This is a genomic window from Serratia sp. M24T3 (genome assembly GCF_000257645.1).
Taxonomy (GTDB): domain Bacteria; phylum Pseudomonadota; class Gammaproteobacteria; order Enterobacterales; family Enterobacteriaceae; genus Rouxiella.
The window spans coordinates 1-57,671 of sequence record NZ_AJHJ01000015.1; the positions used below are offsets into that span (position 1 = coordinate 1).

Sequence of the window (57,671 nt, forward strand, 5' to 3'; positions counted from 1 at the left end):
TCCATGGAGTTTGATCTGCAAAAGAACTGGCAGCTTACCTGTCGCTGTATTCGTCAGGCATTGGCCGCCGCTCAGCTTCCCGCATCCGCTATTGCCTCGGTAGCAGCCTCTTCAATGCGCGAAGGGATTGTTCTTTATAACAAATCGGGCGAGCCGATTTGGGCCTGTGCCAATGTGGATTCCCGCGCCAGTCGCGAGGTCAGTGAGCTCAAAGAAATCCACGACGGCGAGTTCGAACGGGAAGCCTATCATCATTCGGGACAAACGCTGGCGCTGGGCGCCATGCCTCGCCTGCTGTGGCTGGCCCATCATCGGCCCGATATTTATCGCGAGGCGGCAACCCTGACCATGATCAGCGACTGGCTCGCCTATATGTTGACCGGCGAGCTCGCGGTAGATCCTTCCAACGCCGGAACTACCGGCATGCTCAGCCTCGAGACCCGGCAGTGGCATCCGCAATTGCTTGAATTGGCGGGTTTACGCGCCGATATCCTATCGCCGGTGCTGGAAACCGGCAGCCGATTAGGAAGGATTACAGCACAAAGTGCCGAACAATGTGGGCTGCTGGCCGGCACGCCAGTGGGTGTCGGCGGTGGCGATGTCCAGCTCGGCTCGCTGGGATTAGGTTTGGTTCATCCTGGACAAACGGCGGTGCTAGGCGGCACATTCTGGCAACAGGTGGTCAATCTTCCTCGCCCGATTACCGATCCGGAAATGAATATTCGCATTAATCCGCACGTAATCCCCGGAATGGCACAGGCGGAATGCATCAGTTTCTTCACCGGACTCACCATGCGCTGGTTCCGCGATGCCTTTTGTTCAGAGGAAAAAGGGCTTGCCGAACGCCTTGGCGTCGATACCTATAGCCTGCTCGAGGATATGGCAGCGCGAGTACCAGTGGGATCGTGGGGCGTAACGCCAATTTTCTCCGATGCCATGCACTTTAAGAGCTGGTATCACGCCGCGCCATCATTTATTAATTTGTCGATTGATCCACAACGGTGCAATCGACAGACCTTATTTCGCGCCTTAGAGGAGAATGCAGCGATCGTTTCAGCCTGTAATTTAGAGCTGATTGCCGGATTTTCCGGCGTCAAAGCGTCATCTCTGGTGTTTGCCGGAGGCGGTTCCAAAGGCAAGTTATGGAGCCAGATCCTCAGCGATGTGACCGGTAAACCGGTAAAAGTTCCACAAGTCAAAGAGGCTACGGCGCTGGGCTGTGCGATTGCCGCAGGCGTGGCGGCTGGCCTTTACACATCTTTGGCGGAAACGGGCGAGGCGTTGGTGAGCTGGGAGCGGGAATATCAGCCAGATGAACAGAATCATCAAGCTTATATAAAACAAAAAGCCAACTGGCAGGCGGTTTATGCCGATCAGTTGACTCTGGTAGACAGCGGCCTGACGACCTCGATGTGGAAGGCGCCAGGGCTATAAGAATTAAGTATTAACCAACCGCCAACAGCGGCCTGGCTTCTTCACGCTCACGGCCTTCCGCCACCAGCGCCAGCAGTATTTTTTGGACTGCCTGTGCCGGTTGCGATAGCGGCAAATGATCGGAAACGCACAACGAGAGCGGAGCCTGAATTGATGGGCTGTTAATGCAAGACATCCAGGCGTTGGCTGGTCCAACAATCGCGCGAGCCGCCGATTCTGGCAAAATCGTCGCGCCAAGGCCGCTGGCAATCGCCTGAGTCAGCGTGCTGGCGGACTCGATTTCGCCAATCACTTTCGCCGACAGTCTTCTTAATGCCATCGCGTCATCCACCAGCTTGCGCAAAACGTCATGAGTGCGCGGCAAAAACAGGTTCAGTTTAGCGACGTCGTTAAGTTCAATATATTTGCCCGGATTAGGCACGGTATTGGTCGCAACCAGGTAAAGGTCTTCTTTAATCAGCGGCACAAATGACAGCCCCGGAATGGCTTTATTACCGTATAACACCGCCATATCCATTCGACCATTGACTGTTTGCTCGGTCAGTTCGCTGCCAAAGTTTTCATTCAAATACAATAAGATGCCCGGATGCTGTTGGCGGACAGCCTGTAACAATGGCAGTGCCAGCAGCGATGCCGCCGTGCCTGGTGCCATGCCAACCGAAACTTGTCCGTTCAACGCCAGACCGGCACAGTTTACCGCGCTATGGGCCTGTTCACACTGGCGCAAGATTGTCTGAGCGTGGGCATAAAGAATATTACCGGCTTCTGTAGGTGTCACGCCGCGCTTGGTGCGAACCAGCAGTTGCTGTTTCAGCTCCCCTTCTAGCGTCGCCAATTGCTGGCTCAGGGCCGGTTGAGCGATATGCAACACATCTGCGGCCTGCGTGAGACTGCCGATATCGACGATTTTCACGAAGTACTTTAAGCGTCTGAGATTCATGTCTGTCTCCATCGATCCTGGTAGATATAGAAACTGGAAAAGGGCTGCCCCTGACTGAAGCAAAATGTCTTTATCATAATTTCCGCGAATACTTTGTTCATCGGAACATGTTAATTAACAAAGCAAGATCAAGGCCAATCAGGCATTTAACTCAGTAATTTTCATGAAAAAATCATCTAATCATCTATAAAATAAGAAAAAACCGGCAGGCATATAGTATCTAACTCAAGAATTACAAATAACTTGTCTAATAATTAAACAGGCGTTGTGCACCAACATAATGCAAACTTATGGGTCTTAGGCAAAAGCTGCCGGATGTACTGAATCCGGCAGTGATAAAGCGGGGAGTATTTAGATTGAAGGGATCATGCCGCCATCAACGCGGATAACCGAGCCGGTCATGTATGACGCCTGACGGCTAGCTAGAAATGCCGCCACCGCACCGTATTCTTCTGGCTCACCATAGCGCCCGACAGGGATAGTCGCAGCACTCTTGCGCGCCACGTCTGCAACCGAAATGCCTTCGCGCCCTGCCCGAGCTTCATCGAGCTGGCCCAGACGTTTGGTGGAAATCCTGCCCGGCAGAATAACGTTGACGGTAATGCCTTCGCTTGCGACTTCACTGGCCAGCGTTTTTGACCAACCCACCAGCGCCATGCGCAGAGTGTTCGACATTCCGAGATTCGGGATTGGAGTGACCACGCCAGAGGAAGTGCTGGTGATGATGCGGCCCCAGCCCAGACTGCGCATATCCGGCAGGACTTTGTCCGTCAATTCAATCAGTGAAGTTACCATTGTTGAAAACTGTTTAGCCCAGGTCTCAGGCGCTACGCCGCTGGCTTTTGACGGCGGTGGCCCACCGGAGTTATTGACCAGAATGCCAATCGGCCCCAGATACTGGTGAATACCGGCCAGCACTTCATCAAATTTCTCAGGCTGGGTAAGGTCCATCACAAAAGCCTTGGCCTTGCCACCCTGCGCCTTGATCATATCGGCAGTTTCAATCAATGCCGCCTCGGTGCGGCCACAAACGGCAATCACTGCGCCCTCGGCTGCCAGCGACAACGCCATTGCGCGCCCTAATCCACCGCCCGCGCCACTTACCAGCGCCACGCGTCCTGTAATTCCAAAATCCATCACATACCTCTGTCGTTTGATTTACTGACTTTATTCAACACCATTTGATAAGCGGACTGCAGGTGACTGCGCATCATTTCGGCAGCCTCCGCCATGCGTTCTTCAAGCACCGCATCAATAATGGCAACGTGTTCCTGACACCATTCCCGCACCCGCTGCTTGTTGGTATAAGAGCCAAATTCCAGCAGGCGACGCAGCCGGTTTTGCTGCTGTATCGCCTGAAGTACAAAGATATTGCCGCTGAACTCGGCGAGCATTTCGTGGAACGTGGCATCGGTTTCGAAAATCTGTCGACCATCAACGCCGAGAATATCCGGGTGATTAATCAGGTAGATATGCTGTAAACGCAGTCTCTTGAGCGCACTTTTATCGGCACGGAAATTGGGAGATACCAACCCGCCCGGCTCGATCATCAGGCGAAACCCGTAACCATTGCTCAGCGCGACCTCACTGTTCAGAGTCGGCAGGAACGACCAGCCGTGCCCTTTGTTACGGGCGATCAGGCCGTCTTCCGAAAGCCGCAACAGTGTGCGAGACATCACCCCGCGATCGGCGTCATAGCGTTGGGCAATTTCAATCTGAGTTAAAGAATCAGGCAGTTTGCCGGCAATGCGGTCTTTCACCAGTTGCTCGTAAAGCTCCTGGTCGCTGCTGGTTGGCACATCAATGCTGATCCGCTGTAACTCGTCATACGCTTTGAGCAGGAAAAAGCCCTGATTACGGCGGGCTTCGATAATGCCCAGCTCACTGAGTAACTTGAGTGCTCCACGCACCGGCGTGCGGGATACCCCAGCCAAATCAGCCAGCTGTTGCTCACGCAAATGGTGTCCTGGCTCAAATTTTGCTTCACGAATAAGGTCAAGGATCTGGTTGGCCAAACGCCTTCCACTGGCGGTCGCTGTTTGTGTCATAAAAGCAGGCACCTAAAGTATTTAATGCGATTAATATACAATATCACAGTGTTCATAAATGGTGAAGCCTGAGCAATAAGCCCCCAAATCGTGCATTAATGCACCATAAAAGAGCCTTGACTCACGATTTTAATTGTATTTAATGATACACAAAGAGCAATCCTGCTCGTGAGAAAATGGAGCCTGTCATGCTGAAAAGATCTTTTTTGCGTCGATATACCGCCCTATCTCTGGCCGCGATGTGCCTGAGTTTCCCACTTCTGAGTCAGGCGGCAGCCCCGGCAATGGTGAGCAAAGGTGAACTTACCTACGGCACGGCAGCGACGTTTATGCCTTTCGAATTTACCAAAGATGGCAATCTCACCGGCTTTGATATCGATTTGATCACCGCATTGTCGAAAAAGCTGTCTCTTAAACCGACGCCAATGTCGATGGAGTTTAAAGGGCTGATCCCGGCCTTGCAGGGCAAACGTCTGGATGTCATCAACTCCGCGATGTACATCAACCCTACTCGCGCCCAACAGGTAGATTTCGTGCCTTATCTGAAAATTGGCAGCCGCGTGATCGTCGCCAAGGGCAACCCTGAGAAAATCACCGGTCGCGACCTGTCGCTTTGCGGCAAGACTATCGCGGTGACCCTTGGCGGAATCGAAGAAAGCCAGGCCCGCGCCGATAACCAGAAATGCCTAGACGCCAAAAAATCCAGTCTCAACGTGCTGACCTTCCCGGCTGCGACCGATTCAGCAGTGGCCGTCGCGCAAAAACGTGCCGATGCCGAATATCTGTCCACTCCCGGCGCCGTGGCGCTGTTGAGCGAAAAAGGCGATACCTTTGAAACCACGGGTCCAGAGTTTGAGGCTGACACTCATATCGGCTTCGCCGTGCGCAAGGGCGACAGTGAAATGAAAGCGCTGCTGGAAGCCGGCCTGAAAGACATGGTTGCAGACGGCAGCTATCAAAAGTTAATCAAAAAATGGCAGTTCCCGGCCTCGGTTTCGATTTTCTAATACGTCGTTCGCTTTGGATTTTGTATTTATTGCAGCAACGCAAAACCTGCCAAACGTTTTGCAGGTTTTGCTCCCTGACATCGAGGAAAAATCATGTCGCTTGATCTGGTCTGGCAATACCTATTGTCACCGGCGTTCTTTCAGGGCGCAGTAATGACTCTGCTGATCACAGTATGCTCACTGTTTTTCGGCATTATCATGGGGTTAGTACTGGCTCTGTTGCAGGAATCCCGCTTTCGAGCAGGCCCTATTTTGGCTTTCTTCTATTTATGGCTGTTTCGCGGCACACCGGTGCTGTTTCAAATCATCTTTGTCTACAACGTTTTGCCTAGCTTCGGACTGCGATTTTCTGCCTTTACCTGTGCAGTGATGGCGCTGTCGTTAAATGAAGGGGCATATATGGCCGAGATCCTGCGCTCAGGCTTACAGGCAGTGAGAAGCGGGCAGCGCACCGCCGGCATGGCGCTGGGCATGACCCAGGGTCAGATTATGCGCAAGATTGTTCTGCCTCAGGCGGCGCGCATCGTTTTACCGCCAATGGGTAATCAGATGATAAGCATGCTGAAATCCAGCGCACTGGTATCAGTGATTGCGGTTCAGGAACTTTTGCTGATAGCCAACCAGACTGCCAGCGCCAGTTTCCGCTACTTTGAGGCCCTGTGCGCCGCGGGAATTTACTATCTGGCACTCACCACCGTTTTCATGATTGGTCAAGCCTGGCTGGAACGCGCGCTGGACCCGAAAAAGCGCAAAAAACCGGCGCTGTCATTAACCGAACGCCTGCTGCGCAGCAGCTCTTCCAACTAAGGGTAATTCGATGAAAAATGAAAAACCTCTGCTGGAGATCATCGGTGTCGATAAGCATTTCGGCAATCAGCACGTATTAAAAAACTGTTCCCTCAGCGTAAAACAGGGTGAGACCGTGGTGCTTATCGGGCCTTCAGGCTCGGGCAAATCTACCCTGCTACGCTGCGTAAACCTGCTTGAGTCTATCGAAGGCGGCAGCATTTTTTTCCGCGAGGCCGAGATTACCAAATCAAACGTCGAGCCTCATCGCCTGCGCCAGGAAATCGGCATGGTGTTTCAGAACTATGAGCTATTTTCGCATCTGACCGCTGCCCAAAATATCATGCTAGCGCCGATGACCGTGCTCGGCGTAAGTCGTGCCGAAGCTGAAGCGCAGGCGCTCGAACTGTTGGGAAAAGTGCGTATTCCCGACAAGGCCGACAGTTTTCCCGATGAACTTTCCGGTGGCCAACAGCAGCGCGTCGCCATTGCGCGCGCATTGGCAATGAAACCCAAGCTAATGCTGTTTGATGAGCCGACCTCGGCGCTGGACCCGGAAATGATCCGCGAAGTTATTGATGTCATGGCTGATCTCAGTGCAGAAGGCATGACCAGTATTGTGGTAACTCACGAGATGGGCTTTGCCCGCCGCGCCGCCAATCACATTGTATTTATGGAAAACGGCGAAATTATCGAGCACGCCACTGGCGAAAAATTCTTCGGGGGAGAAGTCAGCCAAAGAGCCCAACGCTTCCTCGACCAGATTTTACACTGAGTTAATTTTACTGTGCCTCACCAGGGCCATCTTAGGAGACGTCGATGACCACATCATCGCCAGATATCAGCAGAATGAAACGTGACCTCGCCGCACTGGTGGCGATTAACACTGAAAATCCGCCAGGCCGCGAACGTGAAGCCGCCGAACTGATCAGTCACTGGCTGAAAGACGCAGGCTTTGACCTGACCCTCAGTGAATATGAACCCGGCCGCACCAATGTGATTGCGCGACTGGAAAACGGTGCAGGTCCTTGTTTTGCCTTCAATACGCATATTGATGTCGTACCTGCGGGCAGTGGCTGGAGTCAAGATCCTTTCACTCTCACCGAGCGCGACGGCAAGCTGTTTGGCCGCGGTTCCTGTGATGCCAAAGGCCCGCTGGTTGCCATGATTGAAGCCATGCGCATGCTGGCCAGCAACCCACAAAGCTGGTCGGGTACGCTAATGGGCATCTTTGTTGCCGATGAAGAAGTGGCCAGCGAAGGGGCTAAATTTTACGTGCGCGAGGCTCCGGCAAAAATCGACTTTGCGGTGATTGGCGAACCTACTTCCAACACCACTTATTCAGCACATAAAGGCAGCCTGCGACCTCTGGTGCGCGTCCACGGCGTAACTGCCCACTCGGGAACACCTGAACTGGGGGAAAACGCGATCTTCCGCGCCGCTCAGCTACTGGGATTAGTTGAACAACAGCATGAACAGAGTGTGCGCTGCCGCTGCCATCCGCTAGTCGGTTCGGCCAGTCTGACGGTGACCCGTATTTCAGGCGGGCACGCGGATAACGTGCTGCCAGACAGCTGCGAACTGCTGCTTGACCGCCGCATGGTGCCGGGAGAAGACGAAGAACAAGTCAAACAGGAACTACGCGATTTACTGGCCCTCGCCCATGAAAAATTTGGCGTGCGCAGTGAAATTATCACCTTCAAACCCACCACCGGTGGAGCCACCGAGACCGCTGTCGATGAGGTTATTGTGCAGGCAGGACTTGATGCCTGCCGCGCACAGGGGCTCGAAGAACCCGGCCCGTTTGGCTTCCAGGGCGGCTGTGATCTCGTTCATTTCCGCAGCCTCGGCACCAAAGGCATTGTTATCGGCCCCGGGTCACTGTCGGTCGCCCACAAGCCCGATGAATTTGTGCCGCTCGATGAGTTTATTGCCGCCGGTGAGATCTATCGTGATGTCGCCCTGAAAATGCTGACGCGAGGATAGGCCAGTGAAAGCCACGCTGTATCGCGCCGAGCTGCGCTATCCCCATCTGCAACTTTATACCGCGTCATCGGGCAGCATCGCCATGCTCGAAGAACTGTATTTATTGCTGGAAGATAAAGCCGTTTCCGGTCTCGGAGAGGTGCGCATCAACATTGCCTATCTCAACGGTTACAGCGCTGAACTGGTACTCGGCGATGTGATAAGAACCCTGCGCGCAGTGGACTGGCAACAGTCACCCAGTGATTTGCTGTTATCGCTGGAAAACCTGCTGGCCAGCAGCCTGGCCCCGACCCGCATGTTGCTGGACATGGCATTGCACGACTTGATTGCTCGTCAAAACGGTATCAGCGTCGCCCGGCTGATTGGTTCTGATTTCCCGCAGCCGATTTGCTATGCCACCAATCAGACACTGTTTTGGTCTTCTCAAGAGCAAATGTTGAGTCAGGCCACGGCATATATGGAGCGCGGCTTTAATCATCTCAAACTGCGCGTCGGTATTGGTTCAATTGACGATGATATTGATCGCCTGACCGCCCTGCGGCGGCGTTTTGGCAGTGAAGTTGATCTTTCTGCCGATGCCAACGGCCAATGGCAACCGGAGCAGGCGCGCAGCCATTTGCTGGCGTTACAGAAATTTGAGTTGAGCTACATCGAACAGCCTGTTTCTGACGCCAACGCGCACTTTTATCCCACGCTGGCCGCTAACAGCCCTATTCCGTTAATGCTCGACGAGAGCATGAGTTCAGAGGCCGATCTGCAACGCATTCTGGCGATGCAGGGCAAAGTCTGGGCGCATATAAAGCTGGTGAAAATGGGCGGGATAGCTCCGGCCATCCGCGCAGCGCAGCGACTCAACGCGGCGGGGGTTCCCTTTATGATTGGCCAGATGAACGAAGGCGCGGCGGCCACCGCAGCAGCATTGCACGTGGCCCATGCCTGCCAACCGGCCCACGCCGAACTGTATGGCGCAGACGGCCTTGGCAATGACCCGGTGACGGGGCTGACTTATTGCCAGGGTTTAGTCAGCAGCAGCGAATTACCGGGCCTGGGTATCGAATTCGATCCAGCTCAGGCCGAGCTTATCCAAACTTTTTCTTCTTAAAAACCTGATTTTATTCTGAGAGTGAGGCGTAATTATGCAAAAACCAGCATTGCCCGATCTAGGCCGGGTTGTCCCAGGGGCTGAATCCGCCTTTGCAGAGACTGAATACCAGCTGCGTATCGAGCGCGCACGGCAGCTGTTGACCCAGGCTGGGCTGGATCTGATGGTGATCACCAGCCCGGAAAACATTTTCTATTTAACTGGCCAGCAAACTCCCGGTTATTACACCTTCCAGACTTTGGTCCTGCCGGTTGAAGGCGATCCCGTCTTTGTAATCCGTCAGTTGGAGTATTTCAACTTTATCTCCAACACCTTTATTCGCGACGCCGCGATTTATACCGATGGCGATAATCCGGTTAACTTCTTGCTCGACGTGCTGAAAAACCGCGGCTGGACCCAAAAACGCATCGGTATCGACAAACGCGGCTGGTTCTTGCCGATTGCCGTTTATGAAGCGCTACAGGCCGAGCTGGGAACTATTCACGATGCAGCGGGAGTGATTGAACAGCTCCGCGCAGTAAAATCTGCCGCCGAGCTGGAAAAGATGGCTCATGCCGCACGCTATGTCGATGCAGGCATGCTGGCCGGCCGCAACGCCATTGCCGCCGGAGCGACAGAAAACGATCTGGTTGCCGCAATGATGGGCGCCGCGATTGCCGCGGGTTCAGAATATATGGGCATGGAACCGCTGGTTTCTTCCGGCCCGCGCACCGGGGTACCGCACGGTACCTGGCGTCGTCGCAAAATTCTCGACGGTGACCCGATTTTCCTGGAAATGGCTGCCACTCACGACCGTTATCACGCCGCGCTGATGCGTTCTGCCTGGTTGGGTAAACCTCCTGCTGTCGCGCTGGAAATGGAAAAAACCTGTCAGGAAGCCTTGCAGGCAGCGCTTGACGCAATTCGCCCGGGCGCGACCTGCGAAGCCCCGCACATTGCCTGTCAGAAAGTCATCGACCGCGCGGGTTATACCGATAACTTCAAGAAACGCACCGGATATTCCATTGGTGTTTCATTCGCACCGGACTGGGGCGAAGGCGCGATCCTCAGCCTGTACAGCGGCATTACTACAGAATTACAGCCGGGCATGACTTTCCACATTCCGCCAGCCCTGCGCATTTACGGCGAATTCACCGTTGGTGTCAGTGAAACCATCGTGGTTACCGAGACCGGCTATCGGGTTTTAGGCTCCGTGGAACGCCCACTGGTTTTACTTTAATTACGTTCAGATTCAGCAAGGAAAAGATCGATGAAAGATATCTATGAAAGTCAGGCGCGCTTACGCGGTATTTTCAATATTACCGTGACTCCCTTCACTGCCAATGGCGAATTCGATTTTGCCGGACTGGCGCGCAATATCGAGCGCGTCATTGAGCTGGGCTACGACGGCATCCTGATCGGCGGCACCTACGGTGAATTCCCGACCATGACCACCGAAGAACGCGCCACGATGTTCCGCAAAGTCATGGATGTGGTTGGCGATCGTGTACCAGTAATGCTGTGCAGCGCCGGTTCCGATGCTCGCGTCGTCAGTGAACTGACTCAGTTGGCTGGCGATCTCGGCGGTCTGCCAATGGTCACCCCGCCATTTGTTTCTGAAGTTACCAACGCACAAATCGTCAGTTTTTTCAAAAAGATGGCCCCGCTGTCACGCACCGGCATTCTGGTTTACAACGCGCCGGGCATCGGCATTACCCTTCCCCCGGCGGTTCTTGAAGAATTGGCTGATATTGAAGGCGTGGTCGGCATTAAACAGGGCGACCTGAACCCGACGGCTATCGATCAGATTGCCAATCGGCTTGGCGGTCGCCTGCGTCTGTTCTGTGCCTCGGACTTGGCTTTCCTTGGCCCGATGATGTGTGGCTTCGACGGTATCAGCACCACCAATAGCGGCGCGCTGCCAGAGATTATTCTCGCGACCTATCGTGCTTTGGAAAAAGGTGATGCCAACACGGCTCGTGAACTCCATCAGCTTTGGTATCCGTATCGCGCGCTGGCACGCCGTCTTGGACAACCTCAAGTCGTCAAGGCAGCGATGAACCTGCGCGGATTTGATGGCCATCACGTGCGCTCACCGTTAATCGATCTTGTTGGTCCAGAGATTGAAGAAGTGAAAGCTGAGTTGCTGCGCCTGGCCGCAGATAGCAGAACGGGTGTGACGCTCAAGTAATCAAAGCTAAGGCCCCGGTTAATTAAGGGGGCCTTTTTCAGCTTTAGCCAGCGGCCTGCAAGAAGGCAGCAATCAGCGGATGCGGTTGTTGCGCCGTTGAAGTCAGCTCAGGATGGCCCTGCACGCCGAGGTAAAACGGGTGCGCCGCGTATTCGATGGCATCGGCAATTGAACCGCTTGGGTCTGTCCCCGAGACGGCCAGGCCGTAAGCTTCTAAATCGTCAATAAACAGCGGATTGAGCTGAAAACGGTGGTTGTAGCGCAAGGTAGTTTTGTCGCCCAACACCGCGGCCATCCTTGAGCCGTTGCGTAATGTCATCACGTCATCGCCCAGCCGATGTTGCGGATGCCCTGGCGTTTCAGCCAGCGGCACAAAGGTTTTTATCGCCGCATGAGGATCGGCTTCGGCAAGATTGGCAAACAGGCTGCCGGTCATCTGCTGAATAACCGCAGTGGCCATGGTTTGCATACCTAAACACAGGCCCAGAGTCGGAATTTGCTGACGAAGACAATAATGGGCAACGCGAATTTGTCCGGCAACGTTTTGCATATCTGAACCGCCGGGCAAAATCACGCCGTCAATGTCCGGCATCAGATTATGCAGAAGCTGTTCAGAAGATCGAGGGGGAATAAAGACTGTTTCAACGCTCAATCCCAGAGCTTCGGCAGCATCGCCAATCGCGGCTAACGTGGCCGGATAACTTTGCAGCTGGTCCTGATAAGTGCCAATCAGGGCAATTTTGAGTCGACGGGAAGTGAATGGAATTGAAAGATTGGCAGCGGAAGTCAGTCGGCCATAACTATCGCGCCGCCATGCAGTTTGTGTCGTATCGAGACTGCCATTATGGCTGAACTGGAATCCCTTTTGGTTGCCAACAACCTCGAGAAGCCGGTGTTCTATCGAGTGATAACGAGCCTCGGCCACTAATTGAGCAAAGTTTGCCAATCCTGAGGGGCCTAGCGGAATGACCCAGTCTCGATTGCCGTGCGCGCGGAGTAATTCGGCGAGATTCCAGGCTTTTCCTGGGGATTTTTGATTGAGGCGCTCATGCCATAGCAGTCCGCTGGAAACCAGATTTCCTTCTGCGGTGACATGCTGGCAGGCATCAGCGTAGCGAGACGTATCCCAACTCTCGGACAGATGGGCTAATTCTGTCCCGTATTGTGCAGAGATTACCGAGGCCATTGCGCCGTAAAGTGCTGGCTCAGGGGTGTTGTGGGCAACAAAAGTCAAAGCCATATATTTATTTAACCTGATGGTAAATTATTAATTTAACAGCGGTTTTCTATGAAACCTCTGCCGCAACTCTGAGAAAAACCTCAGCAAGTTCTGAAGAAACTATGAGCAATACGGTATAAGCCATGATAATTTAAATTGGTTTATTTGATACAGATAATACAATTTTTGATTAAATATTATAAAAGGGTAAAAGATGTCAGCTGAACTTACTGCGCCGAGATTGCGACGTGTACGTCCTTCACCAACGGCGGTTATTTCCGATCGAGTCCGTGCACTATCTGATGCAGGGGTTGATGTCATTAATCTCGGCGAAGGAGAGTTAGACTTTGACACCCCTGACCATATTAAGCAGGCAGGTATCGACGCCATTGTACAAGGAGACACAAAATACACGGCGGTCTCGGGTACTAGTACGTTAAAGAACGCCATTATCAATAAATTTTCGAAAGAAAACCACCTTTGTTATAAAGTAACAGAAATCATTGCAGGGAGCGGAGCTAAGCAACTCATTTTCAATGCTTTTTTAGCGACAGTTTCGAGTGGAAAAGAAGTGATTATTCCCGCGCCTTATTGGGTTTCATATCCGGATATGGTTTCACTGGCGGACGGCGAATCGCGCATTGTTGCCTGCGTGGAAGAACACGGCTGGAAATTGCAGCCTGCCGACCTTGCCGCAGCCATCACTCCACAAACTCGCTGGCTAATCCTTAACTCGCCTAACAACCCTACCGGTGCCGTTTACAGTGCCGATGAGTTGCGCGCTCTGGCTGACGTCCTGCTCGAAGCACCGCACGTACTGATTATGGCTGACGATATTTACGAGCACATTTGCCACGCTCCGGCACAGTTCGCTACCTTGGCACAAATTGAACCGAGGCTGTTTGACCGAATTTTGACAGTCAACGGGGTATCTAAAGGTTATTCGATGACCGGCTGGCGTATTGGTTATGCCGGAGGCCCCGAGTGGCTGATTTCTGCCATGCAGATCCTGCAATCGCAAAGCACCTCGAATCCTAGCTCAATCTCGCAGGCCGCTACGGTTGCTGCACTGGAGCAGGACAACGGGTTTCTTGCCGAGTGGCGTGAAATTCTCGATACGCGTCGCCAGAAAATCATGGCCTGTATCAACAGCATCGACGGACTCAGTGCCGACCTTCCCCCTGGCGCGTTTTATGTCTTTGCCAACTGTTCCGGGATGTTGGGAAAGACCACGCCAGCTGGCTCAGTCATTGAAAACGACGTCGACTTTGTTGAATACCTGCTTGATGCCGCCCACGTTGCAACCCTGCAAGGCTCAGCCTTTGGCGCAGCGTCGTACCTGCGCATTGCCTACGCAATTGACGACAACCGACTAAACGAAGCCTGTGAAAGAATGATTAAGGCCTGTTCGGCATTGAAATAAAAAATCTAGTGGCGAGTTTAATTGGCAAACATAGGCATAATTAGCTGTAAAAGGTGAAATAGGGGTGATTTTGGCTCAATTCTCAACAACTTGAGCAAACTAGCAGCAGTCGCGCACAATTTTGCAGTTGCCCTTTGACATGCACAGCGGCAGTCGCTATTATTCGCCCCGTTCACACGATTCCTCTGTAGTTCAGTCGGTAGAACGGCGGACTGTTAATCCGTATGTCACTGGTTCAAGTCCAGTCAGGGGAGCCAAATTTAGAGAAGCCCGCACAAGGAAACTTGCGCGGGCTTTTTGCTTTCCGAGCTTTACCCTTGCTGCACGCGCCTTCGTCGGTTATTCACTCTTCTCGGCCTATCTTCAATTATCTCTCTGCATCGAGATAAATTGGGGGTCAGAATGGGGGTCATATTGGTTTGATAATACAATAACCCGCTGGAGCGGAATAATTATTCTCATTTAAAAGCAGACTGCAATGGCAGGGATTCTAAAGACACTTATATTCCGATCGGTTATAATAATGGCAGTAAAATATTAAAAGTATTTAATAATTAGGTTTATATATTTATTAATATTTAAATCACATTAAAAACCTTATTCGAGAAAGCCTACCGATGCTGAAAATACTCGCTCATCAAAATAAACTTTATGAAATTCGTAAAGCAAGTCAACATAACAAACGCTTTCCAACTATTGATAAGATCTCTATGAGCTCGAAAACTCCGACTTCTGTTGTTCAGAAAGAGGATAATTTTCCCGCTCCCTCCCTTGCAGGACGGCCAATGAGTGCGCTGCAATGCATTCCACCAACAAGTCCGGAAACAGGCAAAACTATCCCCCAGCTCGCACACTTTCATCTGTATTTATCACCGACGGTCACAACACCAACAGATCTTGCTTGGAATATTTATACGCGAAAGAATAGAGGTGATAAATTTTTATTCGACAGCACTCCATCAGAGCGAAAATACTCAATAGACATCCAAGGCGCGCTATCAAATATCATAGATTTTGTCGAAAAAAACCCAGGTCACAAGGTCTACCTTTGGACAAATAAGGAGTCGGAAAAAATTATAAGAAAAACTTTATTAGACAATGAACTCAGTCCTGCTTTATTTAAAAAAATTACGTTTAGCAATATAGATGGATTATTTGAAAAATGGGACTTTGATCCCAATGAAAAGAAGCTTTTATATAAATTTTTCAGACAAGAAATGGCCGGTGCCGGGAAAAACCTGGCTGCTGCAAAAGACATTGCGCAATATGCCGTATTGGAAGCGTATGGTGGATTAGGCATAGATTGTGATGTTGCTACTAAGAGATCCATCGGCCAGCTTAAAAGCCCAAGTGGAATACTTATTAATTTGCAAAAGAAGCCACTCTACCATCCAACAATCAATAATAATGTTCTTGCAGCAACTCCTCACCATAAAACAATCTTAAAAACTATTGAACATATTAGCCACACCTATCAGGGGAATTGGCACCCTCTTCCAGAAATAAAATTAAAGGCTTCCGAAAGCTGCGCTATTTATCATGATTACTTGCCTGAGCCTGGCAAGTTAACACAAGAAGAATCATTTGAGTTACTGACAAAAGCTATTAATAATGAAAAGCGTTTTGATTACTCTCATAAGCAAGTTGGGGGGACATTGTTTAACTATGCAAGGGTCGGGATTACTGTAGCGGCATCAGGCCCTGGAGCTCTTCGTTGTGGTATGCACCGTACCGTGTCTATTACACACGAGAAAAATGAATATAGTTTCGAAAATAATGCTGAAATTTTTGGTCATCTGAGTAAGAGTAATAAATTAAAAAAAAGATTTAATGAGTCAAGAGAGAATAACATAAACCAAAATCTACTATGTGATAGTAAGAGCTGGAGCGCTTTTGGCAACGTAAAACGCAGAGATTCTTTTTAAAGAATAAAGCCTCATTATAAAGTTAGATGGTGTTAGTGAAAAAACTATGGCAGGAGCTTTCCAGCAAGGGTTATAATCACTCTTGGGAAATACACCGCAACTGTTCTAGACAATAATATTAGAATTCAGGAAAAAACTCTGAATTCTAATAAGCATTATAATAATTAAAATGGTTATAATTTTTCCGCTGCACGAGGGGGTTATATCGCTGCTTAAACAAATAAAGGGCTTCTCGCACAACGGGTTTTAGAAAGCTACGGTGATAAACATGGCACTACGATGAAAGACATAATCATTGTCTTTAGCCTAAAACCGCCCTCGCCCCCTGAGCCGCCTCTTTTGCTAACATTGGGACATCAATATCCTGCAGTTTGCCGTCCTTTTTAACGATCCGTCCATCGGCGATTACCGTATCAATATCAGCAGGCGTTACGGACTGAACCACAGCTGCCACTGGATCAATCATCGGCAGCAGGCCAAGTCGGCGTGCATCGATCAACACTATATCGGCTCGTTTGCCAACAGTAATCGAACCGATTTGCTCGCCTAATCCCATGGCATTCGCCCCGCCCTGCGTCGCCCAATACAATACATCCCGAGCGGTTAATGCCAGTTCATTGCCGCTGCTCCCGGTCGCCAGATTCAACGCTGTTTGCATTACCATAAACGGATTGGCGTTGCCGCTTAGCACCAGAGTGTCGATACCCAAACTTAACGGTATTTTAGCCTGATGCATTGCCGCAACCGGCGCGAGGCCATAACCGACACGCATCTCACTCAATGGCGTAAAACATACTGAAGCACCGCTTTGTTTAATTGACAAAATATCTTTTTCGTCGGCATGAGTGGCGTGCACCAATTGCACCGAGGGGTTAAGCAGATCTTTATCTACTAGCTGCTGAATGGCTTTTTTCTTTTGCATCTCCTGAGTCACAGCGATGTGCGTTGATATCGGCAAATTATGCTGTTTTATAAACGCAAACTCCTGCTGCCAGATTTTAGGTCCAGTGCGTTCAGGACCTCGAATCGCCAATCCAAGGCTAACGCGACGGGAACCTGCAGCCATCAGTTGCTGCTGCACACGTGCGATATCTTTAAAATCCATCGGCGCAGTAGCCGCGAGATCTTGCGGATAGCCATACCAAAAACGGGCCCGCAATCCGCTAGATTGCAGCGCCTGAAGTTCTGCATCTGCAAACGCCGGATTGCGAATATTGTGCGCCCAGTTATTGACCGTAGTGATACCCGCATTTGCAGCTTCTGCCAATCCTAACCGCACACCTAACGCGGAGAGTGCGGGAGTAAAACGCGCACTGGTTTTTAGTTGTGACTTAAAGAAAGTTTCCCCCTGCGGGGATGGCGAGCTGTTTCGCAAAAAGCTGTTCCACATATGCCAGTGGGCATCGACCAAACCAGGGATCAGGATCATTCCAGCGCCATCGAGCACTGTTGCACCTTCAGCAGCAATATTTTTACCGATGGAAACGATCGTCCCATCGCGTAGCAAAACATCGCCGTCAGGAATATTCCCTAGCTTAGGGTCCATGGTGATCACGTTGGCATGACGAATCAACAGCGCTGTAGAGGTCTTGCCCGGTAATAAATCAGAACTGTTGTTGTCCGCCCTGGCATTCATCGCTATGCCTGCGCCCAAAGCAGCACCAAGTTTGAGTAACGTTCGCCGATCGAGGCCGGAGCGATAAGACATGATCCTCTCCTTAATCCGTGGGATTCGTTAAACCAGTTGATAACTATGGTAGTGTTTGCGGGACAAGGCAAATCAATGCGGGTAGCGTCTGATAGCAGAATGAAAGACTCTGGGATAGAGATCATCATCAATTTAGAAACTTGATCATTTGATAGATGGCGATTTTGCAAACACATTTGGTCTAAATATCAATGATTTGACTATTATACCAGCAAATGAAACTTAATTTGGTATAACTCTTTGACATGCAAAGCGACTGCTATTAATATTCGCCCCGTTCAAACGATTCCTCTGTAGTTCAGTCGGTAGAACGGCGGACTGTTAATCCGTATGTCACTGGTTCAAGTCCAGTCAGGGGAGCCAAATTTAGAGAAGCCCACACAAGGAAACTTGCGTGGGCTTTTTGCTTTCCGAGCTTTACCCTTGCTGCACGCGCCTTCGTCGGTTATTCACTCTTCTCGGCCTATCTTCAATTATCCCTCTGCATCGGGATAAATTGGTGGTCTGATGTGGGGTCATTTCGGTTCGATTATGGAGTGACCACCAAATGTCTCTGAACGATACTAAAATCCGCAGTCTCAAGCCTTCTGATAAACCTTTTAAAGTCTCCGATTCCCACGGTCTATACCTTTTAATCAATCCAGGCGGTTCACGTCTTTGGTATCTCAAATATCGCATCAACAAAAAAGAATCTCGCCTTGGTTTAGGTGCCTACCCTCTCATCTCTCTCGCCAATGCTCGTCAACAGCGTGATGATATTCGACGATTGCTTGCGCAAAATATCAATCCCGCCCAACAACGACTCGCCGAAAAAAATACTCACTCTCCTGAAAGAACTTTTAAATCCGTTGCCCTTAACTGGCATGCAAATAACAAAAAATGGTCACAGAATACTGCCGACCGTCTACTTGCCAGCATGAACAATCATATCTTTCCAATCATTGGCAATCTGCCGGTAACAGAACTCAAGTCCCGTCATTTCATAGAATTGCTTAAAGGAATTGAGAAGAAAGGCCTGCTAGAAGTCGCGTCCCGAACTCGGCAGCACCTTTGTAGCATCATGCGTGATGCCTTACACCAAGAGCTGATTGAAAATAATCCCGCTGACAATCTCGACGGTGTAACCGCCCCTCCCCTAAAACGCCATTACCCTGCTCTGCCACTCGAACGATTGCCTGAACTTTTGACTCGCATTAACGATTATCAGCAGGGACGGGAATTAACCCGGTTTATTGATGGAGTCAAACGCGGCAATTTTCGTCTGCACCCTATAGGGCCAATGAAGTTAAGCGAAGGATGTATCACTCTCAAACGCAGTTCTGACTTTGAAAACTTACATAACCAGCTGCTACGGACAAGCATGATTAACACTCCTGGTTCAACCCTCAAAGCATACGGAACAGTAGAGGTAAAATGATGAAAAAATGGAGCAAACGGTTAATTGGATTTTTGGTGCTGTTAGTTTTGATGAACCTTGCGGTTGGCTGGTTTATAAGACTTTTCGCACCTGATTTCGCCTCAACACTTGGCAGTTGGTTCAACAGCTCAGGTGTAGAAGACTCATTAGACTTGTTAGTCGATTTCACGTTTCTGACGGCGTTGGTTATTAGTCTTGTGATTTCTATATTGATCGTGCGATTTAAGAGACATAGAGTGTAATACTGAAATTGAAGGTTTTAGTGACATGGAGGCCAGTTTTAGTTGACCACTTCAAACCAGCTGGTGGTTATATGAGGCAGCCATGAAGCTCTCCGCTTGTTTCACCAGGTCTTCCAACGTCAGTCCCGGTGACCTGCTCCCCGCAGATTAGTACATCCCGATGTTAGCAACGTCCGCTCTTGGCACTTAGCTGCCTGTAGACAGCTAAGAACGAAGAACGAACATAAATTTTATGGCCGACACAGTTTTGTTATGTCCATACGGCCTAGGACTTCGCCAGATAAGGGGATAGAAAATTCTCTACCTCTCGTTTACCAATGCCTAGCGTAAAGCTGACCCCTGCTTTTTTTAAAATTTTGAGTCCTTCTCCACGGTTTCTAGGGTGCGGGTCTTCCATGGCTATATAGACATGGCGTGGTTTCAGTTCAGCAAGTGTTAAGGCACAGGAGGGGGTTCTTCCTTGATAGGAGCAAGGTTCAAGTGTGACAAAGATTTCACATTCACCAATTGGAACCGTTAGTTTTGAAATGGCGTCTATCTCTGCGTGATGATGGCCTGGAAATTGAGTGAAGCCTTCGGAAACGACCTCCCGTTTATGGACAATCACGCACCCTACAGGTGGATTTGGTCTGCAGCCAGGTAAGGCTTGACGTGATTTTTCAAGCGCTAACAACATGAATTCTAAATTTTCGCTCATCCGCTTTCATGCCCGAATATGTAAATCATAGAATTACGATTTTCAAACCATCCGGCATGAATGTCTATTATTTAGATTAAAGCGAACCGTTAAACCTGCTTTACGTAACCAACAACTGTTACTGGTCATTCTAATAGATTTAAAACGTCCATCTACCAAGATAGCCATTTTATCGAATTCTTTAATTTATCAGTCGATCTTTGAAACACCCCAGACCATCGTCCGAAAACAATGGTCTGGGTGACTACTCACTATTTTGTCATGCATCCTCTGCATGAGCTTAAGACGAGACCTGATTTTCCTTCAACTGATGAATATCGGGGCGGATCTTGAACCAGATAGCATACATTGCCGGCAGGAAAACCAGCGTGATGATGGTGCCCCCAAACGTACCGCCAATCAGGGTATAGGCCAACGTTCCCCAAAATACAGAGTGCGTGAGAGGAATAAATGCCAGAATAGCGGCCATCGCGGTAAGTAGTACCGGCCGTGCTCGCTGCACCGTGGCCTCCACGATTGCATGAAACGGCGCTAGCCCTTCCTGTTCGTTTTGGCGGATCTGCCCCAGGAGGATCAGAGTGTTACGCATTAATATTCCCGATAACGCAATTAACCCTACAAGTGCATTGATGCCAAAAGGCTGGTTAAAGAGCAGCAGCGTAGGCACGACGCCAATAAGACCCAATGGCGCGGTGAGGAAAACCATCACCATCGCCGACATCGATCTTACCTGCAGGATGATAATCAACAACGTCATGGCTATCATGATAGGGAAAAGCGGCGCCATAGCCTTGGTAGCTTTTCCTGATTCCTCAATTGACCCCGCCTGCTCAATGCGATATCCAGCTGGAAGCTTGTCGATGACTGGTTCTAGCTGTTTCATGATTGCCGTGGAGACATCCGGCGGCTGTAGGTTATCTGCAATATCTCCGCGCACGGTAATCGTCGGGGTGCGATCGCGACGACGCAAAACAGGATCTTCCATTCGTATCTCAACGTTTCCTATCTGAGATAGTGGAATGCGCTGGCCTGCAGAACCCACCAGCGTAAAACCGGATATTTTTGCAGGATCCAGCCGAATATTTCCCGCCGCACGCCCTATAACCTGCACTGAACGAATGTCCTCACGCACTGTAGTGACAGGAATACCTGAGAGCAAAAATTGAAGCTGCTGAGCGACAGCATTCGATGTCAGCCCTACCGCCTGCAAACGGTCCTGGTTGAGCGTGAAATGCAGCGTCGGCACCGGCGCGCCCCAATCCGTGTTAACCGTTCTCATCATCGGACTGTTTTGCATCACCTTTTCCACACGGTCAGCAATCTGGTGCAATTTGGCGACATCCGGCCCCATAACCCGGTAAGCCACCGGATAAGGAGAATAAGGGCCGAATACCAGCTGAGTGACGCGGACCCGCGCCTCAGAAGCAAGCCCGTCGGCCACCGCTTTACGAAGTCGAAATTTTAGCGCCTCACGTGCTTCCTCGCTGTCTGTCAGCACAACAATTTTCGCAAACGAAGGGTCCGGCAGTTCTGGCGCCATTGCCAGATAAAAACGCGGTGAACCTTGACCAATGTAAGAAGTGACGATTTTTGCCTCTTTCTGCTTTTTCAACCAGTCCTCTATTTTCGCCGTTGCGGCACGGGTTCGCTCAATTGAGGTGCCATACGGCATCTGGACTTCAACCAATACCTCTGGGCGATCGGACGTAGGGAAAAATTGTTTTTTAACTTGCCCCAGGCCAAGAATAGCGATTGTAAATATGACGATAACGGCACCGGCCACAGCCCATTTGCGCGCAATAACGCCGGTCAATAGCCGCCGAAAGCGATTGTAATGACGGGTGTTATAGATAGCCGCATGTCCACCTTGAACTATCTTGATTTTCGGCAACATCTTCACACCCAGATAGGGTGTAAAAATCACCGCCACCAACCAAGAGGCAATAAGAGCAATACCCACAATCCAAAACATGTTGCTGGTGTATTCGCCGGCAGTAGACTGTGCAAAACCATTGGGCATGAACCCGACGGCCGTTACCAACGTACCTGACAGCATGGGAGCGGCAGTATGGCTCCAGGCATAGGCCGAGGCTTTGATACGGTCATAGCCCTCTTCCATTTTCACTACCATCATTTCGATAGCAATAATGGCGTCATCCACCAGTAATCCCAGTGCAAGGATCAGGGAACCCAGCGTAATTCTGTCAAAGTTTTTACCGGAAGCCTCCATCACCACAAAGACAATCGCCAGCGTCAAAGGCACGGCCGCTGCAACAACTACCCCGACACGCCACCCCATACTGACGAAACAGACCACCATGACCACCAGCAACGCAACAAAGAATTTGATCATGAACTCATCAACAGCCGAGCTGATATTAACTGACTGATCGGTGACTTTGGTCAGTGTCATACCCAGTGGCATGCCCTGGTTGATTTTTGCTGTTTCCTCATCCAGCGCCTTACCCAAGTCCAGACCGTTCCAGCCGTCACGCATTACAACACCCAATAACAGTGCTGGTTCGCCCTGATTTCGTACCATAAAAGTCGCCGGGTCTTCGTAACCACGCGCTACCGTTGCCACGTCTGATAGCTGTAACGTCCTGCCTCTTGCGACAATGGGCGTCTCGCGGATATTCTCCAATTTATCGAAGGCACCATCCAGGCGGATAAAGACTTGCGGTCCGTGAGTATCAATCGAACCCGCAGGCGTGAGTAGGTTCTGATTATTGAGCGCGGAGAAAATATCCTGAGGAGATAGACCAAGCGTTGCCAGCCGGTCATGCGAGAACGAGACAAAGATACGCTCTGCCTGCTCTCCGATAATATTGACTTTATTGACCCCGGGTACATGCAAAAGACGCTGACGAAGCTTTTCAGCATCCCGCACTAACAGGCGCTGCGGTTCCCCTTTTGCCTTCAATGCAAAAAGTGCAAAGGTCACATCGGAGAATTCGTCATTAACTGCCGGCCCTATCACGCCAGCGGGCAGGTTTTTGGTTTCATCGCCGAGCTTCTTGCGCGCCTGATAAAACTCCTCCTGCACCTGAGAAGGCGGCGTAGCATCCTGTAAGGACAACATGGTAAACGCCAGTCCAGGACGCGTGTAGGTCTCGGTTCGGTCGTACCATTTAAGCTCCTGCATGCGTTTTTCAAGCGGTTCAGCGACGAGATCCTGCATTTCCTGCGCGGTGGCGCCAGGCCATGCAGAAACGATAGTCATCTGCTTGACGGTAAACGGTGGATCCTCTGCCCGCCCCAGTTTGAAAAACGAGAGAATACCGGCAACGGTAATCAGAATAATAAGGAACAGTGTGATTGAGCGCTCACGAACGGCAAGTGCTGAAAGATTGAATCCCCCTTTGCTCATTGCTGGCTCCCGGCGACGCTGGCTTCGCTTTGTTCAGCCATTCGGACTGCCTCACCGTCATGTAACAGGTGTGCCCCCAAGGCCACCACTTGCTCGCCCGGTTTTAGGCTACCGGTCACTCTTGCAGTATTGTCCCCCAATCCAAGTATCTGAACCGGCTGCCATGACACTGTGGCCGGTTTACCTGAAATTTCCCAGACACCAGGCCCTTTGCCAGGATCATAGATCGCAGCCAAAGGCACCTGCATCACCTGGGCCATTATTTTATCTGCTGCAATATGAAGTGTAACGGTGGAACCGAGAGGAGCGTTCGCCTGTGCCCCCTCGAGTACATATCTTGCCTCAAAGGTGCGGGTCACCGGGTCGGCAGCATCAGAGAGGAGACGCAGTTTCGCAGGAGCTGGCTGTTTGTCATTGCCGTACAAAGTTGCCAGAGCCTCGCTTGCGACCATTGGCCGCAGCGTTTCGGGTAACTGCACGATAGCTTCGCGTTGCCCTGCTCTGGCCAGACGAATAACTGGCTGCCCGGCACTCACAACCTGACCGGGTTCGGCCAGCGTATCTACAACGACACCATCAGAATCGGCTAGCAATAATGCATAACTGGTAGCATTTTGCGCCACATTCGCCTGAGCCTGGGCAGCAATAAGGTCTGCTTTGGCCGTATCTGCTGCGGCCTTTATTTGATCATAAGTCGATGCAGATACTGCGCCTGCCGCGACCAGTCCGCGATAACGCCTCTCATCATCAGCCGTTTGTCGGGCGTGTGCCCGCGCAGCCGCTACAGCCTGTTGCCGAGCTTGCGCCTGCAGGCTCAGATCAACGGGATCCAGGCGCATTAATGGCTGCCCACGTTTAACGGTTTGGCCGGTATCAACCAGACGTTCAAGGATTTTACCCTGAACTCTAAAACCAAGGTCGCTTTGAATTCGTGCGACAACAACGCCAGTGAATGCACGAGAGGCATCGGCAGCACTTACCACGCTAGCAGACCTTACCAGAGGAGGCTGATTGCGTGGATCGTCATTTCCTGACGAGTCGCCGCATGCTACAAGCGCAAACGGCAACAGAAAAACGGTATAGGTGGCAAGTTTGACCCTGAGCATGGGTTCCCTTAATGAATTAACAGGAGAGTAACCGCATTCTCAGACTAGTGACCAATAATGTCAATAGTCACAAACTCACCGTGACTCACTCACGGTGACAAACTTCTCAAAATTAACGATGAAAGTAGCGCCGCAGCTGCGGATGCTGTCTCAAGATTATATTGCAGCAGAACGGGGTTGATGTAAGGCCGCATCACCAGATATAAGGCATAGGCAGCCTCATCAAGTGGCGTTTTTCTCTCAAACTCACCGGTTTTACGCCCCTCAAGAATGATTTGCTCAATCAGCTGACGCACGCGCTGTTCATGCTTTTGTGCTGAAGGCCACCCATCTCGCCCGGCGACTGCAGCAATGTCGTAAAGCTTACGGTCATGAAAAAATAAATCGCTCCCTGCTTCAGTCAGCGCTCTGAATAAACGCCTCAATTTTTCCGAGGCCGTTGGCGCATCTGCAATTGCCGAATTAACAATCGCCATGATCATTTCCAGCCGGTTAGAACAGATAACCTCACCAATAGCCTGCTTGGAATCGAAAAATTTATAAATGTATGCTTTTGAAAAACCGATATATTTAGCCAAATCAGATACGGTGGTTTTTTCATATCCAAAATGTCCAAAATGCTCTGTGGCGGCTTCCACCACCTGATCTCGGACACTGTGGTCCGAGGGTCCCCGCGAGGGATTTGCGTCTATGCGTTTCGTCATTTTTCCAGCTTAGCTCAATGAGCCATAATTGACAACGAGTGACCATTTGGTAATCTAGTCACAATCCAAAATTGACTCAAGGAATATCAATGTTCCCTATACGGACTCTTGCATTGGTGGTTGGCGCCAGTTTATTGACAAGTTGCACAGTCGGGCCTGATTATCATCGTCCTGACGTGTCACTCCCGCCACGGTATCAGGCTCAACCTGTTGTCCAACCGAAAAACGCATCCCACCCCGCCAATTTTGCAGTGTGGTGGGAGAGCTTTAACGATCCTTTGCTAAGTAAATTCGTTTCTGACGCTTTGGCACAAAATCTCACTCTCGCCCAGGCAACAGCTCGTATGACACAGGCCCGTGCCGGACTTGGCGAGGCAACAGCGGCTCTGTTGCCATCCGCAAACGTCAGCGGACAAGCCGCGCGCGCCGAACAGTCAGTCGAAACTCCGCTTGGCCAGGTTCTAAATTCGACCCAGAATTATAATCGCTACGGCAATGCCTATGAAACTGATCTGAACGCAAGCTGGGAAATTGATGTTTTTGGCGGACTGCGCCGGAGTCGCCAGGCGTCATTGGCTGACTATCAGGCTTCTCAAGCTGACGTCATCGCAACCCGCCTTGCCGTGGCAGCCAAAACTGCTGATATTTATATCACTGTACGTGGATTACAAAGTCGGCTGGCGATTGCACACCAACAAGTCACCACACAGCAGGCGCTACTGGAAAAAGTGCAGCTACTCCAAAGCAAAGGGCTGGCTCCCGAGTATCAAGTCCGTCAGAGCGAAGGGGAATTGTCACAGGTTCAGGCAACCGTGCCGATTATCAAGACAGGACTTGATACCGCGATGAATGCCTTGGACGTTATGCTTGGCACTCCTCCTGGTACCCATCGTGCTCAGTTGGCTTTGCCGGCCAGCATCCCTCAAGTACCGCAGATGACCTCAACGGGAACGCCTGCCGATCTGCTCCGGCGTAGACCCGATATTATTGTCGCCGAGCGCCGTCTCGCAGCCTCAAATGCACGCATCGGTGTGGCCATCAGTGAGTATTATCCGAAGTTTTCACTCAGTGCATTGCTTGGCAGCGCTACGGCTGTTTCGAGCGGCAATCTCTTCTCCAGTGGTGCCAACCAGTCGGCTGGCGTACTGGGACTACGCTGGCGGCTCTTCGACTTAGGCCGTATCAATGCCCAAATTGATCAGGCAAAAGGTCAGCAAGCAGAGGCGCTTGCCGTTTATCGCCTGTCAGTATTACAAGCCACTGAAGATGTTGAAAACGCGTTTTCTGCCCTTTTCAATCGCGAAATACAGACGGCAACGCTTACCGTAGGTGAAACTGCTTTGGCTAGCGCCCGCCAATCTACTTTTATTGCCTATCATCAAGGCACAGCCAGCCTGATTGACGTCCTGCATAACGACGAAACCTTGTTGCAGGTTTCTGATGCAAGGGCGCAAGCACAGACAGAATCGGCGCGCGCAGCTGTTGCCACATTCAAGGCGCTTGGAGGTGGCTGGCAGCCGCCAGGAACTTTACCAAACACGCCATAAAAATGATGCCCGTACTGAGAGATCACAAAAAAGAGGCTACTTCCTGCTCCACGCTGGTCATAGGTCAGTCGCTATCCTGTTAGTCAAAAGCTCGGCATCTTTCAATCCTCATAGAAGTTGCCGGTTTGGCATCAGCGCATGTCTCCACTCAGCCGCGAGTGGCCAAAGTGCTGCCTGTCACGCGCTGACAATGACCTCAATCAGATTCGGCATGCCGCTGGCAATCGCCGCCTCGATGGCCGGTGCAATATCCTGAGCACGACGAATCTGTTGCCCCGGCAACCCCATCGACTGCGCCAGCGCCAAATAGTCAACTTTGGGATTAACAATGTCCATGGCGATAAACGTGTTGGTTTGTGCAGAGGAATAATGCGCCTGGCCGCGCATAAAGTTCTTCAGGATGTTGTATTCCTGATTGTTCATGACTACGTAGGTAATGGGCAGATTCTCATGGGCAGCGGTCCACATCGCCTGCGGCGAGTACATTGCCGCGCCGTCGCCGACCAGACATACCACCGGCTGTTTGCCTAACCCGAGCGAATAACCAATTGCCGCTGGCATCCCCCAGCCCAATGCACCGCCGCGCATAAAAGCGTAATGCCCGGAATTATGACTGGTAAGGAATTTGCGCATCAGCGGCGACACACAAAGTGCTTCATCGACGATAGTCACGTCGGGGCCAATCGCTCTTACCACCTCGTGGGCAGCAACAATCGGCGCTATCACCGGCAGGCTGAATTTTTCGGCGACGATTTTCTCCAACTGCTCGCGGGCAAATTTCCGCTGGTCACTCGCCTGAGCCATAAACGCGTGATAGCTTTCACGCTTCGCCGCCGTTGCCTGCTCCAGCAGCGGCAAAAAGGCATTAAGTGAGGCCTTGATATCCCCGACGATGGATAGCTTGGTTGCATAGGAACGCCCCAGGTCATTGACATCCGCCGAGAGCTGGTAAACCGCGCAAGTATCGGGTACCGCCGGTCCTTCACTGTACAGAATGGTGATTAGCGATTTGCCGCCGAGGGCAAAAATCGCCTCGTAGTTATCGAGAATTTCGGCGATACCGGTCGCCGTTGTCGGCATATTGCCGCGCCACAGAGCGTGTGAGGTCGGATATGGGATCCGTGATGGCCAGGAAGAGCCATAAACGTGCGCGCTCAACAGTTCGGCCACCTTGATGGTTTGCTCTGTCGCACGGCTGGTATGAATTTCATCACCGGCAATAATCGCTAATTTGCCTGGCGTGCACTGCGCCAGAACCTCGGCCAATCGCGGCAATGAGCCTCCAACTGCCCGGCGATCAATCTCTGAACGCTCGCCAATGCTGACGTCACTGAGCTGATCCATGATGTCCATCGGCAAGGAGAGAAATACCGGCCCGCTCGGCGCAGCATTACAATCATGAAAGGCGCGGCGCAGCAAAACCGGCAACTGGGAAGCGTTAGAGACATCCTGAGCCCATTTCACCGCCGGTGACGCAATGCTGACCAAGTCGTCATATAAAAGCGGATCGCTTATTGAGTGGCGGGTATCTTGCTGACCCGCCGTTACTATCAATGGCGTCTGTGAAACTTTGGCATTGAGCAGGTTGCCCATGCCGTGTCCCAGCCCACCGGCAGTGTGTAAATTCAGAAATCCCGGCTTGCCGGAGGCCTGGGCATAACCGTCAGCCATCGCCACTGCGCTGGCTTCCTGCAAGGCGAGGATGTATTTCAACGCCGGATGGCGTAACAAAGCATCCATCAGTGGAAGTTCAGTGGTACCGGGGTTGCCGAAGATATATTCGACACCTTCACTGTGCAGAGTTTCCAACAGAACATCTGCCCCACGGCGATTATTTAATGCTGAAGATTTAATGACAGTCACGGTATTGAACTCCAATGATTAATTAAGCCCGTCCAGGTTAATAAAGAGGCAATTAAATGTAGCCGGAAAAATAGGATTATTAGCCATTGATTATTTATTTAATTATGTAATTTTATTTTAGATGATGATTTTTCTTCACGAAGGGAAAATAAGGTCAAAAATACTATTATTCTGTATCTGCCTGGGTGGCAGCATTCGTGAGCGCACAGCAACCCTCTCAGGTACTGGAAAGCCTGGGTTCTTGGAAAAAATGGCCACCAGCGACTACACTCAAGGGTAGAGCCCTATAAAATAATTGTCGCTATTAAGATTTATCATGTTCTTGTTCATTGATTTCAAGTCACAAATCTTACCGTCGTGGCATTAATAACTTTCGATGCAGTTAGAAGTTTATGTTGTTAAAAGTTTATGTTGCTAAAAATTTAGAGTAAAGCGCACCTTTTACGAGTTAAGTGAAATTAATTCGTTAGATCCTGCCTTAACGCCACATGCCTATATCATTTCGAACCGTGCATGTTTTCCCTATCAAAGGCAGAAGCAGACAGGAGAATTATTTTGAGTACCGTAGTGACAGAGAATTCAACAGATTTACCGCCTCCTTCTTTTCAGGCCAGCCATCAGTACGCCTTCTTTTTCGACGTTGACGGCACCTTGGCCGAAATACAGCAAAATCCGGGCGCCGTGACCATCCCCGAAACAGTACGCGCCAACTTGCAGTCGCTTTCAGCTATCTGTGGCGGAGCGGTGGCGTTAGTATCTGGACGCCCTATTACTCAGCTCGACCAGCTCGCGTCCCCACTCACTTTACCGATGGCCGGCGTCCACGGCGCTGAACTTCGTGATGCCGGTGGCAATGTTCATCGGGTCCAGCTGCCTGAAGATGTGGCGCAGCCGTTGCAAAAAATGCTTGAAGAAAAAATGTCTACCCTGCCCGGCACCCTGCTCGAAGCCAAAGGTATGGCCTTTGCCCTGCACTATCGTCAGGCCATGGAGTATCAGCAGCAGGTGCTGGAACTTGCCGAAACGGCGGTGGCTCGTTTCCCTGAACTGGCGCTACAGCCTGGCAAATGTGTGGTAGAAATTAAACCGCAAGGCATCGATAAAGGCGCAGCTATCGAGACCTTTATGCAGCACGCCCCGTTCGCGGGAAGAATACCGGTTTTTGTCGGCGATGACCTGACAGACGAGAAAGGATTTCTCACGGTAAATGCCGTGCAGGGAATTTCAGTCAAGGTCGGTGATGGCGCAGGCCATGCCCGATATCACCTAAGTCAGGTTGCGGACGTTTACGACTGGCTGGAAAAAACACTATTACAATTAAAACAAGATAATGCAGGTAAGGGGTCAAGGTTATGAGTCGTTTAGTGGTAGTTTCTAACCGAATAGCAATTCCTGATAATTCAAAAGCCAGCGCGGGCGGATTGGCGGTCGGCGTTCTGGATGCGTTGAAAACCACCGGTGGACTATGGTTTGGCTGGAACGGAGAGATAAGCGAAATATCTGGCGAAGAAGACGATGAATTAAGCGTGGTCGAGCACGATGGGATCACTTATGCCTCGATGCCGTTGAATCAAAACGATTACGACCTTTATTACTGTCAGTTTTCCAATGCCGTTCTGTGGCCGGCTTTCCACTATCGAATCGACCTGGTGGATTTCCAGCGTGAAGCCTGGGAAGTTTACTGTCAGGTCAACGACTTGCTGGCCAAGCGCTTAAAACCGCTGATCAAAGAAGATGACGTATTGTGGATCCACGATTATCACTTGCTGCCATTTGCCGCCGCGTTACGAAAAATTGGCGTTAATAATCGCATCGGTTTCTTCCTGCACATTCCTTTCCCAACGCCTGAAATATTCAATTCGTTACCGACGCATCAGGAACTGCTGAAAATGATGTGCGAATACGACCTGCTGGGATTCCAGACCGAGGCCGATCGCATGGCTTTCGTTGAGAATCTCAAGCAACAAGATCTGTTGGAGGAAATCGACGAGAAAACGCATCGCGCCTACGGCAATACCTTTAAAACCGAGGTCTACCCGATTGGTATTTCACCGGACAGCATAAAAGAGATGGCCGAAGGCCCGTTGCCGCCGAAAATGGCCGCAATGAAAAAAGATCTCGGCGACGTGCAAAATATTATTTCATGCGAGCGTCTGGATTATACCAAGGGCCTGCCGGAACGTTTCCTGGCTTTTGAGGCTTTATTGGAAAACTTTCCGCAGCATCGAGGCAACGTGCGTTATTCGCAGATTGCGCCCACCTCGCGCGGCGATGTTCTTGCTTATCAGGACCTTCGTCATCAGTTGGAGATGGAGGTTGGCCGCATTAACGGAAAATACGGTTCATTGCACAGCACGCCTCTGTTCTATCTTAACCAGCATTTTGATCGCCGCCTGTTGATGAAATTGTTCAGACTTACTGATGTCGGCCTGGTGACGCCCCTGCGCGACGGTATGAACCTGGTTGCCAAAGAGTACGTTGCGGCGCAGAATCCTGAAGATCCCGGCGTGCTGGTGCTCTCACGCTTCGCCGGTGCCGCTAACGAGATGACCGCCGCGCTTATCGTCAATCCTTACGACCGTGACGAAGTGGCCGCAGCGTTGCATCAGGCATTGAATATGCCGTTGGAAGAACGTATTTCACGCTACAACGAGATGATGGAGTTACTGCGCAAGAATGATATCGCGCAGTGGAGTAAAAGCTATGTCGAAGATTTACAGGCCATCCCGGTTCGTAACAGCGGCCATGGCGCGGTAGCGGAACACGCCGCTTCCTGACCTGATGACCGTTTTCTTACCTAATCAGCCCCAGATCGGGGCTGTTCATAAATAGTTTCAAACAAATCACCTCAAATTTAGGTGTTTGCCCCAACCGTTAGTGTCTTTTTTTAGCAGCGTAATGAATATGTTATGGATTTCTGGACCATTCGTGCTCCATGGAAATGTGATGAAGCGCACGCTTTTACGGTTGATAAGCAGGCGAATGTCTACACTTATTAAAGATAAGCACGGGATGCATCCCGTAAATTTGGACGCAATGAAGAGGTTTGTAGCGTATGCACAACTCTAAATTACAGACAGTTGAAGAAATAGATTTCGAGCTCGACCAGAACAAAGAATTTCAGCTTGAGCCACTCGAGCTGATCTTAGAAAAAATGATGGATGCCGAGCCAGAGCCGGAAATGATCGAAGGGTTGCCGCAGTCGGATGCCCTGACCCCGGCCGACCGTTATTTAGAACTTTTTGAGAACGTGCAGACAGCGCGAATTTTTCCCGACAGCAAAACTTTCCCCGATTGTCCGCCTAAAATGGACCCGCTGGACATTTTGATCCGTTATCGGAAAATTAATAAGCACCCACAGTTCGACTTAAAGAAGTTTGTCGAAAAGCACTTTTGGATGCCCAAGGATTATGGCAGCGATTACGTTTCCAACCCCGGCGATACCCTTAAGGAGCACATCGACAACCTCTGGCCAGTGCTGACACGCGAGCCTGAACACCATATTCCGTGGTCATCGCTGCTGACCCTGCCGCAGGCCTATATCGTGCCCGGTGGTCGTTTTAGCGAAACCTATTATTGGGACTCATACTTTTCGATGCTCGGTTTGGCCGAAAGTGGTCGCCACGATTTGCTGCGTACCATGGCGGACAACTTTGCCTGGCTAACAGAAATTTATGGCCACATTCCCAACGGCAACCGGACCTATTATTTAAGCCGTTCCCAGCCGCCGGTGTTTGCGCTGATGGTGGAACTGTTTGAAGAAGACGGAGTTCGCGGAGCACGGCGTTATCTCGACCATCTCAAGAAAGAATACGAATTCTGGATGGACGGTTCTGAATCGCTGGCGCCAAATCAGGCCTATCGACACGCGGTCAGAATGCCCGACGGTACTCTGCTTAATCGTTACTGGGATGACAGGGACACGCCGCGCGATGAGTCATGGCGCGAGGATGTCGAGACGGCGAAGCACTCGAGCCGTCCGGCTAACGAGGTGTATCGCGATCTGCGTGCCGGGGCCGAATCAGGCTGGGACTATTCGTCACGCTGGCTGCGCGATCCGGATCGCCTGGCGAGTATTCGTACCACAAAATATATCCCGGTCGATCTCAATGCCTTCTTGTTTAAACTGGAAAGCGTCATTGCCAATATTTCAGTACTCAAGGGCGAGAAAGATACCCAGGCGCTGTTCCGCCAGAAAGCGGAAGATCGCCGCAAGGCGATGAATAACTATTTGTGGGGCGAAGATGAAGGCTGTTTCCGCGACTACGATTGGCATCGCCAGCAGTTTGGGCTGTTCTCGGCCGCCAGCGTTGTCCCGCTCTATGTCGGCCTGGCCACGCATAATCAGGCTGACAAACTGGCAGAAGCGGTGCGTAAGCGTTTATTGACTTCGGGCGGCATTATGGCGACCGAGTATGATACCGGCGAGCAGTGGGACAAACCCAACGGTTGGGCGCCGCTTCAATGGATGGCGATTCAGGGCTTCAAACAGTACGGCAATGACGCCTTGGGTGACGAAATTGCTCGTAGCTGGCTGAGAACGGTGAATACTTTTTATAAGCAACACCACAAACTGATCGAAAAATACCATATCTTCGGTGACACAGCCCAGGGAGGCGGCGGTGGTGAGTATCCATTGCAGGACGGCTTCGGCTGGACCAACGGCGTTGTCCGCCGGCTCATCGGATTGTATGGCGAGAATTTTGATTAAATCAATCTAGACGCCTCTCAAATGATAAAAAGCCACTTTAAAAGGTGGCTTTTCCATTTCTATCGCTCCCCTCCCCCAAGATCCTTGCTTCAAACTCCCTGCAAATTAACTTTTAGTGCTTCAAACATAAACGAGAAGATAACTAAGCATTTTCGGACGTTGATAGATAAAAAAGTCGTTACTAAAGTGGATTGAGTATTCACTGTCTGAATGAAATAGGGTCATTCCTAGAGTGAAAGTTTATTAGAAACAGCGCTATCTGCTTTCCCTTAAGTTGTTGCAGGCTCGGAGCGCAAAGTGACGTTATCAGACAGGGAGTTAATCTCACTATGCAAGATATTCAAGAAAACAAACCCAAATCGCGTCCTCTCTGGCGTCGGTTGCCTAAAAAAATCGCTAAACATTTTTTACGCTGGAACGGACGTTTTCAGGCGCGCCATTCTCTGATCTCTACGACCCCAAAAATCAATAATGATGAATTTGACTGGGTAGAGCGTCTGGAAAGTGCATGGCCTGAAATACGCGCGGAGCTCGATCACTTGCTTGAGCACCCGGAGGATATTCCAGCTTTCCACCAAATCTCCCCGGATCAAAAGAAAATTTCCAAGGGAGACAACTGGAAAACCTTTGGCATGTATGTGTACGGCCAGAAAATTGAGCAAAACTGCGAGATCTGCCCTCGCACCGCTGAAGCCATCAGCTCCATCCCGGGGATGTATACCGCGATGTTCTCGATTCTCAAGCCGCATTACCACATCGTTCCCCACAAAGGCCCGACTCGTGCCGTAGTCCGTGCTCATTTGGGTCTTCAGGTGCCAAAAGAACGCGAAAAGGTCTGGATTCGCGTTGATGATCAAATCCTGCATTGGGAAGAAGGTAAAGTTCTGCTGTTTGATGACTCTTACGAGCATGAAGTGCTGAATGATACCGACGAGATGCGTGCCGTGCTGTTCCTGGACGTCGTTCGCCCGATGGATAAAGTGGGCACCTTCTTCAACAACATTCTGTTTGCCTTGATCAAGGCAAGCCCGTATGTCAGAAAACCAATCAAGAACCTTTCGAACTGGAAAAAAAGTACCCACTAAGATTTGGAGCTCCCAAGGATCGGCAGGCTGCCTATTGCTGCTGAATCTCAGGCTCTAAAATTTCTGCCTATCCAGCGTCTTGTTTTATATACAACAAAATGAGGCGGCTGGAAGGCAGTCTCCTCACACAATATCTCGCTCCCAACTCCCCTGTGAACCCGCGACTCTGCGCGCTATATCCCTGCGCAGCTTAAACCTGCCCATAAAATTTAATGATAATGCTTTTCATTTGCGGTAGTTAATGATAATTATTACCGCGAAAAAATTCAGCCTTCCTTTCGCCTGATATCTGTTGAGAACAGGACTGGTTTTACAGCCTGAAAACACGAGGCAGGAAGGGAATAATCAGTAATTTAGGGAGAAAATAATGTCATCTCGTTTTACACCTGCCAAAAAGGGAATTACCTCGGCATTGCTGCTGACTTCGGTTCTTTTTTCAACCTCGCCGTTCGCTGAAATTCACGTCTCAATGGAAAGAAAAGCGGTCGACAAAGGCGTTTATGAATTAGCCTATAGTGCTGATCAGAAAGCGCTATTTGTCGCGTCCTCTCAGGGTCGCCAGGATAAAAGTGGTGCATTATACCGTTTGGACCCGAGCAGCCTTGCCGTGAGCCAATCCATAAAAACCAACCTCAAACCTTTTGGCGTGGCGCTGAACAGCAAAACGGATACTGTTTTTCTGGGCAATACCACCAGCAGCGCAGTGACTTCGGTTGATGCCAAAACCAATAAAGTGCTGCAAGAACTGGTATTGGATAACCGCCCGCGCACTGAAAAGGAACGCCCGCTGGCACCGCGTGAACTGGTTGTAGACGAGGCGACCAACACGCTTTACGTCGGCGGTTTGGGTAAAGAGAGCGTGATTTGGGTAGTCGATGGTGCAAACCTGACGCTTCGTCACACGATTGAAGGTGCTGGGAAAATGGCAACCGGCCTGGCCATTGATGCCAAAGCTTCTCGCCTGTACATCACCAACGCTGATGGCGAGTTCCTGACAGTAGACACCAAAACCGACAAGATTCTGTCTCGGGTGAAAATTGATAACCCCGGTGAACACTTTTACCTGAATATCAGCCTGGATACCGCGAAGCACCGTGCCTTCGTGACCGATTCGAAAGAACCAAGCCTGCTGGTTTTAGATACCGAAAACGGGAAAATAATCCACAAGATAGCGATTCCAGCCTCTCTGGCGGTGCTATTCAACCCGGCACGTAACGAAGTCTATGTGACTCACCGTGATGCGGGCAACGTTAGCGTTATAGATGCGACTAGCTATAAAGTACTGGAAACGCTGGATATCCCGACGCATCCACAGAGCCTGGCCATTTCCGACGACGGGCAAACCCTGTATGTCAGCGTGAAGCAAGAATCCAGCCGACAGAAAGAGGCCACCGCGCCTGATGAAGTCGTTCGCGTAACTTTTAAATAACTTTTGAATCTCAACCCCTCGGCCGGTGCCAGTTATAGCCCTGGTCGAGGGCATTAATGAGGCGAAACTGATGACAACGGCTATATTTTAGCTGTTACCTTTTCTGTTCAAATCTTGAAATCACTTTTCCGAAGTTCTCATTCCAACATCAGATTCATCACATCGGGAGTTGCCATGACACGCCTGACAGCCAAAGATTTCCCCCCTGAATTGCTTGAACTTTATGACTATTACGCTCACGGAAAAATCACCAAGCGCGAGTTTCTTTCAATGGCGGCGAAATACACTGTCGGTGGCATGGCGGGCATGACACTGCTGAGCTACATGAGCCCAAACTATGCGCTGGCCCAGCAGGTCGAGTTCACCGATCCGGCAATCGTACCTGAATATATTCATTATCAATCCCCTGAAGGCAACGGCGATGTCAGGGCCTATATGGTCAAACCGGCTGGAGCGACGGGCAAAACGCCGGCGGTTGTGGTGGTGCATGAAAATCGTGGTTTAAATCCATATATCGAAGACGTCGCCCGCCGCGTCGCCAAGGCCGGATTTATCGCGCTGGCCCCCGACGGTTTAACCTCGGTTGGCGGCTATCCAGGCAATGATGACAAAGGTAAGGAGCTGCAGCAGAAGGTGGATCCGACCAAGTTGATGAATGACTTTTTTGCCGCTGTTGATTTTATGATGCATCACCAGCAAACCAACGGAAAAGTCGGGATTACCGGTTTTTGCTATGGCGGCGGCGTCGCCAATGCCGCGGCGGTGGCATTTCCCGAGTTGGCAGCTGCCGTGCCTTTTTACGGCAGGCAGCCAAAAGCCGAGGACGTTCCGCGTATCAATGCCCCCTTGCTGTTGCACTATGCCGAATTGGATAAAGGCATCACCGATGGCTGGCCGCCCTACGAGGCTGCGCTAAAAGCCTCTGGAAAAACCTATGAAGGTTACCTTTATAAAGGGGCCAATCACGGCTTCCACAATGACTCTACACCGCGCTATGACAAAACTGCGGCAGATCTTGCCTGGAGTCGCACCATAAAATGGTTTAACAAATATCTGGTGTAACCCCTTGTTGTATAACATGGCAAATTGTTTAACATGGCAAATTATACGACATGGCAAATTGTACAAAATAGCAAACCTGAACGCGCCAGCCTTATCTCTGGCTCGCGCGTTTAGGCTCGGCATGCAAAGTAAAATGCTGCCTCAAACCCAGAGGGCGTGAAACTCCACGAGGATCGCTGAGCAAAGGCAAGCGTAATGCAGGATGCGCAAGCGGTCGAAGCCGCCAGACAGTATCGCCGATAAACCTGAAATGAACTTCGTCACCGTGCAACTGCACATCGCGTAAATCCCCGGTAGACATCGCCGACCCAATGAGCGCCTTGTCGAGTAACTCAAATTTTTTGTTGCATAACAATACCGTGAGAAACTCTTCCTCAGGAATATCATCGGTAATGAACAGCAGGTAGCCGTTATCCAACGCCACGGCTTTTTCGAGTATTTTTCCCTCGATAAAGGTGCCAGTGGGCGTCGCCTCAAACAGGATTTCACTCTTGGCCGGGGTAAACTCGGTATCTTCGTGAATAATATGTAGCGTAATCGAATCAGTAAAATTCATCATTACTCCTTGTTTTACCAGGCGAGGCTCATCCCCATCGACGCCAGCGCGCCGCCCACAAATGCACCGATCGTGACACAAACCGGGGCGCCGGGGCCACACATCAGTCCTGCAACAGCACCGCCCGCCATGCCGCCTAAAATGCCGCTCCCTGTGACAACAGCCTCCTGCTTGACCGCGGCGACCTTGTCGTCCGAAGTCGCAATCACATAAACCGACACCGCCAATGACAAGACCAATAGCCCCTTGCCCGCTCGCGAATAGGTCAGCATTTTGGCATTGACGCGGGGATTGGATTTCCCTGCAGACTTTACAATATCAGCATAGATTTTATTTTTCTGTAGTTCGCTTAAATTATTAAAAATCGCCGATTCGCCGAAATTCTGCCGAGTTTTGTAAGCTATCAAAGCATTTAGGGTTTTACCCTCCCTTTTTAGCTGCTGGGCCATGGCACGCCCAAGGGGTGTGCTTCTGCCTCGGATCATTTCCATGATGCTATTGCGCATATCCTGTGCTTCGCTGGCGGCCTGCTCCCAGCTTATTACACCACTTGCGGCTCTGCCGGTAAGGTCATTAGACGTCGCTTTTATCAGTTTAGAATATTCAAGCCTAAGCCTGGGATCGATAGTGAGATAGGTGCCACCGTTCGCTAATTCGCCCTGTAAGCCATCAAGAGTAGCCTGGCATATTTTTTTATAATCTTCTTCTGTTGTATCCATAATCGCCCCCCACGAAAACTAGCTCATAATTTCATTGTAAGTGCTAATAGAGAAAAAATAAGATTTTTATTACCTTGCTCTGCCGATGAATTTCCCTCAGGATCTCATTGAATATTTCTCACATAAAATTCACTTAAGATTAAGTTTAATTTATACCCATAAATATGCTCTTGATAACTGCAAGATAAATAATTAACAATTAAAATAAAATAATTTATGCGTACAAATAGGACATTATTCCTAATAATCATGACATTCATTCCTCTCAGGCATAATAAAATGAAATGATGCCACCATTTAATAACCCTATAAAACTACTTATTGGATAAACTTACTTAAGTTTCGCCATCTTCTAAAGTCAATTAAAAAGCTCAAAAAAATATCGATCCGCATCACATAGCTAAAATATGGCTATAAAATTGTTTCTGTCATTAATTACATGATTTAAATAAAAATTAAATATTAAATTATGATTTAAAATCAACAAGTTAAATAATGCTAGCAATTATAAAAACACTTGATGAATCATTATAATTTCTGTAATAAAAAGGGAGCCAAGTCATAAATATTGGCTTTAGGAGTAATCCTATCTTGATCAATTTATGCGGATCGATTATTTGTAAAGGTATTGTCAAGATTTGGTAATTAATAAATTCACGTTATTTCTTCTCGCTATGGACAATTTATTTGTCCCTAGTCGTGCGGTAGCTATGCCTCAAGGGTGCTTTTTTATATGGATCGCGTCGTCATTGCACATACCTCTCTCGGCAGTGGATTGTTATTTAAATCCATGACCGGCAGCGAAATATTATCCGGTTGTTATGAGTTCAATGTTGAATTACTCAGCACTGATAATTCAGTGGATATCAAGAGCCTGTTAGGCCAGCCGCTGACGTTGGAGTTACGACCGAATCCCTTCACCGTCCGCTATCTGAGCGGCATTATCATCCGCACGGAGTTTATTGGTCACGAGGCACATAACGAGCAATATTTTGTTTACCGGGCCACGATCCGCCCTAATCTTTGGTACCTCACCCAGAATTACGGCTTTCGAATCTGGGAAAATAAATCCGCCAGGGAAATTATTACTGCGGTGCTGGGTGAATATAATATCACCTGCGAAGACAAGCTCTCCGGTACCTACCGCGTGTGGGATTACTGCGTCCAGTACCAGGAATCGATGTTTGCTTTCATCAGCAGGCTGATGGAGCACGAAGGGATCTATTTCTATTTCAAACACGAAATGGACAACCAGACCTTGGTACTCGCCGACTCTCCCTCGGCACATGAACCGTTCCCGGGATATTCGACGATTGAATATCATCAGGCCAGCAGCGGGCTGTATGTCAACGAGGAGAGTATCGATACCTGGCACGTCACAGAATCCATCAGTCCCAGCATGTATCGACACGATGATTATAACTATCTGAAATCAGACGCCGATCTCTCCTCGACAGCTCAAGTCAGTGACTCGAAGGCTGGCAATACCGCCACGCGCATCGAGTGGCCGGGGCAATATAGCGAACCGGCTGACGGAACTCAGTACACTCAAATCAGACAGCAGGAATATATCGCCCAGCAGGCTAAAACCCACGGCGAGGGCGACGCATTTGGTCTCGCGCCCGGTTATACATTTTCTTTGGCCAAAGCGCCTCGCAGCAGCGATGAAGGCCAGCAATACATGATTACCCAGGTGGCTTACACCCTGACGGAAAACAGTTACACCACCAATGACGAGGATATCAATGAACATCGTTTTGTGTTCTCCGTCATTCCCGCAACCGTTAATTATCGACCACAGCGATCTTCACCCTGGCCACGCACCAGCGGACCTCAAACGGCCATGGTGGTGAAAGATCCCGGCACGGGGGATGAAACCATTTCCACTGATGAGTATGGCCGGGTGAAAGTGAAGTTCCTGTGGTACAAGCCTGCAAACGAACAAGAGCTTTATTCGTGCTGGCTGCGCGTCTCCAGCGCCTGGGCCGGAAATCAGTACGGAAACTATCAGGTTCCGCGGGTTGGCGAGGAAGTGATTGTCGATTTTATCAATGGCGATCCGCATTCGCCGATCATCACCGGTCGGGTTTATAACAATCTGCGAACCCTGCCTATCGCTGTCACCTCGAGCGATGGAACCGAGGCGGTTGCGGGAGAGTGGTCAGAAACTAAATCAGGTATCTGGTCTCGGACCAAGGGCAGCACTGAAGTCACCAACGGCAGCTTTTTGTATTTTGATGATGCCGAGGGTGAAGAGACCATGGATATTCACTCGCAAAAAACGCTGAATATCTCCGCCAACGATGACATCAAGCTGTACTCGGCGTCCACCAGCGACGAAGCGATAAAAATCTGGTCACCGGGAAAAATCGATATCACCAGTGATGATACGGTGTCAGTAACTGCTCCCACCACCAACCATACTTCACGCGGATCTTACTGGATTGTTACCGGAGCCAGCTTCGCGACCACCGGAATTGGCCTGTCGATCAACGGCCTTAACGGCACGATTAACGCCATTTCATCAGTGACCGCAACCACCAGCGATTTTGGGGTCAAAGGCGTGGCGATGGCCTATACCTACCTTTCGCGAACTAAAACGACCGTAGATTATAAAACTGACCTCAAGCGTTTCACCAACGTGCCGTTTTATCAGATTCAAACCACTCTGATGTCAATAAGATCAGGGGTTAGTGTGGGCGGCACTGAAGACAGCGAAGCCCAGAAGAAAATTAATAAACTCAAAGAAATCATGGAGTACCGTAAGGATAAAACCAAGGTCGACAAGAAAGAAGCCCGCAAGAAAGACGCTGATGCCTATGAGAAATTCCAGAAAGAAGGGCCGCAAAAAGACATCGAACTTAAAGAAACGCCGAAACCTAAAGACGGTAAAGATGGTACTGACGGTAAAGACGGCAAAGACGGAGCCAATGGCAAAGACGGCACCAACGGCAAAGACGGCACCAATGGCAAAGACGGAGCCAATGGCAAAGACGGCACCAACGGCAAAGACGGCACCGATGGCAAGGACGGCACCAATGGCAAAGACGGAGCCAATGGCAAAGACGGCGCTCAGGGCCCGAAAGGTGACAAAGGTGACACAGGTCAAGACGGTTGGGACGGATTCGATGGTTTTGACGGCAAGGATGCTTAAGCCCTATTCAACTCTCTTGAAAATCAACCAAGCCATATTCCTCACGCATTTTCCTGGCAAGTCTAGAAATCATTGCGGCTCAGAGCACCCCGCAGGCTGAGGTCAACTAGTCGAAAGTCCCTTATGAAAATTATAAAACCATTGCGTCTGGGATTGATTCAACGTCCTTACCGCTGGCAGCGCCAGCACCACTTGGGGGTTTCAGTGCTGGCTTTGGCCGATATGAGCGCTAACCCTCAGCTGCGTCCCGATCAGGAATTATGGCAACTTGCGGCAGAAGAATTGCAATTTAGCGGCGGTGTTTTAGATTTCGGCTTACCCAAAACTCACGCTGAATTTCTGGCTACCGGCTTTGCGTGGCCCGATCCCCAGCAGCAAGACAGCCATCAGTGTGTCGCCCGCATTCAAGTGGGGGAGCTCGGCAAAGCGCTGAAAGTCAGCGGCGATCGTCTCTGGCAAGAGGGTCGCCCGAGCAAACCCCAGCCGTTTGAAAGTATTCCTTTGGACTGGGCGCACGCTTTTGGTGGCCCGGCATACGCAGAAAACCCACAGGGAATGGGATTTACAGCCGAGGGAGAAGCGAGTGAAGAATTACCTCCGCTGCCCAACGTGGAAAGACTTTCGCAGCCCATCACCGCGCCGCATGATACCCCTGTTCCTGCAACTTTTGATGCGCTGGCGCTAACGCTGCCCCGGCGTACACAGCTGATGGGCCAACAGTATGACGACGAATGGCAGCAGCATGAATATCCCGGTTTTGCCCGCGATACTGACTGGCGAGCATTCAATAATGCCGACAGCGATCAGTGGTTTGAACAGCCGGAACTGCCTGTCGGGGCGCCATGGCGAATCGAAAATATGCACCCGCAGTTTCCCGTTCTTGAAGGCAACTTGCCGCTGTGGCAGGCGCGCTGCTTTATGCAGCGCCAACGCCATGACGGGGTATTGTTTGAAGAAATTACTCTGCGCGGCACCACGGTTCATTTCTTTCCACATCGCCAGCAGATGGTGCTGATTTGGCACGGCAGCGAGCGTATCAACGAGGATGACGCCGCCGATGTTTTAACTCTGATGCCTGCTTTGGAGCAGCGAGGAAAGTCCCGTTCCCCCAATCATTATCGCAAAGTTTTACAGCAGCGTACCGAGTCTGAACATGCCATTCTGCTGAGTTATCGCGAAAAAGATTTATTGCCTGAAAACGCCATTGGAGCCTGGGCCGACATGGAATTACCGCTGCAACACAGCCCGATGCAAAACAATATTCTTAACCGTGAAAATGCAGTGCGCGAGCAGCAGCGCCAACGTCTCGCCCGACAAGGCATCGATATCGACGAGCTAATCCCCGTATCGCAAAAACCGGGCCCCAAGCCTGATGAAGACTTGTATGACTACATTCTGCGCCAGGAGCTTGAGGCTGAAGCCAGCCATGAAAGGCTGGCGTCGCAGTATGATCAGGCGCTGGAGCGCGGCGAAGGTGTGGTACCGGAAAACAAAGACTTGCCGGGGGGTGCCGAAAACTATCGTCGACAGCAACAGATGCTGCACAACAATCGTCAACAGCTCGGCGTCAGTGATAAAAAATTCTCGCAGAGCGAGCAGGCGATTTACCAGACCTATCTGATGTCGGCGCAGCACCAAAACGCGCCACCTCGGCCACAGGAAGCGGAGTCACTGCTGCAACGCCAGCGTGCGCAGGCGATTATGGATGATGACCGCGATTTTAGCGGCCTCGATTTCACCGCCGCTGATTTGTCGGGTATGGACTTGCGCGGTGCCGATTTTTCAACGGCACTGCTGGAAAATGTCGATTTTAGCCACAGCCAGCTTGATGAATGTGATTTCCGCAATGCGGTGCTGGTTCGTGCCGAATTGCACCACACGTCGGCAAAAGCGTCGCTGTTCGATGGGGCAAATTTCTCGTTGGCGCAGTGTTATCACAGTGATTTCTCGGGTTCGAGTCTCAAAGACATTCAGCTCGAAGATGCTCAACTCGAGCACTGTATTTTCGACAACGCGATAATTAGCGAGCTGATGATCAACAAAGCGACGCTGGCGAACTGTCGTTTTCATCAAGCAGAGATCGATCAGTGCCTACTGATGCAGCTTAAGCTCGAAGGTATGGACTTTAGCCGCGCCACGATTAAACAAACCTCTTTTGTGGAATGCCATTTCGATGGGTTAAACCTGCAAAAAACCACCTTACTCGGCGTCACGTTAGTGACTTGTGTAGCGCCTCAGGCCAACTTTTTCGCCGCCAGGCTGACTCACTGCGCCGTGGTTTCCGATAGCCAACTATTGTCCGCCAATTTTAGCCATACGCAGTTGGTTGAGTGTAATTTTCGTCAACAGATGCTGCATCAGGCTGATTTCTCCCGGGCAATACTGAACAACTGTGATTTCAGCGAAGCCTCGCTGCAGCAGGCAAAAATGCTGGAGATCAAGGCAGCAGACTGCCTGTTTATTCGCACCGACTTTCAGGGCGCGGCACTCACCGGCAGCTCGCTGATTGGCGCAATCATGCAGAAAAGCAATCTCACCGGCTGCGATCTGCGCGGCTGCAATCTGTTTCGCGCCGACCTGTCGCAGTCGCTCACCGAGGGCGGCACATTGTTTGACGATGCCTATACCGAAGGGATCAAAACCCTACCGCGCCGCGACAAGGAGCAGATATGAGTGATTACACTGCCGAGACTCTGGTGCAGGCGATCAAGCGCGGCGAAATCATTGAAAATGCCCAGTTGGACGCGGTAACACTCTGCGGGCTGGACTTGTCAGGTGGCTGTTTTATCGAAGTTAATTTTACTGCCGCCAATTTCAGCGGCAGTAACCTGCATGACACTCAATTTAATGAATGCTCGCTGAACGGCGCGATTTTTACCCAGGCGAATCTGATAGAAACGCTTTTTAACCAGTGCAGCATGACTGGCGCTATGTTCGCTGACTGCGTTTTTCGAGATTGCCTGTTTAACCAGTGCCGGCTTGAAGAAAGCGATTTTGATTCGACCATTCATTTAAATACCCAGTTTAACGAGGGGTCGCTGGAAGAAAGCCGCTTTACCTTCGCCAGTCTGGAAAAAAGCGGCTTTATAGACACTTCGCTGCTGGGGGCTGATTTTAGCGATGTCGACTGCCAGCAAGGCACGTTTATGAATCTCGACCTGCGAAAAACCACGATGCGCGACAGCCAATTTGTACGCGGGGTATTTTTTCGCTGCGACCATCGTGAAAACCGCTATCACGGGCAGGATTTTACCGGCAGCCAGTTCACCGAGAACCAGCTGGATCGCGTGGATTTCAGCAACGCCAGACTAGTGCAATGTAATTTCAGTCAGGCCTCGTTGCAACATGCCAATCTTGGCGGCGTCAATGCGGCACAAACGCTGTTTCCCAATGCCAATCTGCAACATGCAATTTGTACGGGTGGATTTTTTGATCGCGCCATTTTCTCGGCCGCAAATGTGCAGCACTGTGATTTCAGCCACAGCCACCTTTTTCAGGCAGTGATGCAAAACTGTCAGGCCAGCGGTGCCCGTTTTAATCAATGCGACTTAGGCAACAGCGATTTTTCCAATGCTGACGTCAGCCACGCTGATTTTCGCGATGCGCGGTTCAACCGCAGCCGTTTTCATCGTGCCGAACAGGAAAAAACACAATTCTCATCACGCAGCGGCATTATCGAAAAAGATGCAGCGCTGTTTGCCGCCGAAGAGTGGCGCAGCAGTGTCGGCCCTGCTTCCACGAATCACAAACTTTAGAAAGCCCCACAAGGTAATCACTATGAGTGTTGCTGTGAAAAAACCTACGGTTGCCCATGCCCTGCCCGCGCAAACCTCGGGCCAGGTGGTGGAAATAAAAATCGATGGAAAACTGCTGGTACACAGTGAAGGCCGCGGCTGGATTTGTCAGCGTGCCGCGAGCTGTTTACTGGAACCGCAGATTGATGACCGCGTGCTGCTGGCCAATTGCGGGGAGAAAATTTGGTTGCTGGCAGTGCTGGAGCGCGCCGATACGCAGCAGCCGTCGAAGCTCAGCATTGAAGGCGCACTGCACATCACCGCCAGCGAATCCCTGTCATTTAACAGTCCGCAATTTAACGTAGAGGCACAACAGGGCGACTGCCGGGTCAAGGTCATGAACTATCGCGGCGAATCACTATCTGCCTGGGTCAATCTGAGCCGAGTGATGGGCAAATGCTACGAAAGCGTTTGGCAGAGCGTGACGCAAATCAGCCATCGCCTGCTGCGCAAAACCACTCAGCTGGAACAAGTCCGTGCCGGCCAGCTCGACGTTAAAGTCGAAGAGTTTTCCCGTATGCATGCCCACACCACGATTATCAGCAGTAAAACGCTGACCAAAGTCGACGCCAAACAGATCCACATGGGTTAAGAGTTTTTTAATCGTTAGCAAGGAGTTGCCATGTTTGCCAACTGCCAGTGTGGCGGTACCGATCAGGCACTGCCGGATGTCTGTAAAACCCCGGTCCCCGTGACTTATACCAATATTGCCCTGGGCAACACCGCTATTCCGCGCGCCAACAATATTCTGATTGAAAATATGCCCGCGCATAATCTGATGACCATCACCCCGATAACCAACGGTGACGAAGCCGGAGTCGACGGCGGCGTGGTGTCGAGCACCTTTATGGGGCCGTCGCGCCACACTACCGGTTCAGTCACCGTGCTGATGCAAGGCTCACCCGCTACGCGCATGACCAGTACCACGATGCAAAACTCCACCAACGCCGTCGGCGCGCGCATTACCCCCAGCCAGCATATTTTAATGATCCTGGCGACTTAAGAATTTTTGAAGCAGTAACACAGCAAACGTCGATGTCCGATGAGCTTAATTGATTAAGTCATTCGGTAAAGAAGAGCAGCAATTATCGCTGCGAGATCAAGCAAGAAGGCTATTTCGTGAAAAAAATCATAACTTTGGCATGTCTATTTGCTCTGGCCGGTTGCCAGGCACCCAAGCCGTCGGCACCTACCGACGACACCCTTGTCAGCAGCACAGTCGACGGTGTGAGCCTGACCTATCGCCACGTCGTGCAACCGCCAAAAAACTTCACTCCGTTAAATCTGAATTATCGTGCGCTGTACACCGCCTCAGTGATGAGCAACGCGAGCTACGGCGGCAAGCTAATCAAATACGTTAAAAACGGCGAGCAATTCGAAGTGTTGGGTATTGCCGAAAGCAATTGGCTGGCTATTTCGGATCGCCCCGATCATCAGCTGATTGGTTATATGCCACTGCAAGCCGCGGTGAAAAGCGATCTTTATGAAGGGGTGATTGCTCAGCCTCGTCGGCGTTCGGGCGCAACACAGTGTGTCAAAGTTGACGGCGGCACGCAGGCCTGCCGTCAGGGCAGTTCAGCCACCTGGGTCATTAAATAACTTTCGGGGCGGTAATGATGATCAGACACAATTTTGCCGCCGGGCTGGGCGGTTTGCTGTTGTCAACGCTGCTGCTAACAGGCTGTATGTCCTCGTCGCATCAGGTGCCCGCCAACTATCGGTTACAGGTTGATAACACGCCAGCCACCAACGGCGGCGCGCCACTTAAGGTCCGCGTACTGCTGCTGAAATCCGATGCCGATTTTATGTCTGCCGATTTTTACTCGCTGCAAACCCAGGCCACTACGCTGCTCGGTGCCAATCTGCTCGACACCAATCAGTTCTTCCTGACTCAGGGAGAGCCAAAGCACAGCCTGACCGGACAACCGCCGCTTGATGCCCATTACCTCGGCATCATCGCGGAATATCAAAATATCAACGGTAAAAAATGGCGCATCTCAGTGCCGCTTCCCGAACCGAAGAGCACCAATTTCTACAAGTTCTGGCAAATCTCGGCCGACGAAATGAAGGCGCACATTATTGCCACCAGCAATGGCTTAAGCATCCAGCAAGACAAAAATTAAACTGATTGATGGAAGGTCGAATGAATACAGCAGATAAGGTGATATGGACCGAGGGGATGTTTTTACGCCCTCACCATTTTCAGCAATCAGAACGTTGGCTTGAAGCCTACAGCCGCAGCTGGGGAAAAATTCAGACGCCCTACTATTGGGGATTTATGTCACTCGAGCTTGACGCCTCACTGCTGCGTCAGGGAAAACTGGCCATCGCCTCGGCCAGCGGAATTATGCCCGACGGCACGCCGTTCAATATTACCGGAGCCGATAACGCCCCCGCCCCGCTGGCACTGCCGGAAAACCAGAGCGACGTCAAAGTCGTGCTCGCACTGCCGGAATGCCGCAGCGGGCGCAATGAAGTGATCTTCTCCGAATCCAGCGATTCACTGGCACGGCTGGTGACTTTTGAAAATGAGGTCGATGACCTCAACGCTTCTGCCGTCGGCACTGCCGCCATGCAGTTCGGCAAGCTGCGTTTCAGCCTGATGCTGGAAAGCAGTCTTAATGCTGAATGGACGGCTATTAGCGTGGCGCGCATCACTGGACGCAGCACCGATCGCAGCCTCAAGCTCGACCCGCAGTTTATTCCGCCGGTGCTTAACGCGCAGAACGATGCGCAGATAACTTCATTCATCAACGATATGCACGGCGTACTCAATCAGCGCAGTGAACAAATGAGTCAACGGTTGCAGCAGGCAGGTCGTGGCGGCAACTCAGAGATGATCGACTTTATGCTGCTGGCGCTGATTAATCGCCACATCGGGCAGATTTCCCACAGCCGTCAGTTACCACAGCTGCATCCTGAGCGGCTGTTCAGTGAATGGTTGCAGTTTGCTACCGAGCTTTCAACCTGGTCAGCGACGCGCACGCCGGGCGCTACTTTGCCTGTTTATGACCACGACAATCTGGCATGGACTTTCGGCAAGCTGATGCTGCATCTGCGTCAGGGACTGTCGCTGGTAATGGAGGAAAACGCGCTACAGCTGACCTTGACCGAACGTTCGCACGGGCTGTTCGTCGCCACTGTTTCCGACGTCAAAATGATTCGCGAACTGGGCTTTGTGCTGGCGGTGAAAGCCGACGTGCCGAGCGAGATGCTGATGACCCACTTTGCCGCGCAAATGAAAATTGCGCCGGTAACCCGCATCCGCGATCTGGTGCAGCTGCAGCTGCCGGGTATCGGCCTGCGCGCCATGCCTGCCGCACCGCGTCAGATACCCTGGCATGCTGGCTATGTCTATTTTGAACTGGAAAAGAGTGGTGATCTGTGGCGTCAGATGGAGAAGTCTGAAGCCTTTGCCCTGCATTTGGCGGGGGAGTTTCCCGGACTGGACATGCAGCTTTGGGCTTTGCGCAATCTGCGCGACTGATCAATAGGACCTCTATACCTTTATGACTCAGCCACTTTCTATGCAACCACTTTACATGCAACCCAATAGCGCTTCATCGGCCACGGAAAGTGCGACGCCAAACAGCGGAATCAACCCGTTGGTGACCGTTGCTAACCCCTTGCTCAACGCCATTCCCCACATCCGTCATTCGGCCACTCACGATAATCCCGATGGCCTGCGCGCGCAGTTGATTGACGAAGTCCGCCGTTTTGAGGTCCGCTGCCAGCAGGCGCGACTGCCGTATGAGGTGATCATCGGCGCGCGCTATTGCCTGTGCACCGCGCTGGATGAAGCCGCCTCGCTGACGCCGTGGGGCAGCCGCAATGTCTGGCCGCGCAGCGGTTTACTGGTGACTTTTCACAATGAAACCTGGGGCGGCGAGAAGTTTTTCCAACTCCTGGCCAAGCTGTCGCAAAATCCGCAAGAGCATATTTTTCTGCTCGAACTGATTAATGTCTGTCTGCTGCTGGGCTTCGAAGGTCGTTATCGCATTCTGGAAAATGGTCGCTCACAGCTCGAAACCATGAAGCAGCGTTTATTACAGGTGATCCGCACTGTGCGCGGCGGTTATGCGCCTCCGCTTTCGCCGCAGCCCATCGACGAGCCTGTCCAGCAAAAACTCTGGCGACCGCTGATTCCCGTGTGGGCGTGGGCGGCCCTGATGGCGCTGATTGGCTGTCTTTTTTATATCGGACTTAACTTCCGCCTAGGGCAATTTACCAGCCCGGTGCTGTCGGCGATTTATCAAACCAATCTGCCGCAGATTGATATTCCGCATCCGGCCAAACCGCTGGAGCCGCCGCTGGATCTGCGCCGTTTCCTCAGCCACGAGATAGCACAGGGGCTGGTGACGGTGCGTGATGAATCTGATCGAAGCGTGGTCGTGCTGCGCGGCGACGGGCTTTTTGATAGCGCCTCAACCAACGCCCGCGAGCGCTACCTACCGGTAATCAGCCGCATCGCTCAGGCCATGGATAATGTCAGCGGCCAGATTCTTATCACCGGTTATACCGACAACGTGCCTATTCGCAGCGCGCATTTCAGCTCCAACTATGAGCTGTCACTGGCCCGCGCCAAGTCTGTGCAGGAACTGCTCGCCGAGCATCTCAAGCAGCCGGAACGTATTCGCGCCGAGGGGCGTGGTGAAAACGATCCGCTGGCTCCCAACACTACGGCTGACAATCGTGCCCGCAACCGTCGGGTAGAAATCACGCTGATGGTGGCGCCAAAACAGACTCAGACCGAACTGAATAGTTTGCGATAAGGAAATAATCAGCAATGTTAAGAACATTATTGGCCATGATCACCAGCAGACTATTGTGGGGCTTCGTCGGCATTACTGCGATTTGCGTCATGGTCTGGACCATCGGTCCGCTGGTATCGATTGGCGACTATCGCCCCCTTGAGTCCGAGTTCAACCGCTTTGCCACCGTGCTGGTGCTTTACCTGCTTTGGCTGTGCTTCCGACTGGTACCTCGCGTCTGGCGCTCATGGCAAAACCGTCGTCTGGTCAGAAGACTGGAAGCCGATAATCGCCCGCAGGAAGAGGCTGCGCCGGTAGAAGATAACCCTGAGCAGCGCCTGCTGACCGAGCGTTTTAACGAAGCGACTCAACTGTTGAAAAAAGCGCGTTTCGTGAATCCTAAATCGCGTAAATGGCCCGCCTGGATGCAGTATTTCAGCCGTCAGTATCTGTATCAACTGCCGTGGTACATCATTATTGGCGCGCCCGGAGCCGGGAAAACTACCGCGCTGGTCAACTCCGGCCTGCATTTTCCGCTGGCAGAAAAGTTTGGCAAAGCGGCGCTGCGAGGCGTGGGCGGCACGCGCAACTGTGACTGGTGGTTTACCGACGAGGCGATCCTGATTGACACCGCCGGGCGCTATACCACGCAGGAAAGTCAGCACGAGCAGGATGCCGGCGAATGGCGCAGCTTTATGTCGCTGCTGAAAAAGTATCGCGCTCGCCAGCCGATTAACGGCGTGATGGTGACTATCAGCGTTGCCGACCTGCTCAGTGAATCCGAGCAGGTGCTGCATGCGCAGGCCACCGCGCTGCGCCAGCGTTTGATGGAGCTGCACGATCGCCTGGGGATTCAGTTTCCGGTCTACGTGATGGTCACCAAAAGTGACCTGATGAAAGGTTTTACCGCCTACTTCTCCGAGTTCAACAAACAGCAGCGTGATCAGATCTGGGGCTTTACCTGGCCGTGGCGTGAAAGTGAATTAAACCTGCCGCAGGAGTTCGACTATCAGTTTTCTCGCCTCCATCAGCGCCTGAACGACGGCCTGCCAGACATCATGATCGTTGAGCACGACAGCCAGAAGCGCGCAGAAAGTTATCTGTTCCCGCAGGAATTCCTGTCGCTGCAACCGGTGCTGAAACAGTATCTCGGCGTGCTGTTTGCCGCCTCTGGTTTTGAGCGCCCTTTGCGACCGCGCGGCGTGTATTTCACCAGCGGGACACAAGAAGGTCTGCCGTTTGACCGGGTCATGGGTCAGCTTAATCGCGCACTGAACTTGCCGCCGCTGGCCAGCGATACCCGAGGCAATGACTGGCAAAGTCTGGATGCTGCCAATCCTATTCCGGCGGCGCGCGGGCAGAGTTTTTTCCTGCAGGGCCTGCTGCAAAAAGTCATTTTTCAGGAATCGGGTCTGGCGGGCAGTAATCCCTGGTGGGAAGTCCGCAACCGGCTGTTTAACTGGATTGGTTACGGGGTAATGACATTTCTGCTGCTGATCGGCATGGCCTGGTGGCTAATCAGTTATTCACATAACAAACAGTATCTGGCCGATGTGCAAGCCAAGGTGCCAACGCTCGAGAAGCAAAGCGCGGCGCTGCCGCCGCTGAGTCAGAGCGATATTTATACCTTGCAGCCGCTGCTTGGCAATCTTGAACAACTGCCACAAACGCCAAAAATTGATGTTAATTCACCGCCGTTCTCCTGGCAGGCGGGGCTGTATCGCGGCGATCAGGTGATTGACGCCTCGCAGTCGCTGTATGAAAAAGCCTTGAAACAGCTATTACTGCCGATTGTTGCCCAGCAGGTAACCAGCTGGTTGCGCAGTGATGACGGCAGTGACGTCGATTACAGCTATGAGGCACTCAAGGCCTATCAGATGTTGTATATGCCAAAGCAGTACGACGGCAAGCTGCTCAGAACCTGGATCATGCTCAACCTGCAGCGCCAACTGCCCGCAGGCGTGACTCAAAGTCAGTTAAAGCAGATTGATGATCATCTCGGCAATCTGCTGGATGACCAGATCAACACCTCGCCCTACGAACGTGACGACGCGCTGATCGCCCGCGAACAGGCCGTGATTAACCGCGCGCCGGTAGCACAGCGGGTTTATGGTCGACTGAAACGCCTGTTGGTCGCCACGGTGCCCGGCACGGTAACGCTGGTCGATCTCGGCGGCCCGCAGACGGAGCTCGCCTTTTCACGCAAGAGCGGTCAGCCGATCACCAACGGCATTCCGGGCCTGTTTACTCCGAAAGGCTATTGGGATTTTTTCAACAAGAATATCGACAGCGTGACCGCCAGCATTCGCACCGACGATGTCTGGGTGCTTAATCGTCAGGGTGATTCTGTCCCGCAAAAAGATATGGAAAACACCGTGCGGCAGATGTACATGGAAGATTTTATCGCCCATTGGGACGCCCTGCTCAACGACGTGCAGCTTAATCATATTGGCGATCTTGGTCAGCGCATCAACACCGCGCGCATGTTATCGGGCCGAACTTCACCAATGCGTAATCTGATGATTAATGTCAGCCGTTACGTCACGCTGGAGCGAGCCGAGAAGAAAAGTACTCAGGGGATGATAGAGAAAGGCAGCGCCATGTTTACCAACACGGCGACCCAGACTTTACAAGCCCTGTTCCGCGCCCGCAAAGCGGCACAGGACGGCAACCTTGAAGATCCTGAACAGCAAGTGATGGCACATTTTGCACCGATTATCGAGCAGGCGCAGTTTACCGATGCCAAGAACAAAACGATTCCGTTTGATGAACAGCTGAAAGATATCGATGACCTCTACAGCTATCTGACGGCGGTACAGGACGCCTCCAACACCGGCATTCAGGCCCCTTCAGGCGATGTCATTTCGCGGATGCAGGCCGATGCCGGTCGCGAGCCGGAGCCGTTCCGCTCGATGTTACTGTCATTGGCCGTGGGTGCCAGCAGTGACACGCAGCGCCGCGACATGGCCAATGTGCAAAAGCGCAGCAGCGTTGAGGTCGGCAGTTTCTGTCGCCAGGCGATTGCCGGTCGTTATCCGTTGGTTCACAGCTCCTCGGTGGATATCACCCCGGACGATCTGGCGCGCATGTTTGCGCCGGGAACGGGCCTGATGGACACCTTCTTCCGTGAGAATCTGGCGAACAAGGTCGACACCACGCGAGCCAACTGGCGCTTTGCACCGGGCGTCGACGGTAAAAGCCTGCCGGGCAGCGAATCAATGCTGCGGCCTTTCCAGCAGGCACAGACTATTCGCGATGCTTTTTTTGCTACCGGTTCAACTACCCCGTCTTACCGCATCACCATTACGCCGGTCAGCATGGACAACAACATTCTCAACCTGACCCTCGACGTTGACGGGCAATTGCTGCGTTACAGCCACGGGCCGCAAACGCCGCAGGTGGTGAGCTGGCCGGGACCGGGGCAAACCGGGCAAGTGAGGATGCAGCTGGGATTAACCGACGGCACCACCGATACGCTGTCCACCTCGGGGCCGTGGGCGCTGAATCGCCTGTTCGACAAGGCCAGACTGTCGCCCGGAAGCACCAGTCTCAGCCATATCGCCCGCTTCAGCATCAGTGGCCATCAGGTGGAATTGCAATATACCGCCAACAGCATTCGTAATCCCCTCCAGCTGCCGGGTTTTAGCTGCCCATAAGCCGTGAAAGGAAAAACAAGATGACGCAACCTTCTACGCCCGACAGACCTGCGCCCGGCTGGTACGGAAAACTTCCCGGCAATGGCGATTTTTTGCGTCGTCGCTTGCCGGACGGGCTGATTAACAGTTGGTCTCACTGGTTTCAGTCGGGGATTGCCTGGCAAAAGCAGCAGCCCGCAACCGGCGTACCGGTGACGCAGTTCGCCATGGCGCCGGTATGGAATTTTATTATCCCCGCCGCGCTGAGCGGTCAACACATTCAGATGGGATGCATGTTACCGGCACAGGACCGCGTCGGGCGTCAGTATCCCATCTGCGCGATGAGCTTGCTGACTCTGGAAGAATGGCATCCGCTACAGTTGCGCATTGCCGGTCCGTGGTATCGCCAACTGGGCATGACGCTTAACGAGGCGGTGAATCAGCGCTGCACCGCCGACCAGCTCGATCAGTCTCTGCTAACCATGCCCGCGCTGCCGAAACCGGATACCGGTGGGCTTTCGGACATTTTCGACGTTATTGGCTATCGCGACATTCCCGGCACGCTGAACTGGCCGCAGGTCGAGGAGTATTTTAACCCGTCGCAGTACACCAGCTTCTGGTGGACCAACCAGAGCGATGGCAGCCCGCTGTTTACACACGTCCACAGCGGAAACTTTACTACACGTCTGTTCTCACTGCTGTTTCAGTCGGCCAATGCCCGACACACCGGGCGCAATGGTCTCTATCCGCCGATGTTTGAATGAGGCGCTTAATTTATTGCAAGACAGGAACGTGGATGAATATCGAACCGCTGCTGGCACCCATCAGTGCCGAACATCCCTGCGGGGAAAATCTCGAATATGACGCCGAGTTTATGAGTTTCGAACGCGCCTGCGAGGGCAAAGCCGAACAACAGTTTGGCAAAACCATTATCCCCGCCGAAGCCCCGGACTGGCGTCAGGTTGAAAAACAGGGCCAGGCGCTGATGACTCGCTCCAAAGATTTACGGGTCATTTTACCACTCACCGAAGCCTGGACTCATCTCAACGGGCTGGAAGGTTTTGAAGCTGGGCTAAGTTTATTAACCGCGATCACCGAGAAATACTGGGAGCAGCTTTATCCCGAACTTAATTTCGACGGCGAGCCGGACCCGCTGCTGCGCATTAATACCCTGGCCAGCCTAGGCGAGCAGTCTTCATTAATGGCGGCGCTGCGGCAGGCCAAATTGCTGAAAAGCCCGAGCGGTGACATCTCTTTTCGAGATGCCGCTGCATTAATAGACGGCAGTAAAAATGATTGTGCGGGTTATCCCGGCGGCCTGTCGCGCCTGCAACAGGAGTTGGCAGACGGCGAAAACCCATCCGTGCAGACACTGGTCAGTATCGACGCCAGCCTGCGCCAGCTGCACCAGTGGGTGACCGGTCATCTGGGCGAAAGCGGAATGCCGGATCTCAGTGGCCTGTTTCGTACTCTCTCTGCGCTGTTGCAGGGTTATCACCAGCAGCAACAGGCACGGCTGCAGGCACAAGACGAGCAACTTGCCGCCGCCGAAGCGATAGCAGGAGAAAATACCGTGACCACAGCGACCACAACCGCCGCACCGCCGGTGACCGACTGGCGGCAGGCACAGCTCACCTCTAAAGAAGACGCCCAGCTGATGCTGGAAAAAGTGAAGCAATATTTTCGTCAATACGAACCCAGCCATCCGGCACCGATGATGCTGGAGCGCGTCGAGCGGCTGATTCAGCTCGATTTTCTGGAGATTATCCGCGAACTGGCACCCGATGCTGTCAATCAGCTGAAAGGCGTGCTGGGACGTAACGACAGCTAGGCCTTCGCGCCGACTCTTATTTAACCGCAGTGCATTTACTTGATGGAGAAACCAGATGGCAAACTTCCCAGGCATAAAAAAAGCCCGCAGCGGGCAGAAATTCATTGCCCGTAATCGTGCACCGCGCGTGCAGATCGAATATGACGTCGAAATTTATGGCTCCGAGAAAAAAATCCAGATCCCCTTTGTCATGGGCGTAATGGCGGATTTGGTGGGCCAGTCGCAGCAGGACCAAATGCCTATCGACGAGCGCAAGTTCCTCGAGATTGACATCGATAACTTTGACGAGCGCATGAAGGCCTTACAGCCGCACATTGCCTATCACGTCGATAACACATTGACCGGTAAGGGCATGCTGGGCGTAGACCTGACGTTCAACAGCATGGACGATTTTTCACCTGACGCTATCGTCCGTCGCGTCGAGCCGCTGGACAAACTGCTCGACGCCCGCACCCAGCTTTCCAACCTGCTTTCCTATATGGATGGCAAAAACGGCGCTGAAGAGCTGATCTCTGAAATCCTTAAAAACCCTACCCTGCTCAAATCGCTGACTAACGCCGCGAAACCGGCCGACAAAGTGGCAGAAGACAGCAGCACGGAGACTAATCATGAGTAATTCCTCAACGACTCCTCTTGAACAGGCTTCACAGCAAAGCTTTACCCAGGATGAATTCTCGGCGCTGCTCAATAAAGAATTCAAGCCAAAAACCGATTCTGCCCGCGATGCTATCGAAAGCGCGGTGAAAACCCTGGCCGAGCAGGCGCTGGAAAATACCGTGCCGCTGTCGACCGACGCCTACCGCACCATTCAGGCGCTGATCGCAGAAATAGACCAGAAGCTGTCGCAGCAGGTTAACCAGATCATGCATCACGAATCTTTCCAGAAGCTGGAAGGCGCGTGGCGCGGTCTGCATTATCTGGTCAACAACACTGAAACCGACGAAATGCTGAAAATCCGCGTGATGAATATCAGCAAGAAAGAGCTGGCGCGCAATCTGAAACGCCATAAGGGTATCGGCTGGGATCAGGGTCCGCTGTTTAAAAAAATCTATGAAGAAGAGTACGGACAGTTTGGTGGCGAACCGTTTGGCTGCCTGATTGGCGACTACTATTTCGACCACAGCCCGCAGGATGTCGAAACGCTGGGCGAGATTGCCAAGATAAGCGCCGCCGCGCACTGCCCGTTCATCTCGGGTGCCTCGCCGAGCGCGCTGCAGATGGAAAGCTGGCAAGAGCTGGCTAACCCGCGTGACCTGACCAAGATCTTCCAGAATACTGAGTACGCTGCCTGGCGCACGCTGCGCGAAAGTGAAGATACCCGTTATCTGGGCCTGGTGATGCCGCGCTTCCTGTCACGTTTGCCCTACGGTATTCGCACCAATCCAGTAGACAGCTTTGATTTTGAAGAAGATACCGAAGGCGCAACCCACAAGAACTACACCTGGGCCAACGCCGCCTACGCCATGGGCGCAAACATCAACCGTTCATTTAAAGAGTTCGGCTGGTGTACGTCGATTCGCGGTGTCGAGTCCGGCGGTTCGGTTGAAAACCTGCCGTGCCATGTGTTCCCGAGCGACGACGGCGGCGTGGATATGAAATGTCCGACGGAAATTGCCATCAGCGACCGTCGTGAAGCCGAGCTGGCGAAAAACGGCTTTATCCCTCTGATTCACCGTAAAAACTCTGACTTTGCCGCGTTTATCGGTGCGCAGTCGCTGCAAAAACCGGAAGAGTATTACGACGCTGACGCCAGCGCCAACGCTCAACTGGCAGCGCGCCTGCCGTACCTGTTTGCCTGCTGCCGCTTTGCCCATTATCTGAAATGCATTGTGCGCGACAAGATTGGTTCGTTCCGCGAGCGCCAAGACATGGAACGCTGGCTGAACGAGTGGATCGTTCACTATGTGGATGGCGACCCGGCCAACTCTTCCCAACAAACCAAATCGCGTAAGCCACTGGCTGACGCACAAATCCAGGTCGAAGAAATTGAGGACAATCCCGGTTATTACTCGGCCAAGTTCTTCCTGCGCCCGCACTACCAGCTGGAAGGGTTAACGGTGTCTCTGCGCCTGGTATCCAAACTGCCTTCGCTTAAACAAAAGCAGGCTTAGCGGTCACTCGCTTTTATCTCTTGTCGGTTTTCACTACCCCTTCGTTTACACAATGACTAATGGAGTTTTTCAACTATGGCTATTTCAATGTTCCTGCAGGTTAGCGGTATCACTGGCGAATCAAAAGATTCCAACCACA

Annotated in this window: 45 protein-coding genes, 2 tRNA genes and 2 pseudogenes (1 of these 49 running past the window's edge); 37 read left to right on the top strand and 12 right to left on the bottom strand. The window is 51.6% G+C overall.

Annotated elements, in window-relative coordinates; genetic code table 11:
• A partial coding sequence (lsrK, locus tag SPM24T3_RS13070) for an autoinducer-2 kinase (RefSeq protein WP_009637242.1) occupies positions 1 to 1,434 on the top strand: 1,434 nt, incomplete at its 5' end.
• 10 nt (positions 1,435 to 1,444) lie between these two features.
• On the opposite strand, the gene nac is transcribed toward lsrK, so the two are convergent.
• The 3 genes from nac to SPM24T3_RS13085 all read right to left on the bottom strand — a co-directional run bounded on the left by nac (position 1,445) and on the right by SPM24T3_RS13085 (position 4,422).
• Positions 1,445 to 2,374, bottom strand: a complete 930-nt coding sequence (gene nac / locus SPM24T3_RS13075) for a nitrogen assimilation transcriptional regulator NAC (RefSeq protein ID WP_009637243.1) — start codon at positions 2,372 to 2,374, stop codon at positions 1,445 to 1,447.
• A gap of 351 nt (positions 2,375 to 2,725) precedes the next feature.
• Positions 2,726 to 3,511, bottom strand: coding sequence for an SDR family oxidoreductase (locus SPM24T3_RS13080; RefSeq protein ID WP_009637244.1), 786 nt, complete (start codon positions 3,509 to 3,511; stop codon positions 2,726 to 2,728).
• On the bottom strand, positions 3,511 to 4,422 hold the full coding sequence (locus SPM24T3_RS13085; RefSeq protein ID WP_009637245.1) for a GntR family transcriptional regulator: 912 nt from the start codon (positions 4,420 to 4,422) through the stop codon (positions 3,511 to 3,513). The genes SPM24T3_RS13080 and SPM24T3_RS13085 overlap by 1 nt, the downstream gene beginning before the upstream one ends.
• 239 nt (positions 4,423 to 4,661) lie before the next feature.
• Between SPM24T3_RS13085 and SPM24T3_RS13090 the strand changes: the two genes are divergently transcribed.
• The 7 genes from SPM24T3_RS13090 to SPM24T3_RS13120 all read left to right on the top strand — a co-directional run bounded on the left by SPM24T3_RS13090 (position 4,662) and on the right by SPM24T3_RS13120 (position 11,473).
• On the top strand, positions 4,662 to 5,429 hold the full coding sequence (locus SPM24T3_RS13090; RefSeq protein WP_369699991.1) for an ABC transporter substrate-binding protein: 768 nt from the start codon (positions 4,662 to 4,664) through the stop codon (positions 5,427 to 5,429).
• A 93-nt stretch (positions 5,430 to 5,522) separates the two neighbouring features.
• Positions 5,523 to 6,236 carry an amino acid ABC transporter permease gene (locus SPM24T3_RS13095; RefSeq protein ID WP_009637247.1) on the top strand — a complete coding sequence of 238 codons (714 nt, stop codon included), beginning with the start codon at positions 5,523 to 5,525 and terminating at the stop codon, positions 6,234 to 6,236.
• A 10-nt stretch (positions 6,237 to 6,246) separates the two neighbouring features.
• Positions 6,247 to 6,990 carry an amino acid ABC transporter ATP-binding protein gene (locus SPM24T3_RS13100; protein WP_009637248.1) on the top strand — a complete coding sequence of 248 codons (744 nt, stop codon included), beginning with the start codon at positions 6,247 to 6,249 and terminating at the stop codon, positions 6,988 to 6,990.
• Between the two features lie 44 nt (positions 6,991 to 7,034).
• A complete protein-coding gene (locus SPM24T3_RS13105) occupies positions 7,035 to 8,201 on the top strand; it encodes a M20 family metallopeptidase (protein ID WP_009637249.1) in 1,167 nt (388 codons plus the stop codon).
• Positions 8,202 to 8,205: 4 nt separating this feature from the next.
• The gene (locus SPM24T3_RS13110; protein WP_009637250.1) at positions 8,206 to 9,303 is read left to right on the top strand and encodes a mandelate racemase/muconate lactonizing enzyme family protein; all 1,098 of its coding nucleotides are present in this window, start codon (positions 8,206 to 8,208) and stop codon (positions 9,301 to 9,303) included.
• 34 nt (positions 9,304 to 9,337) lie between these two features.
• Positions 9,338 to 10,522 (top strand): Xaa-Pro peptidase family protein, encoded by a 1,185-nt coding sequence (locus SPM24T3_RS13115; RefSeq protein ID WP_009637251.1) that lies wholly within the window; start codon positions 9,338 to 9,340, stop codon positions 10,520 to 10,522.
• Positions 10,523 to 10,552: 30 nt separating this feature from the next.
• The gene (locus SPM24T3_RS13120; protein WP_009637252.1) at positions 10,553 to 11,473 is read left to right on the top strand and encodes a dihydrodipicolinate synthase family protein; all 921 of its coding nucleotides are present in this window, start codon (positions 10,553 to 10,555) and stop codon (positions 11,471 to 11,473) included.
• A gap of 43 nt (positions 11,474 to 11,516) precedes the next feature.
• Here SPM24T3_RS13120 and SPM24T3_RS13125 read toward each other — a convergent pair whose 3' ends face one another.
• Complete coding sequence (locus SPM24T3_RS13125) at positions 11,517 to 12,713, bottom strand: gamma-glutamyl-gamma-aminobutyrate hydrolase family protein (RefSeq protein WP_009637253.1); 1,197 nt, start codon at positions 12,711 to 12,713, stop codon at positions 11,517 to 11,519.
• Between the two features lie 193 nt (positions 12,714 to 12,906).
• On the opposite strand from SPM24T3_RS13125, the gene SPM24T3_RS13130 reads away from it, so the two are divergent.
• The 3 genes from SPM24T3_RS13130 to SPM24T3_RS13140 all read left to right on the top strand — a co-directional run bounded on the left by SPM24T3_RS13130 (position 12,907) and on the right by SPM24T3_RS13140 (position 16,040).
• Positions 12,907 to 14,115 carry an aminotransferase class I/II-fold pyridoxal phosphate-dependent enzyme gene (locus SPM24T3_RS13130; RefSeq protein WP_009637254.1) on the top strand — a complete coding sequence of 403 codons (1,209 nt, stop codon included), beginning with the start codon at positions 12,907 to 12,909 and terminating at the stop codon, positions 14,113 to 14,115.
• 181 nt (positions 14,116 to 14,296) lie between these two features.
• Positions 14,297 to 14,372, top strand: a tRNA-Asn gene (locus SPM24T3_RS13135).
• A 360-nt stretch (positions 14,373 to 14,732) separates the two neighbouring features.
• Positions 14,733 to 16,040 carry a hypothetical protein gene (locus SPM24T3_RS13140; RefSeq protein ID WP_009637255.1) on the top strand — a complete coding sequence of 436 codons (1,308 nt, stop codon included), beginning with the start codon at positions 14,733 to 14,735 and terminating at the stop codon, positions 16,038 to 16,040.
• 301 nt (positions 16,041 to 16,341) lie between these two features.
• On the opposite strand, the gene SPM24T3_RS13145 is transcribed toward SPM24T3_RS13140, so the two are convergent.
• A complete protein-coding gene (locus SPM24T3_RS13145) occupies positions 16,342 to 17,748 on the bottom strand; it encodes an amidohydrolase family protein (protein ID WP_009637256.1) in 1,407 nt (468 codons plus the stop codon).
• Between the two features lie 287 nt (positions 17,749 to 18,035).
• On the opposite strand from SPM24T3_RS13145, the gene SPM24T3_RS13150 reads away from it, so the two are divergent.
• The 4 genes and pseudogenes from SPM24T3_RS13150 (at position 18,036) to SPM24T3_RS25920 (ending at position 19,407) form a co-directional block, all read left to right on the top strand.
• Positions 18,036 to 18,111: transfer RNA gene (locus SPM24T3_RS13150), tRNA-Asn, on the top strand.
• A gap of 184 nt (positions 18,112 to 18,295) precedes the next feature.
• Positions 18,296 to 18,976, top strand: a pseudogene (locus SPM24T3_RS13155) (tyrosine-type recombinase/integrase); the annotation flags it as partial.
• 6 nt (positions 18,977 to 18,982) lie between these two features.
• Positions 18,983 to 19,165, top strand: a pseudogene (locus tag SPM24T3_RS25915) (tlde1 domain-containing protein); the annotation flags it as partial.
• Positions 19,162 to 19,407: a hypothetical protein gene (locus SPM24T3_RS25920; protein WP_009637258.1), complete on the top strand. Its 246-nt coding sequence runs from the start codon at positions 19,162 to 19,164 to the stop codon at positions 19,405 to 19,407. The pseudogene SPM24T3_RS25915 and the gene SPM24T3_RS25920, both read left to right, overlap by 4 nt.
• 265 nt (positions 19,408 to 19,672) lie before the next feature.
• Here the strand turns inward: SPM24T3_RS25920 and SPM24T3_RS24695 are convergent, their stop codons facing one another.
• The 4 genes from SPM24T3_RS24695 to SPM24T3_RS13175 all read right to left on the bottom strand — a co-directional run bounded on the left by SPM24T3_RS24695 (position 19,673) and on the right by SPM24T3_RS13175 (position 25,284).
• Positions 19,673 to 20,104, bottom strand: coding sequence for a bifunctional diaminohydroxyphosphoribosylaminopyrimidine deaminase/5-amino-6-(5-phosphoribosylamino)uracil reductase RibD (locus tag SPM24T3_RS24695; protein ID WP_009637259.1), 432 nt, complete (start codon positions 20,102 to 20,104; stop codon positions 19,673 to 19,675).
• A 280-nt stretch (positions 20,105 to 20,384) separates the two neighbouring features.
• Positions 20,385 to 23,474, bottom strand: coding sequence for an efflux RND transporter permease subunit (locus SPM24T3_RS13165; RefSeq protein ID WP_009637260.1), 3,090 nt, complete (start codon positions 23,472 to 23,474; stop codon positions 20,385 to 20,387).
• Complete coding sequence (locus SPM24T3_RS13170; protein ID WP_009637261.1) at positions 23,471 to 24,580, bottom strand: efflux RND transporter periplasmic adaptor subunit; 1,110 nt, start codon at positions 24,578 to 24,580, stop codon at positions 23,471 to 23,473. Before SPM24T3_RS13170 ends, SPM24T3_RS13165 begins: the two co-directional genes overlap by 4 nt.
• A gap of 89 nt (positions 24,581 to 24,669) precedes the next feature.
• Entirely contained in the window at positions 24,670 to 25,284 is a 615-nt protein-coding gene (locus tag SPM24T3_RS13175) for a TetR/AcrR family transcriptional regulator (protein WP_009637262.1), read from the bottom strand.
• A gap of 89 nt (positions 25,285 to 25,373) precedes the next feature.
• Between SPM24T3_RS13175 and SPM24T3_RS13180 the strand changes: the two genes are divergently transcribed.
• The gene (locus SPM24T3_RS13180; RefSeq protein WP_037378497.1) at positions 25,374 to 26,831 is read left to right on the top strand and encodes an efflux transporter outer membrane subunit; all 1,458 of its coding nucleotides are present in this window, start codon (positions 25,374 to 25,376) and stop codon (positions 26,829 to 26,831) included.
• Between the two features lie 177 nt (positions 26,832 to 27,008).
• Here the strand turns inward: SPM24T3_RS13180 and SPM24T3_RS13185 are convergent, their stop codons facing one another.
• Positions 27,009 to 28,694 (bottom strand): thiamine pyrophosphate-binding protein, encoded by a 1,686-nt coding sequence (locus SPM24T3_RS13185; protein ID WP_009637264.1) that lies wholly within the window; start codon positions 28,692 to 28,694, stop codon positions 27,009 to 27,011.
• A 555-nt stretch (positions 28,695 to 29,249) separates the two neighbouring features.
• Here SPM24T3_RS13185 and otsB point away from each other — a divergent pair.
• The 6 genes from otsB (at position 29,250) to yghX (ending at position 36,981) form a co-directional block, all read left to right on the top strand.
• Positions 29,250 to 30,050: a trehalose-phosphatase gene (otsB, locus tag SPM24T3_RS13190; RefSeq protein ID WP_009637265.1), complete on the top strand. Its 801-nt coding sequence runs from the start codon at positions 29,250 to 29,252 to the stop codon at positions 30,048 to 30,050.
• Positions 30,047 to 31,471 carry an alpha,alpha-trehalose-phosphate synthase gene (gene otsA, locus SPM24T3_RS13195; protein WP_009637266.1) on the top strand — a complete coding sequence of 475 codons (1,425 nt, stop codon included), beginning with the start codon at positions 30,047 to 30,049 and terminating at the stop codon, positions 31,469 to 31,471. The genes otsB and otsA overlap by 4 nt, the downstream gene beginning before the upstream one ends.
• Before the next feature lie 278 nt (positions 31,472 to 31,749).
• Positions 31,750 to 33,405 (top strand): alpha,alpha-trehalase, encoded by a 1,656-nt coding sequence (locus SPM24T3_RS13200; protein ID WP_009637267.1) that lies wholly within the window; start codon positions 31,750 to 31,752, stop codon positions 33,403 to 33,405.
• A gap of 329 nt (positions 33,406 to 33,734) precedes the next feature.
• Positions 33,735 to 34,490, top strand: coding sequence for an aspartyl/asparaginyl beta-hydroxylase domain-containing protein (locus SPM24T3_RS13205; protein ID WP_009637268.1), 756 nt, complete (start codon positions 33,735 to 33,737; stop codon positions 34,488 to 34,490).
• A 367-nt stretch (positions 34,491 to 34,857) separates the two neighbouring features.
• Positions 34,858 to 35,919 (top strand): YncE family protein, encoded by a 1,062-nt coding sequence (locus SPM24T3_RS13210; RefSeq protein WP_009637269.1) that lies wholly within the window; start codon positions 34,858 to 34,860, stop codon positions 35,917 to 35,919.
• Positions 35,920 to 36,093: 174 nt separating this feature from the next.
• On the top strand, positions 36,094 to 36,981 hold the full coding sequence (gene yghX / locus SPM24T3_RS13215) for a YghX family hydrolase (RefSeq protein WP_009637270.1): 888 nt from the start codon (positions 36,094 to 36,096) through the stop codon (positions 36,979 to 36,981).
• A gap of 91 nt (positions 36,982 to 37,072) precedes the next feature.
• Here yghX and SPM24T3_RS13220 read toward each other — a convergent pair whose 3' ends face one another.
• Both SPM24T3_RS13220 and SPM24T3_RS13225 read right to left on the bottom strand, forming a co-directional pair.
• Positions 37,073 to 37,540, bottom strand: a complete 468-nt coding sequence (locus SPM24T3_RS13220; protein WP_037378501.1) for a hypothetical protein — start codon at positions 37,538 to 37,540, stop codon at positions 37,073 to 37,075.
• Between the two features lie 11 nt (positions 37,541 to 37,551).
• The gene (locus tag SPM24T3_RS13225; RefSeq protein WP_009637272.1) at positions 37,552 to 38,256 is read right to left on the bottom strand and encodes a hypothetical protein; all 705 of its coding nucleotides are present in this window, start codon (positions 38,254 to 38,256) and stop codon (positions 37,552 to 37,554) included.
• Positions 38,257 to 38,989: 733 nt separating this feature from the next.
• Between SPM24T3_RS13225 and SPM24T3_RS13230 the strand changes: the two genes are divergently transcribed.
• From SPM24T3_RS13230 to SPM24T3_RS13300, 15 genes are all read left to right on the top strand, one after another.
• A complete protein-coding gene (locus tag SPM24T3_RS13230; RefSeq protein ID WP_009637273.1) occupies positions 38,990 to 41,410 on the top strand; it encodes a type VI secretion system Vgr family protein in 2,421 nt (806 codons plus the stop codon).
• Positions 41,411 to 41,533: 123 nt separating this feature from the next.
• Complete coding sequence (locus SPM24T3_RS13235) at positions 41,534 to 44,083, top strand: DUF2169 domain-containing protein (RefSeq protein WP_009637274.1); 2,550 nt, start codon at positions 41,534 to 41,536, stop codon at positions 44,081 to 44,083.
• Positions 44,080 to 45,165 (top strand): pentapeptide repeat-containing protein, encoded by a 1,086-nt coding sequence (locus SPM24T3_RS13240; protein ID WP_009637275.1) that lies wholly within the window; start codon positions 44,080 to 44,082, stop codon positions 45,163 to 45,165. The genes SPM24T3_RS13235 and SPM24T3_RS13240 overlap by 4 nt, the downstream gene beginning before the upstream one ends.
• A 22-nt stretch (positions 45,166 to 45,187) precedes the next feature.
• Positions 45,188 to 45,796 (top strand): DUF3540 domain-containing protein, encoded by a 609-nt coding sequence (locus SPM24T3_RS13245; RefSeq protein WP_009637276.1) that lies wholly within the window; start codon positions 45,188 to 45,190, stop codon positions 45,794 to 45,796.
• Positions 45,797 to 45,826: 30 nt separating this feature from the next.
• Positions 45,827 to 46,207 (top strand): DUF4150 domain-containing protein, encoded by a 381-nt coding sequence (locus SPM24T3_RS13250; RefSeq protein ID WP_009637277.1) that lies wholly within the window; start codon positions 45,827 to 45,829, stop codon positions 46,205 to 46,207.
• Positions 46,208 to 46,323: 116 nt separating this feature from the next.
• On the top strand, positions 46,324 to 46,803 hold the full coding sequence (locus SPM24T3_RS13255; protein ID WP_009637278.1) for a hypothetical protein: 480 nt from the start codon (positions 46,324 to 46,326) through the stop codon (positions 46,801 to 46,803).
• 17 nt (positions 46,804 to 46,820) lie between these two features.
• Positions 46,821 to 47,327 (top strand): type VI secretion system lipoprotein TssJ, encoded by a 507-nt coding sequence (tssJ, locus tag SPM24T3_RS13260; protein ID WP_009637279.1) that lies wholly within the window; start codon positions 46,821 to 46,823, stop codon positions 47,325 to 47,327.
• A 20-nt stretch (positions 47,328 to 47,347) separates the two neighbouring features.
• Positions 47,348 to 48,691 carry a type VI secretion system baseplate subunit TssK gene (gene tssK, locus SPM24T3_RS13265; protein ID WP_009637280.1) on the top strand — a complete coding sequence of 448 codons (1,344 nt, stop codon included), beginning with the start codon at positions 47,348 to 47,350 and terminating at the stop codon, positions 48,689 to 48,691.
• 55 nt (positions 48,692 to 48,746) lie between these two features.
• Complete coding sequence (locus tag SPM24T3_RS13270; RefSeq protein WP_009637281.1) at positions 48,747 to 49,976, top strand: DotU family type VI secretion system protein; 1,230 nt, start codon at positions 48,747 to 48,749, stop codon at positions 49,974 to 49,976.
• 14 nt (positions 49,977 to 49,990) lie between these two features.
• Positions 49,991 to 53,611: a type VI secretion system membrane subunit TssM gene (gene tssM, locus SPM24T3_RS13275; protein WP_009637282.1), complete on the top strand. Its 3,621-nt coding sequence runs from the start codon at positions 49,991 to 49,993 to the stop codon at positions 53,609 to 53,611.
• A 20-nt stretch (positions 53,612 to 53,631) separates the two neighbouring features.
• A complete protein-coding gene (gene tagF / locus SPM24T3_RS13280; RefSeq protein WP_009637283.1) occupies positions 53,632 to 54,354 on the top strand; it encodes a type VI secretion system-associated protein TagF in 723 nt (240 codons plus the stop codon).
• Positions 54,355 to 54,386: 32 nt separating this feature from the next.
• Complete coding sequence (gene tssA, locus SPM24T3_RS13285; protein ID WP_009637284.1) at positions 54,387 to 55,421, top strand: type VI secretion system protein TssA; 1,035 nt, start codon at positions 54,387 to 54,389, stop codon at positions 55,419 to 55,421.
• Between the two features lie 55 nt (positions 55,422 to 55,476).
• Entirely contained in the window at positions 55,477 to 56,037 is a 561-nt protein-coding gene (gene tssB, locus SPM24T3_RS13290; RefSeq protein WP_009637285.1) for a type VI secretion system contractile sheath small subunit, read from the top strand.
• Positions 56,030 to 57,532 (top strand): type VI secretion system contractile sheath large subunit, encoded by a 1,503-nt coding sequence (gene tssC, locus SPM24T3_RS13295; RefSeq protein WP_009637286.1) that lies wholly within the window; start codon positions 56,030 to 56,032, stop codon positions 57,530 to 57,532. Before tssB ends, tssC begins: the two co-directional genes overlap by 8 nt.
• Before the next feature lie 75 nt (positions 57,533 to 57,607).
• Positions 57,608 to 57,671, top strand: partial view of a type VI secretion system tube protein Hcp gene (locus tag SPM24T3_RS13300; protein WP_009637287.1) — the start only. It continues 419 nt past the right edge of the window; the window shows 64 of its 483 coding nt (coding positions 1-64); the start codon lies at positions 57,608 to 57,610; its stop codon lies off the right edge, out of view.

Bases quoted from the DNA above. Each gene is read 5' to 3' on its own strand.
- nac (WP_009637243.1), bottom strand. From the start codon at position 2,374: ATGAATCTCAGACGCTTAAAGTACTTCGTGAAAATCGTCGATATCGGC.
- SPM24T3_RS13080 (WP_009637244.1), bottom strand. From the start codon at position 3,511: ATGGATTTTGGAATTACAGGACGCGTGGCGCTGGTAAGTGGCGCGGGC.
- SPM24T3_RS13085 (WP_009637245.1), bottom strand. From the start codon at position 4,422: ATGACACAAACAGCGACCGCCAGTGGAAGGCGTTTGGCCAACCAGATC.
- SPM24T3_RS13090 (WP_369699991.1), top strand. From the start codon at position 4,662: ATGTGCCTGAGTTTCCCACTTCTGAGTCAGGCGGCAGCCCCGGCAATG.
- SPM24T3_RS13095 (WP_009637247.1), top strand. From the start codon at position 5,523: ATGTCGCTTGATCTGGTCTGGCAATACCTATTGTCACCGGCGTTCTTT.
- SPM24T3_RS13100 (WP_009637248.1), top strand. From the start codon at position 6,247: ATGAAAAATGAAAAACCTCTGCTGGAGATCATCGGTGTCGATAAGCAT.
- SPM24T3_RS13105 (WP_009637249.1), top strand. From the start codon at position 7,035: ATGACCACATCATCGCCAGATATCAGCAGAATGAAACGTGACCTCGCC.
- SPM24T3_RS13115 (WP_009637251.1), top strand. From the start codon at position 9,338: ATGCAAAAACCAGCATTGCCCGATCTAGGCCGGGTTGTCCCAGGGGCT.
- SPM24T3_RS13120 (WP_009637252.1), top strand. From the start codon at position 10,553: ATGAAAGATATCTATGAAAGTCAGGCGCGCTTACGCGGTATTTTCAAT.
- SPM24T3_RS13125 (WP_009637253.1), bottom strand. From the start codon at position 12,713: ATGGCTTTGACTTTTGTTGCCCACAACACCCCTGAGCCAGCACTTTAC.
- SPM24T3_RS13130 (WP_009637254.1), top strand. From the start codon at position 12,907: ATGTCAGCTGAACTTACTGCGCCGAGATTGCGACGTGTACGTCCTTCA.
- SPM24T3_RS13140 (WP_009637255.1), top strand. From the start codon at position 14,733: ATGCTGAAAATACTCGCTCATCAAAATAAACTTTATGAAATTCGTAAA.
- SPM24T3_RS13145 (WP_009637256.1), bottom strand. From the start codon at position 17,748: ATGTCTTATCGCTCCGGCCTCGATCGGCGAACGTTACTCAAACTTGGT.
- SPM24T3_RS25920 (WP_009637258.1), top strand. From the start codon at position 19,162: ATGATGAAAAAATGGAGCAAACGGTTAATTGGATTTTTGGTGCTGTTA.
- SPM24T3_RS24695 (WP_009637259.1), bottom strand. From the start codon at position 20,104: ATGAGCGAAAATTTAGAATTCATGTTGTTAGCGCTTGAAAAATCACGT.
- SPM24T3_RS13165 (WP_009637260.1), bottom strand. From the start codon at position 23,474: ATGAGCAAAGGGGGATTCAATCTTTCAGCACTTGCCGTTCGTGAGCGC.
- SPM24T3_RS13170 (WP_009637261.1), bottom strand. From the start codon at position 24,580: ATGCTCAGGGTCAAACTTGCCACCTATACCGTTTTTCTGTTGCCGTTT.
- SPM24T3_RS13175 (WP_009637262.1), bottom strand. From the start codon at position 25,284: ATGACGAAACGCATAGACGCAAATCCCTCGCGGGGACCCTCGGACCAC.
- SPM24T3_RS13180 (WP_037378497.1), top strand. From the start codon at position 25,374: ATGTTCCCTATACGGACTCTTGCATTGGTGGTTGGCGCCAGTTTATTG.
- otsA (WP_009637266.1), top strand. From the start codon at position 30,047: ATGAGTCGTTTAGTGGTAGTTTCTAACCGAATAGCAATTCCTGATAAT.
- SPM24T3_RS13200 (WP_009637267.1), top strand. From the start codon at position 31,750: ATGCACAACTCTAAATTACAGACAGTTGAAGAAATAGATTTCGAGCTC.
- SPM24T3_RS13205 (WP_009637268.1), top strand. From the start codon at position 33,735: ATGCAAGATATTCAAGAAAACAAACCCAAATCGCGTCCTCTCTGGCGT.
- SPM24T3_RS13210 (WP_009637269.1), top strand. From the start codon at position 34,858: ATGTCATCTCGTTTTACACCTGCCAAAAAGGGAATTACCTCGGCATTG.
- yghX (WP_009637270.1), top strand. From the start codon at position 36,094: ATGACACGCCTGACAGCCAAAGATTTCCCCCCTGAATTGCTTGAACTT.
- SPM24T3_RS13220 (WP_037378501.1), bottom strand. From the start codon at position 37,540: ATGATGAATTTTACTGATTCGATTACGCTACATATTATTCACGAAGAT.
- SPM24T3_RS13225 (WP_009637272.1), bottom strand. From the start codon at position 38,256: ATGGATACAACAGAAGAAGATTATAAAAAAATATGCCAGGCTACTCTT.
- SPM24T3_RS13230 (WP_009637273.1), top strand. From the start codon at position 38,990: ATGGATCGCGTCGTCATTGCACATACCTCTCTCGGCAGTGGATTGTTA.
- SPM24T3_RS13235 (WP_009637274.1), top strand. From the start codon at position 41,534: ATGAAAATTATAAAACCATTGCGTCTGGGATTGATTCAACGTCCTTAC.
- SPM24T3_RS13240 (WP_009637275.1), top strand. From the start codon at position 44,080: ATGAGTGATTACACTGCCGAGACTCTGGTGCAGGCGATCAAGCGCGGC.
- SPM24T3_RS13245 (WP_009637276.1), top strand. From the start codon at position 45,188: ATGAGTGTTGCTGTGAAAAAACCTACGGTTGCCCATGCCCTGCCCGCG.
- SPM24T3_RS13250 (WP_009637277.1), top strand. From the start codon at position 45,827: ATGTTTGCCAACTGCCAGTGTGGCGGTACCGATCAGGCACTGCCGGAT.
- tssJ (WP_009637279.1), top strand. From the start codon at position 46,821: ATGATCAGACACAATTTTGCCGCCGGGCTGGGCGGTTTGCTGTTGTCA.
- tssK (WP_009637280.1), top strand. From the start codon at position 47,348: ATGAATACAGCAGATAAGGTGATATGGACCGAGGGGATGTTTTTACGC.
- SPM24T3_RS13270 (WP_009637281.1), top strand. From the start codon at position 48,747: ATGCAACCCAATAGCGCTTCATCGGCCACGGAAAGTGCGACGCCAAAC.
- tssM (WP_009637282.1), top strand. From the start codon at position 49,991: ATGTTAAGAACATTATTGGCCATGATCACCAGCAGACTATTGTGGGGC.
- tagF (WP_009637283.1), top strand. From the start codon at position 53,632: ATGACGCAACCTTCTACGCCCGACAGACCTGCGCCCGGCTGGTACGGA.
- tssA (WP_009637284.1), top strand. From the start codon at position 54,387: ATGAATATCGAACCGCTGCTGGCACCCATCAGTGCCGAACATCCCTGC.
- tssB (WP_009637285.1), top strand. From the start codon at position 55,477: ATGGCAAACTTCCCAGGCATAAAAAAAGCCCGCAGCGGGCAGAAATTC.
- tssC (WP_009637286.1), top strand. From the start codon at position 56,030: ATGAGTAATTCCTCAACGACTCCTCTTGAACAGGCTTCACAGCAAAGC.